46 protein-coding genes are annotated in these 57,671 nt (G+C 43.9%); 20 read left to right on the top strand and 26 right to left on the bottom strand.

Annotated features, from left to right (window positions below):
* The first annotated feature begins 108 nt into the window (after positions 1–108).
* A complete protein-coding gene (locus PP178_RS14395) occupies positions 109–492 on the top strand; it encodes a RidA family protein (RefSeq protein WP_272595058.1) in 384 nt (127 codons plus the stop codon).
* Here PP178_RS14395 and PP178_RS14390 read toward each other — a convergent pair.
* The 4 genes from PP178_RS14390 to PP178_RS14375 form a co-directional block, all read right to left on the bottom strand.
* Positions 485–1,336, bottom strand: coding sequence for an N-acetylglucosamine kinase (locus PP178_RS14390; RefSeq protein ID WP_272595057.1), 852 nt, complete (start codon positions 1,334–1,336; stop codon positions 485–487). The two genes, PP178_RS14395 and PP178_RS14390, sit on opposite strands and share 8 nt — an antisense overlap.
* 83 nt (positions 1,337–1,419) lie before the next feature.
* Complete coding sequence (gap, locus tag PP178_RS14385; RefSeq protein WP_272595056.1) at positions 1,420–2,421, bottom strand: type I glyceraldehyde-3-phosphate dehydrogenase; 1,002 nt, start codon at positions 2,419–2,421, stop codon at positions 1,420–1,422.
* Between the two features lie 27 nt (positions 2,422–2,448).
* On the bottom strand, positions 2,449–3,435 hold the full coding sequence (pfkA, locus tag PP178_RS14380; protein WP_272595055.1) for a 6-phosphofructokinase: 987 nt from the start codon (positions 3,433–3,435) through the stop codon (positions 2,449–2,451).
* Between the two features lie 151 nt (positions 3,436–3,586).
* The gene (locus PP178_RS14375) at positions 3,587–8,032 is read right to left on the bottom strand and encodes a translocation/assembly module TamB domain-containing protein (protein ID WP_336298548.1); all 4,446 of its coding nucleotides are present in this window, start codon (positions 8,030–8,032) and stop codon (positions 3,587–3,589) included.
* A 67-nt stretch (positions 8,033–8,099) separates the two neighbouring features.
* Here PP178_RS14375 and tsaD point away from each other — a divergent pair, with 67 nt between their 5' ends.
* From tsaD to PP178_RS14340, 7 genes are all read left to right on the top strand, one after another.
* On the top strand, positions 8,100–9,128 hold the full coding sequence (tsaD, locus tag PP178_RS14370) for a tRNA (adenosine(37)-N6)-threonylcarbamoyltransferase complex transferase subunit TsaD (protein WP_272595054.1): 1,029 nt from the start codon (positions 8,100–8,102) through the stop codon (positions 9,126–9,128).
* Between the two features lie 24 nt (positions 9,129–9,152).
* Complete coding sequence (locus tag PP178_RS14365) at positions 9,153–9,506, top strand: TfoX/Sxy family protein (RefSeq protein WP_272595053.1); 354 nt, start codon at positions 9,153–9,155, stop codon at positions 9,504–9,506.
* 9 nt (positions 9,507–9,515) lie between these two features.
* A complete protein-coding gene (locus PP178_RS14360) occupies positions 9,516–10,223 on the top strand; it encodes a 16S rRNA (uracil(1498)-N(3))-methyltransferase (protein WP_272595052.1) in 708 nt (235 codons plus the stop codon).
* 85 nt (positions 10,224–10,308) lie between these two features.
* Complete coding sequence (locus PP178_RS14355; RefSeq protein ID WP_272595051.1) at positions 10,309–10,950, top strand: DUF4159 domain-containing protein; 642 nt, start codon at positions 10,309–10,311, stop codon at positions 10,948–10,950.
* Between the two features lies 1 nt (position 10,951).
* Entirely contained in the window at positions 10,952–12,052 is a 1,101-nt protein-coding gene (locus PP178_RS14350; protein ID WP_272595050.1) for an AI-2E family transporter, read from the top strand.
* A gap of 8 nt (positions 12,053–12,060) precedes the next feature.
* Positions 12,061–13,239, top strand: a complete 1,179-nt coding sequence (locus PP178_RS14345; protein WP_272595049.1) for a class I SAM-dependent methyltransferase — start codon at positions 12,061–12,063, stop codon at positions 13,237–13,239.
* Positions 13,240–13,304: 65 nt separating this feature from the next.
* Positions 13,305–14,666, top strand: coding sequence for a Gfo/Idh/MocA family protein (locus PP178_RS14340; RefSeq protein WP_272595048.1), 1,362 nt, complete (start codon positions 13,305–13,307; stop codon positions 14,664–14,666).
* A 12-nt stretch (positions 14,667–14,678) separates the two neighbouring features.
* Here the strand turns inward: PP178_RS14340 and PP178_RS14335 are convergent, their stop codons facing one another.
* Entirely contained in the window at positions 14,679–15,419 is a 741-nt protein-coding gene (locus PP178_RS14335; protein ID WP_272595047.1) for a M15 family metallopeptidase, read from the bottom strand.
* A gap of 119 nt (positions 15,420–15,538) precedes the next feature.
* Here PP178_RS14335 and PP178_RS14330 point away from each other — a divergent pair, with 119 nt between their 5' ends.
* Positions 15,539–16,636, top strand: coding sequence for a glycoside hydrolase family 130 protein (locus PP178_RS14330; RefSeq protein WP_272595046.1), 1,098 nt, complete (start codon positions 15,539–15,541; stop codon positions 16,634–16,636).
* A 4-nt stretch (positions 16,637–16,640) separates the two neighbouring features.
* Here PP178_RS14330 and PP178_RS14325 read toward each other — a convergent pair whose 3' ends face one another.
* From PP178_RS14325 to PP178_RS14310, 4 genes are all read right to left on the bottom strand, one after another.
* Positions 16,641–17,471: a sugar phosphate isomerase/epimerase family protein gene (locus tag PP178_RS14325; RefSeq protein WP_272595045.1), complete on the bottom strand. Its 831-nt coding sequence runs from the start codon at positions 17,469–17,471 to the stop codon at positions 16,641–16,643.
* Positions 17,472–17,487: 16 nt separating this feature from the next.
* Positions 17,488–18,204, bottom strand: coding sequence for a gluconate 2-dehydrogenase subunit 3 family protein (locus PP178_RS14320; RefSeq protein WP_272595044.1), 717 nt, complete (start codon positions 18,202–18,204; stop codon positions 17,488–17,490).
* Between the two features lie 3 nt (positions 18,205–18,207).
* Positions 18,208–19,926 (bottom strand): GMC family oxidoreductase, encoded by a 1,719-nt coding sequence (locus PP178_RS14315; RefSeq protein ID WP_272595043.1) that lies wholly within the window; start codon positions 19,924–19,926, stop codon positions 18,208–18,210.
* Positions 19,927–20,081: 155 nt separating this feature from the next.
* On the bottom strand, positions 20,082–20,966 hold the full coding sequence (locus PP178_RS14310; RefSeq protein WP_272595042.1) for a helix-turn-helix domain-containing protein: 885 nt from the start codon (positions 20,964–20,966) through the stop codon (positions 20,082–20,084).
* A 307-nt stretch (positions 20,967–21,273) separates the two neighbouring features.
* On the opposite strand from PP178_RS14310, the gene PP178_RS14305 reads away from it, so the two are divergent.
* Both PP178_RS14305 and PP178_RS14300 read left to right on the top strand, forming a co-directional pair.
* Positions 21,274–24,414 (top strand): SusC/RagA family TonB-linked outer membrane protein, encoded by a 3,141-nt coding sequence (locus tag PP178_RS14305; RefSeq protein WP_272595041.1) that lies wholly within the window; start codon positions 21,274–21,276, stop codon positions 24,412–24,414.
* 4 nt (positions 24,415–24,418) lie between these two features.
* Entirely contained in the window at positions 24,419–26,107 is a 1,689-nt protein-coding gene (locus PP178_RS14300; RefSeq protein WP_272595040.1) for a RagB/SusD family nutrient uptake outer membrane protein, read from the top strand.
* A gap of 55 nt (positions 26,108–26,162) precedes the next feature.
* Here PP178_RS14300 and PP178_RS14295 read toward each other — a convergent pair whose 3' ends face one another.
* Together PP178_RS14295 and PP178_RS14290 are read right to left on the bottom strand one after the other, a co-directional pair.
* Positions 26,163–28,277, bottom strand: a complete 2,115-nt coding sequence (locus PP178_RS14295) for a thioredoxin domain-containing protein (protein WP_272595039.1) — start codon at positions 28,275–28,277, stop codon at positions 26,163–26,165.
* A gap of 75 nt (positions 28,278–28,352) precedes the next feature.
* Positions 28,353–29,012 carry a dienelactone hydrolase family protein gene (locus PP178_RS14290; RefSeq protein WP_272595038.1) on the bottom strand — a complete coding sequence of 220 codons (660 nt, stop codon included), beginning with the start codon at positions 29,010–29,012 and terminating at the stop codon, positions 28,353–28,355.
* Positions 29,013–29,357: 345 nt separating this feature from the next.
* Between PP178_RS14290 and PP178_RS14285 the strand changes: the two genes are divergently transcribed.
* The 4 genes from PP178_RS14285 to PP178_RS14270 are packed head-to-tail and all read left to right on the top strand — an operon-like array spanning position 29,358 to position 30,759.
* A complete protein-coding gene (locus PP178_RS14285; protein WP_272595037.1) occupies positions 29,358–29,522 on the top strand; it encodes a Lacal_2735 family protein in 165 nt (54 codons plus the stop codon).
* A 40-nt stretch (positions 29,523–29,562) separates the two neighbouring features.
* The gene (locus PP178_RS14280) at positions 29,563–29,784 is read left to right on the top strand and encodes a hypothetical protein (protein ID WP_272595100.1); all 222 of its coding nucleotides are present in this window, start codon (positions 29,563–29,565) and stop codon (positions 29,782–29,784) included.
* A gap of 30 nt (positions 29,785–29,814) precedes the next feature.
* The gene (locus PP178_RS14275; RefSeq protein WP_272595036.1) at positions 29,815–30,096 is read left to right on the top strand and encodes a TIGR03643 family protein; all 282 of its coding nucleotides are present in this window, start codon (positions 29,815–29,817) and stop codon (positions 30,094–30,096) included.
* Positions 30,097–30,123: 27 nt separating this feature from the next.
* Complete coding sequence (locus PP178_RS14270; RefSeq protein ID WP_272595035.1) at positions 30,124–30,759, top strand: flavin reductase family protein; 636 nt, start codon at positions 30,124–30,126, stop codon at positions 30,757–30,759.
* Between the two features lie 16 nt (positions 30,760–30,775).
* Here the strand turns inward: PP178_RS14270 and PP178_RS14265 are convergent, their stop codons facing one another.
* From PP178_RS14265 to PP178_RS14230, 8 genes are all read right to left on the bottom strand, one after another.
* Positions 30,776–32,098: a sugar porter family MFS transporter gene (locus PP178_RS14265; RefSeq protein ID WP_272595034.1), complete on the bottom strand. Its 1,323-nt coding sequence runs from the start codon at positions 32,096–32,098 to the stop codon at positions 30,776–30,778.
* Positions 32,099–32,239: 141 nt separating this feature from the next.
* Positions 32,240–33,292, bottom strand: coding sequence for an NAD(P)-dependent alcohol dehydrogenase (locus PP178_RS14260; RefSeq protein ID WP_272595033.1), 1,053 nt, complete (start codon positions 33,290–33,292; stop codon positions 32,240–32,242).
* 92 nt (positions 33,293–33,384) lie between these two features.
* The gene (locus PP178_RS14255) at positions 33,385–33,807 is read right to left on the bottom strand and encodes an OsmC family protein (RefSeq protein ID WP_272595032.1); all 423 of its coding nucleotides are present in this window, start codon (positions 33,805–33,807) and stop codon (positions 33,385–33,387) included.
* A gap of 37 nt (positions 33,808–33,844) precedes the next feature.
* Positions 33,845–34,948, bottom strand: coding sequence for an alkene reductase (locus PP178_RS14250; protein ID WP_272595031.1), 1,104 nt, complete (start codon positions 34,946–34,948; stop codon positions 33,845–33,847).
* 2 nt (positions 34,949–34,950) lie between these two features.
* Positions 34,951–35,631, bottom strand: coding sequence for a type 1 glutamine amidotransferase domain-containing protein (locus tag PP178_RS14245; protein WP_272595030.1), 681 nt, complete (start codon positions 35,629–35,631; stop codon positions 34,951–34,953).
* Between the two features lie 186 nt (positions 35,632–35,817).
* A complete protein-coding gene (locus PP178_RS14240; protein ID WP_272595029.1) occupies positions 35,818–36,399 on the bottom strand; it encodes a Crp/Fnr family transcriptional regulator in 582 nt (193 codons plus the stop codon).
* Positions 36,400–36,611: 212 nt separating this feature from the next.
* Entirely contained in the window at positions 36,612–37,889 is a 1,278-nt protein-coding gene (nhaD, locus tag PP178_RS14235; RefSeq protein WP_272595028.1) for a sodium:proton antiporter NhaD, read from the bottom strand.
* 52 nt (positions 37,890–37,941) lie between these two features.
* Positions 37,942–38,448, bottom strand: coding sequence for a hypothetical protein (locus PP178_RS14230; protein ID WP_272595027.1), 507 nt, complete (start codon positions 38,446–38,448; stop codon positions 37,942–37,944).
* A 748-nt stretch (positions 38,449–39,196) separates the two neighbouring features.
* Between PP178_RS14230 and PP178_RS14225 the strand changes: the two genes are divergently transcribed.
* Complete coding sequence (locus tag PP178_RS14225) at positions 39,197–40,147, top strand: hypothetical protein (RefSeq protein WP_272595026.1); 951 nt, start codon at positions 39,197–39,199, stop codon at positions 40,145–40,147.
* Between the two features lie 153 nt (positions 40,148–40,300).
* The gene (locus tag PP178_RS14220) at positions 40,301–40,537 is read left to right on the top strand and encodes a hypothetical protein (RefSeq protein WP_272595024.1); all 237 of its coding nucleotides are present in this window, start codon (positions 40,301–40,303) and stop codon (positions 40,535–40,537) included.
* Here PP178_RS14220 and PP178_RS14215 read toward each other — a convergent pair whose 3' ends face one another.
* Complete coding sequence (locus PP178_RS14215; protein ID WP_272595023.1) at positions 40,538–43,054, bottom strand: glycoside hydrolase family 2 protein; 2,517 nt, start codon at positions 43,052–43,054, stop codon at positions 40,538–40,540.
* 319 nt (positions 43,055–43,373) lie between these two features.
* On the opposite strand from PP178_RS14215, the gene PP178_RS14210 reads away from it, so the two are divergent.
* From PP178_RS14210 to PP178_RS14200, 3 genes are all read left to right on the top strand, one after another.
* A complete protein-coding gene (locus PP178_RS14210; RefSeq protein ID WP_272595022.1) occupies positions 43,374–44,777 on the top strand; it encodes a hypothetical protein in 1,404 nt (467 codons plus the stop codon).
* A 1-nt stretch (position 44,778) separates the two neighbouring features.
* Positions 44,779–45,315, top strand: coding sequence for a YceI family protein (locus tag PP178_RS14205; protein ID WP_272595021.1), 537 nt, complete (start codon positions 44,779–44,781; stop codon positions 45,313–45,315).
* Between the two features lie 82 nt (positions 45,316–45,397).
* On the top strand, positions 45,398–47,617 hold the full coding sequence (locus PP178_RS14200) for an FUSC family protein (protein ID WP_272595020.1): 2,220 nt from the start codon (positions 45,398–45,400) through the stop codon (positions 47,615–47,617).
* 467 nt (positions 47,618–48,084) lie between these two features.
* Here PP178_RS14200 and PP178_RS14195 read toward each other — a convergent pair whose 3' ends face one another.
* The 6 genes from PP178_RS14195 to PP178_RS14170 all read right to left on the bottom strand — a co-directional run.
* Positions 48,085–49,227, bottom strand: coding sequence for an efflux RND transporter periplasmic adaptor subunit (locus PP178_RS14195; RefSeq protein WP_272595019.1), 1,143 nt, complete (start codon positions 49,225–49,227; stop codon positions 48,085–48,087).
* A gap of 10 nt (positions 49,228–49,237) precedes the next feature.
* Positions 49,238–53,575: a CusA/CzcA family heavy metal efflux RND transporter gene (locus tag PP178_RS14190; RefSeq protein ID WP_272595018.1), complete on the bottom strand. Its 4,338-nt coding sequence runs from the start codon at positions 53,573–53,575 to the stop codon at positions 49,238–49,240.
* 78 nt (positions 53,576–53,653) lie between these two features.
* Positions 53,654–54,058 carry a hypothetical protein gene (locus PP178_RS14185; protein WP_272595017.1) on the bottom strand — a complete coding sequence of 135 codons (405 nt, stop codon included), beginning with the start codon at positions 54,056–54,058 and terminating at the stop codon, positions 53,654–53,656.
* Positions 54,059–54,105: 47 nt separating this feature from the next.
* A complete protein-coding gene (locus PP178_RS14180) occupies positions 54,106–54,576 on the bottom strand; it encodes a thioredoxin family protein (protein WP_272595016.1) in 471 nt (156 codons plus the stop codon).
* Positions 54,577–54,587: 11 nt separating this feature from the next.
* Complete coding sequence (locus PP178_RS14175) at positions 54,588–56,966, bottom strand: TonB-dependent receptor (RefSeq protein WP_272595015.1); 2,379 nt, start codon at positions 56,964–56,966, stop codon at positions 54,588–54,590.
* A gap of 498 nt (positions 56,967–57,464) precedes the next feature.
* The coding region (locus tag PP178_RS14170) for a hypothetical protein (RefSeq protein ID WP_272595014.1) at positions 57,465–57,671 on the bottom strand (207 nt) is incomplete at its 5' end.

Raw genomic sequence — 57,671 nt, 5'->3', positions numbered from 1 at the left:
CAGTTTGCAGTTGACAGTTGACAGTATGTCCCTCCCCAAAAAATGTTCAATTTCTCATCTTGTCTCTTTGAGTCGTTGTCACTACATTTATCCCCTAACGCTAACGCAATGAATAAAAAGATCATTCACACTACCAATGCTCCGGCGCCCATCGGGCCTTACAACCAGGCGATTCTCTCCAATGACACTCTTTTTGTTTCGGGACAGATCGCCTTGGATCCAGCTACCATGAACCTGGTCCAGGGAAGTATCCAACAAGAAACCACCCAGGTTATGGAAAATTTAAAAGCCATCCTGACCGAAGCCGGGATGACTTTTGAAAATGTGGTTAAAAGCACAATTTTTATTAAGGATATGCACCAGTTTGCCGAGATCAACACCGCCTATGGCGCTTATTTTGATCCAGCCTCGGCTCCGGCAAGAGAGACTGTCGAGGTTTCCCGGCTTCCTAAGTTCGTCAACGTAGAAATTTCGGTAATCGCTGTTAAATAGTCTGTTTGTGAAATTCCATAAGTCCCTCGATTGGCCTTTGACGGATCACCCCCAGAACCAGGTCGTTTCTTTCGATAACCACTTTGAGCTCATCTCTTAAGAACCAGGCAATACTACCCACAAAATGAATTGGCACTTTTGTCGCCAATTCAAATTGCATGATGTAGTTATTGACAAATTGCTGTAGCCCTTTATCAATTACTCCTTTACTGTAGGCATGTTCTTTATTCTCTACCAGGAACCTGGCAAAGGTTGCGAGGTAGGTATTCGGGTTTGGCTTCTTGTATAAGTTCTCTTTGATGACATCAGCCTCCAGGTTGTATTCTTTTGAGAATTTAAGCGCGAGGTCCTGTGGCATTTTATGAAAGTAATAATCCCGGATCAACTTTCGCCCGAAAAAATTCCCGCTTCCATCATCCATAGGGATATAGCCCAGGGACATTACCTTTTGGAATAGCTGATGCCCGTCATAATAACTACAGTTAGATCCTGTTCCAAGAATACAAACAATCCCCTGGTGCCCTACCTTGGTAGTGGAATAGATGGCAGCATAGGTATCTTCTTTGACCTCGACCTGTGCATTGGGGAAAAATTCTTTGAAGATTTTCTTCAGGAACTTCCTCATGCGTAAGGTTCCGCATCCGGCGCCGTAGAAATGCAGACGACGAACCTTCCTGCTGTTTTTTGACAGCTCAAAATTATTGGCCAGGCGTTCAACAATCACCTCAGGTGTAAGAACTTCGGGACTCAGTCCCAGGGTCTGCGTCATAAAGACCTGTTCCCCTTTATCATCAAGAGCAATCCAATCTGCCTTAGTTGCCCCGCTATCTACGATTACAATCATATCGGAATAGTTTAAAACTAAAATATCCTTAAAACAAGCGAATAGATGCCCATTTTAAGGATATTTTCATCTGTTCATTAATATTACAGTCCGGCTACGTGAACAGCCAGGTCTACCAATTTATTAGAGTATCCTGCTTCATTATCATACCATGAAACAACTTTAAAGAAAGTTGAGTTCAGCTCTATTCCGGCACCCGCATCAAAAGTACTTACGTGCTTATCCCCGATAAAATCCTGGGAAACCACATCGTCTTCTGTATAACCGAGAATTCCTTTCATCTCCCCTTCTGAAGCGGCCTTAAAGGTCTTTTTGATATCTTCATAAGAAGTCTCTTTCTGCAGCTTCACGGTTAAGTCTACTACAGATACATCAGCTGTTGGCACACGGAAGGCCATGCCGGTTAGTTTCCCTTCTAATGCAGGAATTACCTTAGTCACAGCTTTAGCAGCACCGGTTGAAGCAGGAATAATATTCAACAATGCACTACGTCCACCCCTGTAATCCTTTTTTGAAGGACCATCAACAGTCAATTGGGTTGCGGTGGTGGCGTGCACTGTAGTCATTAACGCCTCCTCGATGCCGTAAGTATCGTGTAATACTTTTGCCAAAGGCGCCAGACAGTTGGTGGTACAAGAAGCATTTGATACAATCTTATCTGATGCCTTCACATCTTCATGGTTTACCCCCATTACAAACATTGGGGCATCCTTAGAAGGTGCAGAGATAACCACCTTTTTGGCTCCTCCGTCAATATGTAACTGGGCAGTATCTAAAGTAGTGAAGATCCCGGTACATTCTGCAACGATATCCGCTCCTACTGCATCCCATTTAAGTTGTTTCGGATCTTTCTCAGCAGTGATACGAATCGTCTTCCCGTTCACTGACAGGTGGCCGTCCTTTACTTCGACAGTTCCATTGAACTTACCGTGTACAGAATCGTATTCTAATAAATATGCCAGATGCTCTACATCTAATAAGTCATTGATGGCAACGACTTCTACATCGTCTCTTTCTGCGATAGCCCTGAATACCAGTCTACCAATTCTACCAAATCCGTTTATTCCTATTTTTACTGTTGCCATTACTCTTTTTTTTTAAAATTAATGTTCTTAGGTGGTCATGATATCGGATACCCGAATAAGTTCATGATCAATTTTTGTATGTCCTTTGATCGCTTCACTGATAGGTGTTAATACGATCTCGTTATCTATGATTCCTACCATTAGGCTCGACTTCCCTTCCAATAAGGTCTCTACGGCCTTTACTCCCATTCTACTTGCCAATACCCGGTCAAAACAAGACGGTGGCCCGCCTCTTTGCATATGCCCCAATACAGATACCCTTACATCGTAAATTGGTAAGTGGCTTTCCACGTATTCCTTCAGTTCAAATACATTCTTCCCTGTCTTATCCCCTTCAGCTACCACAACTATACTGGATGATTTTCCGGATATCTTACTTCTTTTCAGAGATTCCAGCAGTCGTTCCAGTCCCAAATCAAGTTCAGGAATAAGTACCTCTTCGGCTCCTGCTCCTACCCCGGCATTCAATGCGATGTGACCAACATCCCGGCCCATCACCTCAACAAAAAACAAACGGTTATGAGAACTGGCGGTGTCACGGATCTTATCGATTGCATCTACCACGGTATTTAAAGCCGTATCAAAACCAAGGGTAAACCGGGTTCCGAAAATATCGTTATCAATAGTACCAGGAATTCCGATCACCGGGAATCCGAATTCCTCGTTAAAGACCTGGGCTCCTCTGAAACTTCCATCACCACCAATAACCACGAAGGCATCTACATCAGCGGCAACCAATTGGTCATACGCCTTTTGTCTACCTTCCTTGGTGCGAAACTCGTCACATCGAGCGGATTTCAGGATGGTTCCACCTTTATTGATAATGTTGTTCACACTTCGTGCATCCATGGGCACAAAGTCGCCTTCTATCATTCCTTGGTAACCACGGTAGATCGCCAGACATTCTACTTTTAAATAGGCACATGTCCTGACCACACTACGAATGGCCGCATTCATCCCTGGGGAATCTCCTCCCGAGGTGAATACTGCTATTTTTTTAATCTTATCTGCCATAAAAAAAATCGAACTGCGAATTTAAGAAACTTCTACCAAAAAGCACTGATTTCCTTCTCTATTTAAGGCAAAGTTGGTAAACGATAACGTTATCGTTAATAAATTTTCCTTAAGGTTGTGAAAAATGCAACAATCCTAAAATTAACAATGCTTAGGGTAATCGGGTTTTTTGCTTTGGATAGACCCTGATCAGGCTATCACGCCCCATGACTGTAGAAGGGGTATCGCTATCTGGCTTTACATCGAGCCTGGGGGCACTGTTTTTCCCCAGGACCTTACGGAGCAGCGCTCTAAAACTGTTAAAATCCACCTCGTATGACAGACCAACTCCTTGTGTATACCCCTGGTCATCCGCAAGGAACTGGCGAATCTCGTTTTCCCTGTTAAATATCTTAGCTCTAAGGGTGCCTTGTTCATTCAGCAACACCTGTACCTCCACATCCCCGGCCACAACGGTTTCGGTCACTCCCCCTACCGGTACACCGAAGCGTCCGTTGAACAAAACCCTATCACTGATTTGGGTAGAAACGGTGACCCCGATCCTGTCTTCAGTCTGCACATCGTTTGGATCCAGGTAACCCTGTTCATAAGACACCCCGAAATCAAACTTATCGTTACTGCCGCTTAAAACAGAATTCAAAAGCCCGGAAGCTGTCTGTATAGCATTCCCGATCACAGCCTGCCCGCTTAAACCTGAATTATCATTGACAAAGGTTCCCTGTGCCAGTAAGAAAATAGCATTGCGTTCTTCTACCGTAGGATCCTGTAATCGATACTGTAACTCTGACTTCACAATAGAGCTCGTTCCCGGGAAATCAATATTAAAGTCGATCGTCGGCTGCTCTAATTCTCCGGTAAGCTGCACCACAACTTCGGTAGGGATTCGCCTGGAATAACCCGAATTATCGAGAAGTGGAGCCGGGTTAGCATTTAAGGAATACACCGCTTCCATCTGCAGTTGGGCACCTAAGGGATCGCCTGTCCAGGATATAGTACCTCCGGGCTGTACCATAAAGGTCTTATCGATCACCCCCCCGAATTTATAATTATAGCGCCCGCTTACTGCCACGAAGTCGCCATACATATTAAACTTGCCATTGGTGTTGATCTGTATCAACAGGATACCCTCCCCGGTACCTTTAAGTGAGCTCCCGGTTTTAGGATCAACAATGATCTCTACCTCTGCATCAGGGGTAACCACCAGGTCAAACTCCATTTCCAGTCCCTGGTACTCCTTTAAAATACGCTCAGATTCTTCGACCTCTATTGCGCCCTTTTCAATGAAATTTATAAAAGAATAATCCCCGACAGAAGCCACATCACTGATCGGGATCTTTAATGAACTACCCCGTGCTGTAGCACCATCAAAAGTGATATTCAAAGCCCTGGTCGGGCCAAATATGGCACCGGTACCGTTTACAAACCCGGTACCGTAATACAAGACCTCTTCTTCAAAATCCGTGTTAAGGATCAAAAATCGGTCTCCTTCAGTATCCACATCAAAATCCAATTCCCAATCTCCCCAGAAATCATGAGTGATCGTACCATCCAGGATAGCATTGGTCTGATGTGCAATATCTGTAAGTTTTACATTCTGGAAATCGAAAGACTGGTTGAATAATCGCACTGTGGAGTTAGGTCCAAAATCGTAGTCCACATTCAGATAGGGTATGGCGATCCCGGCGTCGTTCAGGTTTAACAATCCACTGATGTCCGGGTTGTCTAAACGTCCGGCAACCTGGGCACTTCCGTTGAGACTTCCCCTGATGTTAGTGATCACACCCTCCCCTAAAGGACTGAAGGGTTCTAATTGAAAATCCCTGAAGTTCACCAATAAGGAGGCCTCCGGGATCTCACCCTGGTTCAGGATATTTCCGATTACACTGAATTTTTCGATCCCGTTTTGAGTAATCTGGGTATTCACCACAAAATCGGTGAGGTCCCTGTTTCCGACTATCCCGATACTCATATCTCCGAGTCTAATACTATTAACGCCGAAATCCGAGATCTTAAGATTACTGGAAGGCAAGTATATATTGTCTTTTTGAAGGATATTCAGGTTTCCTGTGATCTCTCCTTCCAGGTCAAGACTGTCCAGGGTCGGGGTAATCTTCCCAAGGGATACAAGCCTGAATTCCATCTCAAGGTCTTTGTAGGTCGAATCAGCAATTTCACCTTTTAACTTGATCTGTTCTTCGTTATTATTCATAACGATCTCCTCGATACGGATACTATCCAAGGTCCGGTTGAGAATTACTTTGTTCTGCTGGTTCCCATCCTTATTCAGGACCCATGTGTGATTTTTAAAACTTACTTCCGAGCGTTTAAGACCTATAACCGATTTTTTCTCCGCATTAAAAGTGTGGTAGAAATTAAGATTATAGCTGTCATTGTATTCGCTACCACCCTTGAATTCGGTCCTGAAGAAAAGTGTGTCTTTCAGGGTGGTATTGATCAGGTTAAAGTTTCTTGCATTGTAATAGGGTGTCATTACATCCGCTACAGAAACAAAGGTGTTGAAAAGCGGGTTCTTATTGTCAATTTTCACATCAATACTATCCAACTCGTTCCCAAAAGCTTTGATAGATGGCGATTTAAAATTAAGTTTAAAATCCCCCTCGTCAGCGATGATATTACCCCTGATAAAAGTATTGGGGCCAAACTCTACCTCAGGAAAGAATACCTCAACAATTTTATTGTAAATATTGAAATTAAAGGCCAGTTTCTGACCTTCAGATATTTTGTATGGCCGGTAGTTGGTATAAATGCTTCCTATGGAGTTCTGCACCAGCTTTCCGAGTTCATTCACCTTAAAATTACCGCGCATATACCCGGTAATAATATCGGGAGAATTAATATCGATGGTGCGGAGCGAATCTTGTCCAAAGGAAGAAGTTACCTGGAAATCGTCAAAATAATAGGTGTCGTTCACGTTCTGATAACTCGTCTCCGTGAATTTCACCTCACCGACAATGTTATCCAGGTCGCTTCCCTTGATGTCCATATTTACATTCCCCTTAAAAACAGAAACACTGTCATTGATAAAATTGAGTTTTCTGAAATCTGCATATTTCACATCTGCTCTGAAATTGAAGGTATTGACATCACTGCCAAAATCCGCCAGACCGGTGAAGCTCATATCCAGGTTAGGATCACTGGCAACCAATGAACCGTCAAAAAGCTGATCCTTGAGAATACCGGACACATTGACGTTTTCGTATTTGTATTTATTAAAGTTAATATGGTAAACTTCTCCTATGATCTCTGTATTCAGAGTTTTTGCCACAAATCCCTGCCCTTCAACGTTCAAGTCCATAGAGGCGGTCCCTAGCTTTGGATCTTCCAGGAATGCGCCCAGGTCAAAATTCATTAAAGAAATGAAGCCTTCGTATGTGGCGTTATCTATGTTATTTATACTGGTGAGGTTTAGATCTGCATAACTATCGCCGATGGCCGTAGTCAGGTTTACCCTGGAATCGATAGAAGACTCCGTAATCGTAGCATCTCCCCGGATAGTGAATTGCCCGAGGTTCTGAAAAGACGAAGGAAGTGATGTCCCGAGAATGTTTGGTAAAAGCGCCCTCAACTGGTAATAACTGGTAGTTATATTCCTGATATCTGCTCTTAAAACAAATGGTTCGTCTTTAATAAAAAGGTTTTTAAAGTTGAAGTCCCCACGAATTCCCGTGTTGTCAGAATTCAGGAACAGGTCATTTACCGTGAGATCATTCAGCGTTCCACTGAGTTGGGAGGAAAAGGTCACCGTCTTTTTCTTACCAAATTGGTCATATAGTTTATTGATCTCGTCAAATGCAACCGTAGATTCCACGAACTCTGCCTCTAATTGAACCTTGTTCATGAAGTCTTTAAAATCTTCACGTTGGTAATTAAATACCAGCTTACCATTTAAGGTACTCTCCCCGGTCTCCAGGTGAAGTGAATCAAACCGCATCTGCTCTTTGGTATACTGGAATTCTGTTGCCAGTTGTTGCACCTGCAGTTCCCGGGTACTTTGGAATGACATATCGCTAATATCGGCCTGTACCTTCGGCCCTACAATCACAAAGTCGTTCGCCCTGATATTCAGGTTTCGGAAATAAAGGATCTGTTCGCGTTCCAGGTTTTCATCGAGAAGCCTGAATTTGCTATTATTGATCTCCACCAGCCCGGTAGAAAAAAAGAATGGAGGGGTGCCGGGTGGCCTGGGTTGTTTATCATCCAGTTTTTCAATGAATACATTCAGATTGGTATTGGTCTCCCCTTCATAGGTCTTCAATTTAAAGTTAAGACCATTCATTTCTATATCGCCAAATTCCAGTCGTCCTTTGACCAGGTTCCCCATGTGAAGGACCGAGGTGGAAATATCACGGATATAAAAAAGTGTATCCTTCCGGTAATCCTCTATATAAACCCCTTTAAGTGTAGTATCCCAGCTGAGCAAAGAGAGTTTCAGTTTGTCTATGCTGATGTTAGTATCGTACTGCCCGTTAATAGAATCCGTAGCGTATTTGGCCAATCTGGTCTGAACAAAAGGAAGGGATAGGATAAGTGTACCCAGAACACAGATGAGTAAAAGCACCAGTATGGTCCTCAACAATATTTTACCTAGTTTTCTGATAGTGCTTTATGTTTTACCTTTGTACACCAATTTTTATTCCAAATACGTGGAAAATTCCAATACTTATATTCTTGCCATTGAATCTTCCTGTGACGATACCTCGGCAGCCGTTTTATGCAATAACAGGAAACTCAGCAATGTGGTGGCCACGCAGAAAATTCATGAGGAATACGGTGGTGTTGTACCGGAACTAGCCTCAAGGGCACACCAACAGAATATTGTACCGGTGGTAGACCGTGCCTTGGCCAAAGCAAATATCGATAAAAAACAGTTATCTGCCATAGCTTTTACACGCGGTCCGGGACTTATGGGTTCATTACTTGTCGGAACCTCATTTGCCAAGTCGCTGGCGCAAGGATTAGGAATTCCATTAATCGATGTAAATCATATGGAAGCCCATATTCTAGCGCACTTTATTGAGGATGAAGAACAGAACATGCCAGGTTTTCCATTTCTTGCAATGACAATAAGCGGGGGACATACCCAGATCGTAAAAGTGAATAATTATTTTGATATGGAGATCCTCGGGGAGACCTTAGACGATGCCGTGGGTGAGGCTTTTGATAAAAGTGCAAAGCTTTTGGGCCTACCCTACCCAGGGGGGCCTCTTATCGATGCCCACGCCAAGAAAGGGAATCCAAAAGCCTTTAAATTTCCCAAACCCAAGGTAGATGGTCTTAATTTCAGCTTTAGCGGGCTGAAAACCAGCATCCTGTACTTTATACAGAAAGAAACGGCCAATAATCCTGACTTTATTCAGGAAAACCTGGATGACATCTGTGCTTCTATCCAGCATACTATCATCAATATCCTGATGGATAAATTGCGTCTTGCTGTCAAACAAACAGGGATAAAAAAGGTAGCTATAGGTGGTGGAGTATCGGCGAATTCGGGCATCAGGACGGCACTTGCCGAAGCCCGGAAAAAATCAGGGTGGGAAACCTATATTCCCAAGTTTGAATACTGCACGGATAACGCCGCAATGATCGGCATTGTGGGTTATTTAAAATTTAAGCAAGGATCCTTTACGGACCAGGGCGTCAGTCCCAAAGCACGGTTCTCCCTGGGGTCTTGATCAGTTGAATTAATTTATGGAAAAATGGCTTATGACGAATTACTTTATAAACGGATAATCGCCATACTGGAGATTTTCCCGGATTCGGTCTCCCGGCATTTCAAGGTAAAAAATATGTTCGGGGGTGTGGCCTTTCTCTACAAGGGTAAAATGACGGTTGGAGTGGTGAAGAAGGATCTCATGGTCCGCGTTGTGCCGGAAAAAATGCCAGGTATCCTGGAGGAGACTTATATAAGAGCCATGGATTTTACCTCCAAACCGATGAAAGAATTTATATTCGTAGCTCCCGGCGGCATTGAAAATGAATCAGAATTACATCGTTTCGTCGAGCTCGGACTGGAACATGCCCGTAGCAAACTTAATGAAGTTCAAAATTAGAAAAGCATTATGCAGTTATTTTATAATCCCGATCTCAGCGAAGGAAATGAGGAATTTCAATTTGATCGCGAAGAGAGTAAACACATTGTCAAAGTACTTCGCAAAAAAGAAGGAGACACTTTATATATCACCAATGGAAAGGGCTATTTATTTACGGCGAGTATAGAAGTTGCAGACCATAATAAATGCAGGGTAAAAGTTCTTGATGCCAAGAAAAAATATCCAAAACGATACCGATTACACCTGGCTGTTGCGCCAACCAAAAATAATAGCCGGTACGAATGGTTCCTTGAAAAAGTGACAGAGATAGGTGTTGATGAAATTACCCCCCTGATCTGTGAGCGTTCTGAAAGGACTACGATTAAAACCGAAAGGATGGAGAAAGTAATTCAGACCGCGATGAAGCAGAGCCTGAGAACATACCTCCCAAAATTGAATGAACCGACTACTTTTGAAGAATTTATTAAAAATGAACACCAGGGACTTCTTTTTATCGCTCATTGTGAGGATGACGAGAAGATGGATATGAAACGGCGGATCGCCCCTGATACCAATATAACTTTACTAATAGGCCCGGAAGGCGATTTCACCTCCACAGAGATCAAAAAGGCATACCAGGAGCATTTTATACCGGTTTCCTTGGGCGACTCACGACTGCGCACTGAAACTGCTGCAATTGTAGGCTGTACCACGGTTACCTTGGCCAATACTATTTAGAAGTAACGGATGCCAACTTATTCTCAGGACTCGGCCCTTCAATACTCCTGAGAATGATTACATTTGATAATACGATTACCGAAAAATGAGGATCATCTTAACCCTATCATTATTTCTTTTTTGCTCAGCCGGCATTGCACAAGAAATAGCCATCCTTAAATACAATGGTGGCGGTGATTGGTATGCAAACCCTACTGCCCTGCTAAACCTTATCGAATTTTGCAACAGCAACATAGGCACCACGATTGCACCTAAACCCAGGACTGTAGAGGTTGGTAGTCCTGAAATATATTCCTACCCATGGATTCACATGACAGGCCACGGCAATGTGTTCTTCTCCCAGGCTGAAGCTGAGAACCTCAGAACATACCTGCTATCCGGAGGGTTTCTACATATTGATGACAATTATGGGATGGAGCCGTATTTACGAAAAGAACTGGTGAAAATTTTTCCGGACAGGGAATTGACAGAATTGGGTGCAGATCACCCCATCTTTGACCAGGCATATAAATTTCCAAATGGGATGCCCAAAATCCATGAACACGATAGCAAGCGACCACAAGCCTTTGGAATTTTTGATGAAGACCGCTTAATGGTGTTATTCACTTTTGAAACAGATCTGGGCGATGGTTGGGAAGACCAGGCGGTACACAACGATCCCGAAAACATTAGGACAAAAGCCTTGCAGATGGGAGCTAATATTATTCAATACGCTTTTAAGAACTAATATGACTTCTAAAGACATCACCACGGGAATTGTCAGGGCTGTAGCCATACTTGTTGGCATATATCTTTTTTTCCATTTTCTATACCTTATCAGCTCCGTGATCGCTTATGTAGCTATCGCAGTGGTACTGGCCCTGATCGGGAGACCGGTGGTGCTTACCCTGCGCAGGAGATTGCGTTTTCCAAATACCGTTGCGGTCGCAGTAACCATGTTGTTAATGCTTCTCATGATCGGGGGTATAATCGCGCTTTTTGTCCCTTTGATCACTGAACAGGGAAAGAATCTCTCTTTATTGAATATCGAAGATCTTCAACAAAGTCTGAACGCCATATACCGGGAATTTACATTCCTTTTTGGGGCCAGCCCTGAAACGGTCAATGAACTGATCAAGGATTCTAAGCTGGAAAATAATGTATTACAGGGGCTCAATGTTGAATTCATTCCTAATTTCCTCAATTCATTTCTCGATATTCTTAGCAGCTTTAGTATTGGACTGTTCTCAGTACTCTTTATCTCCTTTTTCTTTTTAAAGGATAGCAAGCTGTTCCAGAATGGTATTCTTGTATTTGTTCCCGAAGGCAGTAAGACCAAGGTGGTTAAGTCTATAGACAGCATAAAGGCTTTACTTTCACGGTATTTTGTCGGCTTGTTGCTACAGCTGTTTATCCTTTTTGTAATCTATACCATTGTTCTACTTCTCGTTGGCATAGAAAATGCTATCGTGATCGCTTTCCTATGTGCACTGTTCAATATTATCCCCTATATAGGACCCATAATTGGCGGTATCATCATGATATTCCTTACCATGACCAGTAACCTGGGTTACGATTTCAATACGGTTATCCTTCCCAAGACGGGTTATGTACTTATTGGGCTTACCATTGGCCAGCTAATTGATAACTTCTTCTCGCAACCCTTCATATTTTCTAACAGCGTTAAGTCGCATCCCCTGGAAATTTTCCTGGTGATTATTATCGCCGGTTTAATTTTCGGGGTTACCGGGATGATTGTAGCCGTTCCCGGCTATACGGTAATAAAGGTGATCCTGAAAGAGTTCATGGCAGACAACCATATTGTCAAGAAATTCACTCATAACCTGTAACTTTTCTTTTGAACCTCGCTGTTTTACATACACAGGTACAAGAGTACATTACTGCCCACCTGGATGAAGACCCCACCAGGCTTGCTCTCAACCCACCCGATTTTCCGGGGGTTTCCGGCAAGGAGGTCATCGCACAGCTGGCGGCTAAACAAAAGTGCCAATCAAAATTACCTAGTTGGTTCAGGACCGGGGGAATATATTATCCCGGGAAGATAAATATTGAACAGACTTCTTCTGAGCAGACAGCAGCATACAAGGCCTCTATTACTAAGGCCGCGAAAATCCTGGACCTGACCGGGGGGCTCGGCGTGGACAGTTATTATTTTGCACGGCATATAAAAAGCCTGGATTACTGTGAAAAGGATGATGAGCTCTGCCAAATAGCAACTCATAATTTTAAGCAACTAGGTGCGCTGAATATCACTTCTCACTGCATGGACGGTATTGAATACCTACAAAATACCCAGGAGTATTATGACCTGATTTACGTGGATCCTTCAAGGCGATCAGATGTTAAAGGAAAAGTATTCTTGCTTTCTGATTGCGAACCTAATGTACCGGCTCAATTAACTGCAATACTGGCACGTACAGCCAGGCTCATGGTCAAGACATCTCCCCTTTTGGATCTTAGGGCAGGAATTGACGAATTACAGTCGGTTAGTAGTATTTATATTGTTGCCCTGAACAACGAGGTTAAAGAAATATTATGGCTAATTGAACCCGGTAAGAACCTCATCCCCAGGATTCACTGTGTAAATTTAAAGGATGGTGATAAAGTTGAGTGGGAGTTCAGCCTGGAAGATGAACAAACGGCCTCCCCGGTTTTCGCAAAACCCGGAAAATATCTTTACGAACCCAATGCCGCGATCATGAAGTCCGGGGCTTTTAAATTAGTTAGCAGCAGTTTTAACCTGAAGAAGCTACACGAACACAGTCACCTTTACACTGCCGATAAGCTGATCAAATTCCCGGGAAGAAGATTCCTAATAGAATCGGTAATGCCTTATTCAAAAAAAATTCTCAAAGGAACAGGAATCCAAAAAGCCAACATAACCACCCGTAACTTCCCTGAGAGTGTACAACAAATCCGAAAAAAAATGAAGATCAAGGATGGGGGTGATCGCTATCTTTTCTTCACCAAAGGATGTGACAACCAGCTGCTTGTTGTTAGTTGCTCCAAAATTTAGCAGCAGCTTTATTACAGAATAACTTATCTTGATATCAGTAAAACCAGCTACTGAAAATCGGATCCATGTATTACAACAGGCGGAATTTTATGAAAAGTGCCACGGCCCTGGCAGTGCTTTCAACCTTCGGCGCTTACGGGTTGGAGCTGATGAACCGAAAACCTTTAAGGGTCGGACTTATAGGAACCGGTTGGTACGGGAAAAGCGACCTGTTCAGGTTAATGCAAGTCAGTAAGGTTGAGGTGATCTCGCTCTGCGACGTGGACAGGCGTCAACTTTCCGAAGCTGCAGATCTGGTACAGCAACGACAAGAAAACGGTAAGCGACCCCGTTTATACACTGACTATCGTAAAATGCTAGCCGAAAAAGACTTGGATATCGTTCTCATTGGTACCCCGGATCATTGGCACGCACTTACAGCCCTGGCCGCATTAGAATCAGGGGCGCATGTATACCTGCAAAAACCTATCTCCGTCGATGTCATGGAAGGAGAGGCCTTAGTGGCAGCGGCAGCTTATTACGGTAAAAAGGTGCAGGTTGGGACACAAAGAAGAAGCACACCGCATTTAGCAGAGGCCAAGGAAAAAATTGTAGATACTGGCCTGCTTGGTAAAATCTCACATGTGGATATGTGTTGCTACTACCATATGAGAGCTAACGGTTACCCTCCAATCCAATCCGTTCCGGATTATTTTGATTACGAGATGTGGACCGGACCAGCTCCCATGAGGCCATTTGACGGAATCCCCCATAAGCGATGGTGGCGAACATTTATGGAATATGGTAATGGCCTGATGGGCGATATGTGTATACATATGCTCGATGCTGTCCGGTGGATGCTGGACCTCGACTGGCCAGACCATGTACGTTCTACCGGAGGAATTTTTGTTCAAAAAGAAGGCCGTTCAAATATCACGGACACCCAGACTGCAATATTCGAATTTGGCGAACTCAACTGCGTTTGGCAGCACAGGACATGGGGAGCACCAGCGGATCCTGAATACCCGTGGGCATTCACTCTTTACGGAGAAAAGGGGACACTAAAAGCCAGTGTGATGCAATATGATTTTATACCGTTGGGAGAAGGCAAACCTATCCATGGCAATGCATTATTGGAAAAAGATAAGTTCCCGGAAGATCTTAAAGAAGAGGGGATGGAATTGCATGCCGCACCGGCTTCCCGTTTACATTTTATCGATTTCCTATCTGCTATTGACACCGGCGCAGATCCCGTTGCCGGAATTAAGGAGGGACATATTTCTTCAGCCAGTTGCATCCTCGCTAATTTGTCGATGAAAGTCGGCAGACCCCTGCAATACGATCCACAACAGAAACTGATCACCTCGGATCCGGAGGCATCTGAACTACTCAGTCGAAATTACCGGGATCCGTGGATACACCCGTCCTATAAGGATTTTAAAAAATAACATCCGTGATCATCAATCCTTCGGTTTCGATTGCTGATTACAATCCCATTTAAAATCTGCAAGTCTATAACTTGATGCCGTCCCGAGGTTGTAATGCCACCACTCTGTCCTTATCGACCAGAATCCGTATTTTTCCATGGTCTCCTTTAGGAGCAGGCGGTTCTCTAATACCTGTTGGGGTAAGTCAGTGTTATCGTGATAGGCCTTCTTGCCAAAATAATCAAAATCAGTGCCCATATCTACCACCTCCCCATCCAGCGATTCCAGGGTGATATCCACGGCACCTCCCCTATTATGAATAGATCCCTTTTCCGGGTTGGCAACATATTGAGGATTAGGTACGATCTTCCAAAGCAGGTATTGTACAGACCTTGGACGATAACAATCGAAGAAGCGGATACGATAACCCTTCTCCATAAGTTCTTCATTTGCTTGTAACAGGGCTTTGGCTGTTTTTGCCCGGGTATAACACTCAGCGCAATCATAGACCTTAGTTTTCATAAAATTATCTTCAGTAGCATAGCGTAAATCATATGAAAAATCACGGCTGTAATCGGCCAGCCTGACAAAGGTTGTATCACCCACACTATCGAGGGATTTAAGTTTTATGTTCTCCGGTTCCCGGCTTGCCACAGCCATGCTGTCTGCTGATAATAATTCAGCCCCGGGTTGTTCTTCGTTCTTTTTATCCGTTGCTGATTCCCTGCAAGAAGTAATCATCAACAAAATACCGAGGGCCATAATTCTTATCATAGATGAAATGTTTTTCCAGTAAATGTTTATCAATGCGGATAAAAATACAGAAAAGTTCTTCTTAGGCTATTTTCTTTCATTGCATAGTGTAACTTTAGATCAGATCAAAACTCAAACTCATGAACAGGCATATTTATATTCTTTTTCTTTTTATCCCGTTAATGCTTGCATCCCAGGAACCATGGCTCACAGGATTCGAGAAACCTGCGACAAACCCAATAATGCAAGCCGATGATCAATATGTATTCTATTGCCCGGTGCAAAAAGATTCGGTTCGTTGGCAGCAGGCCGATGTCTTTAATCCCGGAGCGGTGGTACGCAATGACACTGTATTTATGTTGTTCAGGGCCGAAGATGATCCGGAAGCTATCCTGGGAAGAAGAACATCAAGGATAGGATTGGCTCACAGCACAGACGGCATCCACTTTAGCAAACATCCGGAACCCGTACTCTATCCCCAGGAAGATGAATTCCAGAAGTGGGATTTCCCGGGAGGTGCAGAAGATCCCCGGGTAGTGGAGCTCGCGAACGGAGAGTATTTGATGCTTTACACCAGTTGGAACCAGGATACAGCCCGACTATCAGCTGCGACATCGCCAGACCTGAGAAATTGGACCAAACATGGCCCCACTTTTTTATCGGCTTATGAGGGTAAATTCCTCGACATTTGGAGCAAATCCGGTTCCGTTCTAACCGAGGTCAGGGATGGCCGACTTGTTGCGAAAAAGATCAATGGTCTTTATCACATGTATTGGGGCGAACTTTTTGTCAACCTGGCCACTTCAGAAGATGGTATAAACTGGACTCCTATGCTGAAGGATGATGGCTCCTTGTTAAAAGTATTTGAGCCTACGCTGAATGATTTTGACAGCCACCTAGTAGAACCAGGACCACCTGCTTTATATACAGATAAAGGTATTCTGCTCCTTTATAATGGAAAAAACCTGAACGGAGAAGGAGCCGGCACTATAGTCCCAGAGGGTACCTATTGCGGAGGACAGGTATTATTTGACAAGGAAAATCCCGCTAAAATGATCGATAGGTTAGAACAACCTTTTATATGTCCGAGCCTGCCTCACGAGATCACCGGGCAATACAAAGCCGGTACCACTTTCATCGAGGGACTGGTTCTCTACAAGGATAAGTGGTTCTTATATTACGGCACTGCTGATTCCATGGTAGGTGTAGCTGTATCAGAAGTAACTGATATGCCTTAGCATATTACATTCTTCGCAGCTGCTTGATGTATTCCAAGCTTTTAGGAACTTGCTGAACTACACGGGAGGATTCATCTTCTATGAATAGGTAAGGAATTCCCAATTCGCCTGCTCTTCTTACAAGAGCGGCAATATCAATGGTCCCGGTTCCCAAGGCGACATTTGTTTCTACGTCCTCGTGCCCGGAATGATTCCCTTTTACCCCAGCTTTCATATCCTTTAAGTGCATTAATTTGAACTTTTCAGGATAAGTATTCAATAATGTCATCGGATCTGCCCCACCGTGTTTTACCCAGTAGACATCCATTTCAAAATCAAAATTTGTCGCTTGCTCAGCCATATAGTCGAACAAGGTTCCGCTGCCGTGTTTAGCGAATTCATAGCCATGGGGGTGATATACCAGTGTTAGACCGGCATCCTCAATTTGTTTTCCCGCCCTGTTAAATACTTCAACGGCTATCTTTGCATCGCCCATCTGAAACTTGTTCTTATGTGGGATCCAGGGACACATGATATATTCGGCATCAAAGTCTTTAGCTCGTTTTATGGCAGCAGCAGGATCGTCACGTAATTCTTCAAAAGAAGTACCTACACTAACTACACTAAGGTCGTTTTGCTCAAGCAAAGCCTGGAATTCCTCAAGGGGAAGACCATAGGTGTCCCCTCCTTCCAAACTTGTTATTCCCCATTCACTGATCATTTCAAGCGTGCCCTCCACGTCGGATTTAAACTGTTCTCTTAGGCTATATAATTGTATTCCTACCTCCTGGGAAAAACCCAGGGTTGAGGAAAGTGCCATACATAGTAAAAGGGCATAATATGGGATTGACTTCATAGCCTTGATCTTTTGCTTAAGTTAATAAATTACCATGTTCATCCCATTCGGCGATGACCCCTCGTTTACTTTGGTCCACACATTTGGCGATCCATTCTTCGTCATAAGAGACCCCGTGTTGCTCCAGAACCTCTTCCGGTACGCCATCCCAGATATTGGGCATATTGCCCTGGTAACCCAGGTCCTCAATCCCCATTTTAGAGGTGTAATAGCCCGTTAGGGTGAGGTTTCGCATCATGGAAAAGAATTGAATCTCCAGCGGTTGTTCAGACATAGGAATCTCTGGGTCGTAAAAGGCGATAGCATCCAGGACCTGTTTCTGCTGGGCTTCATCTGCCGATTTAAATTCCAGGTTAAAATCGGTATTGCTTTTATGATCCAGCCACATAAGACCACCTCTTAGGGTGGTTTGCATTTCCGGGATATCCTTCGCCATGAATTCTATAAAGGCCGGTGCCCCGGCGTCTGTGGCACTTCCGAATTTATCATTAGCCGGCAGGATCAGTGCACATAGCACCCCGATGGTTTCTAATTCATGCTCATTGAAAAATACTTCATTTTCAAGTTCCATGATCAGTTCCTTTTCTTTCGGCGTTCTCCCGTAATTATAGGAATAACCCTGTATAGCGGATTCTTCCTCGACTGCTTCGGCCTCCGGTTTACAACCATGAATAGCCAATCCACCTGCTACGGTTCCAAGGAAGAGCGATTTTAAGCTTTTTCTCCTGTCCATTTCTTAAATGTTTTGTTGTTTCAATTGATCGACCAGGTAATCCGAGGCACGCCATGCAAGGGCCAGGATAGTCCAAGTACAGTTCTTATCGGCCTGTGAGACGAACGGCCCGGCATCCATGACGAACACATTATCTACCTCGTGCAATTGCTGGTGCTTATTGACTACCGATGTTTTTGGGTCATCTCCCATCCTGGTTGTACCCACTTCGTGAATAATTCGACCGGGGGTCAGTAACCCGTAATCTTCTTCTTTTGGCGGCCTGTCGCCCAGGACTTCTCCTCCCATATTATGAATCAGCTCCTCGAAGGTTTCCTGCATATGTTTGGCCTGCTTCCTTTCAAAATCGGACCATTTATAATGGAAACGTAAGACGGGGATCCCAAATTCATCAACGGTTGTTGGATCAATTTCACAGTAATTGTCCTTCATGGCAATGGACTCACCTCGTCCTCCAAAACCAATAACAGAGCCGTAGTATTTTTTCACATCAGACCTCAGTCCTTCTCCATAACCACCGGTGGGGAGTCCGAAGAATTTATTGAATTCGTTCGGATTGAACCCGAAACCGTAGCCCGGCATTCCCATACCGCCCCATACCTCTATATGGTAGCCCCTTGGGAAATCAAGGTTCTTATTGTCTAACCACCAGGGAGTGTAGACATGCATGCCACCAACCCCATCTTCATTATATGTTTTTCGGTTCATCAGGTCAGGGATAAAACCTGCCCTGCTGGCCCCGGTAGAGTCATGGAGGTACTTACCCACTACGTTACTGCCATTCCCCAATCCATTGGGGTGTTGACTGCTTTTGGAGTTCAGGAGGATGCGTGCGGAGCTGCAGGCTGAAGCGGCCAACACCACTACCCTTCCCTTTAATTTATATTCTTTCCTGTCATCTTTACTGATGTAAGAGACACCGGTAGCTCTTCCCTCCTCATTTGTTGTGACTTCACGTACAACCGAATTCACATATAGGTCTATTTGCCCTCCATTTTTCTGAGCCGGGAAGATTAAACAGCTTCCGGAAGAGAAATCGGCATATACCTGGCAGGCACGTGAACACTGCCCACAATAAAAGCAAACGCCGCGGTCTTTGTTGATCTTCTTGGTAAGCATGGACATTCGCGAAGGAATCACAGGCATATTTGATTTCCTGGCTCCTTTGATGTAGAATAATTCGTGCAACCTCGGTTTCGGAGGTGGCAGGAAGAAACCATCCGGATCATTTGGGAGACCTTCGTTAGTCCCAAAAACACCAATGAGCTTATCCACTTTATCGTAATACGGTTTTACGTCCTCGTAACCGATAGGCCAGTTCTCGCCCAATCCGTCTACATCTTTATGCTTAAAATCTTTGGGGCCAAAGCGTAGTGATATTCTCCCCCAATGATTCGTTCTTCCACCGAGCATATGAGAGCGGAACCAGTCAAATTTAGTTCCATCTTTATGGGTATAGGGTTCTCCTTCTATCTCCCAACCACCATAGGCAGTATCAAAATCACCGAATGGGCGCACGGTTCCCGCGCCTCTTCGGGGAGATTCGTAGGGCCATTTCATCTGTGTCATTTGTTCGGGATCTGCGGGGTCAAAATACGGACCTGCTTCCACTACGGCTACTTTAAGGCCTGCTTCTGACAGTACCTTGGTGGCCATTCCGCCTCCGGCGCCGGAGCCTACGATGATCACATCATAAACCTTGGCTTGTTCTTTAATCTGCATTGGAATAGTCTGGTTTGGTTTTTTTGCATTATGCTTTAGAAAATTAAGGCTTTTTCACAGCATATACCTGTTAAATCTGCAGATTGATCAGAAAAGCGCAAGAATTGAAAAAAAATGTTTAAAGGAATGTAAACCCTCTTTTTAACGAAGATTGATTATAATACCTTTTTAAGGTTCGAAAATTCGTTGCGGAAATCGGTTGGAGTCTGCCCTTTCATTTTACGGAATACCCGGTTAAAATTCGCGATACTGTTAAACCCGCTGGAAAAAGCAATCTCAGATATACTCAGATCTTTTTCGATCAACCAGCGAGAAGCGTAGCCTACTCTAACCTCGTTAACGTATTCGACCAGGGTTTTACCGGTACTTCTTTTAATGAAACGGTTAAAGGAAACGTTACTCATATTCATCAGCTCTGCCATATCATTCAGGCTTATCCTTGAAGAGAAGTTCTGGTGCACATAGTCATAAAGCAATTTTACTTTATCGCCCTGCTCTGTATTATCCGGACTTACTGTATTGGTTGATAAAAGTCTCTGGTTTGGCGTCTGGGCAAGTTCGTGCAATATGGACAGTAATTCAAGAAAACAAGGCATGCCGGTCATTTCGGTTACCTTTTCTAATCGAGGAATAATGTTCCGGATATCCTCCGGCGCAAAAAGGATGCCGTGCGCGGATCTATCCAGCATATTGCGGATGGGTTGCATCAGGTTACGCTGAAGGAAGGATTCATGGAAAAGGTTCTCCGGGAATTGTATCGTTATTTCATGGATATTTTTCTGCGTACAATTATGCTGTTCCCAAACATGAAAAAGGTTGGGTCCAACCAGTACCAATTCCGTGTTACCGATCTCTTCTATATGATCACCGATTACTCTTCTTACCCCTTTACCCCTGCTGATAAAATTTAGCTCATAATCAGGATGGTAATGTACGGGATAATCAAAATAGTCCTTTACCCTTTCACAGACATAAAAACTGTCCATTTCTGTAATCGGGGTGATTTCACGGTGTATTTTTTTGAGGAAATTGGCAATCATTCCTTTAGTTTGGTCGTTGGTTTTGGTACTATAATTTCGTAAGTGAAACAACAATATTAATTAAAAATTAAATTCCCGATCAACTATTTTGCTAATGAAATCTCCCAATTAACATTTTGCGGATTTTAATAAAATGTTAATTAATTGACAAAATAGTTCCGACTCAGTTAGAAAAAAGTCCTTATTTTTAACCATATTATAAGTAATTCTTCCTGCCATCGCAATCCTAAACCGAATTTAAACCAAGGTAGACGCTGATGGTCAGGAGAATATCAACATCTATAACTAACCTAAACAACTCAAGATTATGAACCAAAGAAGTGATTATCACTCATTGAGATCAATGCGTGGTAACTTTAGCTATTTGACGGTTTTGTCTTTCTTGTTCTTCATGGTTGGGACGTTCGCATTTGCGAGCCCGACTGATGCATTGAGGTCCGAGTATGACATCCAACAAACGATCACAGGAACCGTCGTAGACGGAGACGGAATCCCCCTGGGAGGGGCAAATGTCCTTGTCAAGGGCACAACAACAGGTACCCAGACAGATTTTGATGGTAATTTTTCCATTGAAGCTGATTCTGATGCTGTGCTTGTTTTCAGTTTTGTCGGTTTTACACCGCAGGAAATCCCCGTAAACGGGCAAAGTGTAATTAATGTAACCATGGTAGAGGATGCCGCCCAGCTTAGCGAGGTGGTTGTCCTGGGGTATGCCTCCCAGACCCGTGGTGACGTAACCGGTTCTGTTGCCTCTGTAGATGTTGCGGAAGCCACCAAAACTCCGATTGTCAATGCTTCTGAAGCACTGGAAGGTAGGGTGACCGGGGTAACTGTAACAAATGCCGGTAGTCCCGGTGAGGCTCCGAAGATTAATATTCGTGGTTTTGGTACCAGTAACAACACTAATCCCTTATATATTATTGATGGGGTACAGACTGATAACAGTAACGTATTGAACAGTATCAACCCGGCAGACATTGACCAGATCAACGTCTTAAAGGATGGTGCAGCTGCGATCTACGGAGCAAGGGCATCTAACGGGGTTGTTATTATCACCACTAAAGGTGGGGGTTACAACCAGGAAGAAGCCATCGTATCCTTGAATGTCTACACCGGTATCTCCAGGGCTGTCAATACTCCCGAATTATTAAACGCCCAACAGCATGGAGAAATGATCTTCCAAAGTTTGGCTAACGACGGAGCCACATTGACCCACCCGCAGTATGGGGACGGACCATCACCTGTAGTGCCTAATACTTTACAGGGGTACACTCGGGTTGTATCATATGATCCTATCACCCGCGAACCTGTAACCGCAACGGTTCGCCCCGGAGGAACTGACTGGATAGACGCTATCACCCAGGATGCTCAGACTCAGAATGTATCGCTGTCGATTCAAAATGGAGGCGAAACAGGAAAATATTTTATGTCTGCTAATTACCTTAACAGGGAAGGGATATTCCTAACTACAGGATTTAAACAAGGTACCACCCGTCTGAACTCAGAATTCAAGATAGGTGACAGGATCATCATCGGGGAGCACTTAAACGCCTCCTTCTCTAATCGTTCTACCGGTAATACAGTGCAGGACGCTTTAAGAATGAGTCCTCTGATTCCTGTATACGACGATGAAGGAAACTTTGCAGGGACCGGGGGTCCCGGACTTAGTAATACCAGGAGTCCTGTTGCTCAACTTCTCAGGGGAGACGATAACTATAACAAGTTATTCCGCGTATTCGGAGACGTCTACTTACAGGCGAACGTTTATGAAGGGTTGACCTTAAAAACACTCTTTAGTGGAACAGTAGAGTCCGGGAACAACAGGTCTTTCCTTGCCCTGGATCCGGAATTCATAGAGCCACTGAGCACTAATACACTCACTGAATTTACTTTTAATAATTTTTCATGGACCTGGAGTAACACTGCCAACTACGCCAATTCTTTCGGAGATCACAATATTAATGTGTTAGCCGGTATAGAAGCGGTACAGGATCGCAGCAAAGGAAGCCAGATCTCCAGGAACGGATATTTATTTGAAACTCCGGACTTCTACCTTTTAAGTAATGGTAGTGGTACACCAAATGTTGATTTTGCCTATGATGGTGAAAATGCATTGTTCTCTGTTTTTGGTACCGCCACGTATTCTTACGCAGGAAAGTACTTTGGTACTGCAACGATTCGTAGAGATGAATCTTCAAGATTCCTTGGAGACAATAAAAGTGACATCTTCCCTTCATTCAGTGCAGGGTGGTTGATCAGCGATGAGGATTTCTTCCCTCAGGACGGATGGGTAAGTCGATTAAAGTTAAAAGCTTCTTACGGTCAGCTGGGTAACCAGACCCTTCCTACCAGTAACCCGACTATCAACATTTCTTCCCTGAACGAAGGATTGGCAAATTACTCCCTGGACGGCAGCTCCATTTCTACTGGTGCAATCCTTGACCAGGTTGGAAACCCCAACCTAAGATGGGAGACCAGTGAGGTAAAGAACCTCGGGGTAGATCTCGGAATGTTCGATAATACATTGAATATCTCCTTTGAGGTCTACGATAAGGATACTAAAGACCTGATCACTCGTGATTTCAGTCTTATCAGTACCACAGCCATTGATGCAACGGCTCCTTTGGTTAACCTTGGAGATATCCAAAACACAGGTTTTGACCTGGGTATAGGCTATGCCAACGAAACTTCTTATGGATTACAGTATAATATATCTGCCAACATCTCTCAGTACAAGAACGAGGTAAAAAATCTGATCTCTGATTTCCAGGTTGGACGAACCAACCTTAGAGGAGGAGCAGTAACCCGTACCGAAGTAGGCAGGGCTATCTCTGAATTCTACGGAAGAGAAGTTATTGGATTTACTGACGAAGGACGATTTGAATACCGGGATGTAGATGGTGACGGAACCATCGATGATGATGACCGAACCTATATCGGTTCTCCACACCCTGATTTTGTATACGGACTTAATGTTGCCTTGAATTATAAAGGCTTTGATATGTCCTTGTTCATTTCGGGCTCTCAAGGGAATGATGTTTACAACTATGATAAAATCTTCACCGATTTCCCAACCTTCTTCAATTCTAACCGAAGTGTCAGGGTATTGGATTCCTGGACACCCAGCAATACCGATGCTACCCTACCGGCATTGAGCCAATCGATTACTAATTCGGAAACTCAACCCAATTCTTTTTTCGTCGAGGACGCATCCTTTATGCGATTAAAGAATCTACAAGTTGGGTACACCTTCCCGGATGATATTGCGGCTACAGTAGGCATGGATATGCTTAGGTTGTATGTACAGGGAACCAACTTGTTCACCATCACCGGATATGACGGGTTTGATCCTGAGATCATCACATTTGATAACTTATCACTGGGTATAGACGAGAATACTTTCCCGCTATCCCAGATATTTACCATAGGTATTAACACCAAATTCTAAAAAAATGAAAAAGAGATTATTAATGTATGTAAGTGTGTTTATGAGCCTATTGGCTTGTAGTGACGACTTCACCACCGTTCCGGCGGTCGGCGCACTTAGCGACGATGCGCTTAAGAATGAGCAAGGGGTTAACCTTCTGCTTATCGGGGCATATTCTGCCCTAGACGGTATCCGTAATAACCAGGGTGCTGCTGACTGGACGGTCAGTGGAGATAACTGGTGGTTTGATGTCATATCGGACGATGCACATAAAGGGAGTACCGATGGTGACCAGGCCGACCTGTTCCTGATAGAAACCTATGACTGGACCAGTTCTAACCCATATTTCTTCGGAAAGTGGAACGGATTGTTTGCGGGAGTTAACAGGGCCAATGCGGTGATCAGCCTGATCAATTCTATTGAAGAAGGTGACTTTTCATCTCAATTGGCAGAAGCTCGCTTCTTAAGAGGACACTTTAATTTTGAATTGCAGAAGATCTATGGGAATGTTCCTTATATCTCTGCAGAGAATTATTCGAATACCGATTTCAACCAACCTAATCCCGGGTCTATCTGGGAAGAGATTGAGGCTGATTTCCAATTTGCCGTAGATAACTTGCCGGCCACACAATCACTGGTAGGGAAGCCTACCTCCTGGGCCGCTAAGGCTTTCCTTGGGAAAGTGCATTTATTCCAGCAGGATTATGCTGCTGCGGGTACACTTTTTGAAGATGTGATCAACAATGGGCCCTATGCCCTGAATGCGGAGTACCTGGATAATTTCAGTCTGGCAGGTGATAATAGTGCCGAATCTATCTTCGCTATCCAATTCACTACAGACGACGCACAATCCTTTAACGGGAACCGTGGTGGTACGCTGAACTTCCCCAACCCGGGACCTTTTGGTTCATGTTGTGGATTCTACCAGCCCACCCAGGACCTGGTTAATGCTTACCAGACCGATGGTACAGGGTTACCATTACTGGACACCTTTAACCAAAGTGATGTAGCCAATGATTACGGTGTTAATAGTGATGAAGCTTTTACTCCGGAAACAGGACCGCTAGATCCAAGGCTGGATTATACCGTTGGACGTAGAGGTATTGATTACAATGGATATGGAGAGCATATTGGTAAGGACTGGATCCGTGCCAGTTTTGCAGACATCTCTGGTCCGTACCTGCCTAAGAAAAATGTATACCAGGCAGGAGAAGATGCCAACCAGGGTACAGGTGCCTGGGGACAGCAACATTCAGGGATCAACTACCACATTATGAGGTATGCAGATCTGTTGTTAATGGCAGCAGAGGTAGCCGTGGAAAATGGCGATCTCACTAAGGCACTTGATTATGTGAACCAAGTACGTAACCGGGCTAAGAATATGACCTATGTTCAGGACGCCAGTGGTACTGCACCGGCAGCTAACTACCAGGTAGAGCCATATGCCTCTTTCCCTGACCAGGCTTTTGCCAGGAAAGCCGTTCGCTTTGAGCGTCGCCTGGAGCTCGCCATGGAAGGACATCGTTTGTTCGACCTGAGAAGATGGGGCGTGGCTGAAAGTGTAATCAATGAGTATATCGCCAACGAAGCGAGGACCATTGGTAACTTTGGTCAGAAGGCTAATCCTTACCAGCCAAAAATGGATCTCCTACCTATCCCGATCAATGCGATCGACCTGAGTGGTGGAGTACTTTCACAGAATCCAGGATTCTAGATAAATTTTAATTTTGAGTTGTTAGATGCGGGGCTTTTAGGCCCCGCATTTTTTTTTACTGCTGTACTAGACCGGGCCGATCAAGAAGTTGGATTGCATTCGGCACGGAAGTAACGGGCATTTTACAGCTGTGATCACGGCAAACATATATAAAGGTATCGCCCGGCACAAAGCGGTTCTTAAATAGTGCCTGCCCGCTTTTTTCCACAGCACCTACCAGCAGGGCATTCGGCAAAAAATGTGCATTCAATTCTTTAAGCTTTTCCACAGCATCCGGACCAACTACGGCCACCTCGTAATACGGGAACACGATTTGCAATAGCACAGAATTCCATTTTGCATACAGATCGGGCGACTGTTCGGCCATGGGCAAAATCAGCTGTAACATACCAGTGGAGCGCTTCAGGTATGTCTTATTGTAATCCAGGTGACCCAGGATCAACAGGTTTTCTGCCATCACGGCATTAGGAGAAGGAAGAACTCCATCATCAGTCTTATATATTGTAGCGATCAACTCGTTATCATCCTTAAAACGATACAAGCCATTCTGACTGTTATAGAATTTACGATCGGTTAGCTCAAGCATTTCCCTGGCACTGTCCAGGTATTGCTCATCAGTGGTTACTGAATACAAATCCAGGGCGGCACGTATAAAATAGGCGTAATCTTCCAGGAAACCTTCCTCCTGTTCACTCCCTTTCTTATAGGTATGGACCAATTGCTTCCCTTTCATGTTGTTCTCCACGAGGAAGCGGTAAATGTCCTTAGCTTTCTGTAAATAATGACTTTCGCCCAATGCCTTGTGAGCACTTATAAAACCACTGATCAGCAAGGCATTCCAGGAAGTGATGATCTTATCATCTACCCCTGGCCTGATCCGTTTATTCCTCAAAGGCAATAACTTATTCTTCCACTCTGCCTTACGTCTATCCAATGTTTTCTTATCCATAGCTCTTGTGCTGATGAACATACTGTCTGTTTGTGGCCTGGAAAGGATATAAGTGTTGTTTTCCCATGGCTGCTTCCCTTGGATTCCATAGTAGGCTGCAAATTCATCATATGAACTGCCAAGCACAGTTTTAAGGCTATCGGTCTTCCAGGTATAGTACTTACCTTCCTCTCCTTCACTATCGGCATCCAGTGCCGCATAGTATGCGCCGTTCGGGTGACGCATCTCCCTTTCCAGGTAATCCGTAGTTTCCTCAATCACATTGGCGTACTCCTGATTTTTTAATAAAGAATAACCTTCCGCATAGAGCGCAATAAGTTGAGCATTGTCGTAAAGCATTTTTTCAAAATGCGGTATCTGCCAACGATCATCGGTGCTATACCTGTAAAATCCACCACCTAATTGATCATAGACTCCTCCCCTGGCCATATGATCCATTGTGGATTGAACAAAAGAAAGCGCATGATTATCCTGTGCCAGGAAAGCATATTGCATTAGAAAAGAAATATTGACCGGGAGCATGAATTTCTGCTGCCCTTTCTGACCGCCATATTCGAGGTCCCATTGTGGCCCCCAGGTATTGACGATCTGTTTTACTTTCTGCTGATTTAAGACCTGATCTTCGGCTGGCTTTGACACCAGGTTTACTGCCTGGATTCCCTGGGCCACTTTATCTGCATATTCCCGAGCCCGTTCAGGGGACTCCTTATACAGGGTGCTGATTTCTTGCAACACCGTCATCCATTCTTCTTTGGTATGATATGTGCCTCCATAAAGCGGCTTGCCATCTGGGAGTGTGATCACATTCAGAGGCCATCCTCCGGAACCTTGTAAAAGCTGTAATGCCGTCATATAGACCTGGTCTATATCGGGTCGTTCTTCCCGGTCTACCTTGATATTAATGAAATTCTTATTCATTAATTCGGCCACTTCAGTGTCCTCAAAAGTCTCTTCTTCCATCACATGGCACCAGTGGCAGGATGAATACCCGATACTGACCAGGACCAATTTATCTTCCTTTGCGGCTTCTTCAAGGGCCTCCTCACTCCATGGGCGCCAATTAACCGGGTTATGGGCATGCTGTAGGAGATATGGGCTGGTTTCATTAACCAGGGCATTGGTAAACTCATATTTCTCTTCTTTCTCCGGTTCACCTTTACAGGCTAATACGATCAAAAATAGAGACAGGAGTGCGGGGATAAGTAATTTTCTACGGAACATTCAGGAAAGTCTATGAAATATATCAGCCGCTAAAATACAATATTCCCTATCATTTTGCTTTTTAGAGTTGCTGCATCAGTCCGGCAACTTGTTCCGCTGCTGCTCTATCATCCATTCGTACAGAGCGTCGTTTTCATAGGCCGGCACCCAGGCGGCATGGCCCAGACCTTCATATACCGTGAATCTTACATTGTAGCCCAGACTTTTCAGTTTCCGAACCATATTCTCAGATTCGGAAAAGGGGATAGATTTGTCCTCCGTTCCATGGAAAACCCAGATGGGCATGGCCTTATCTATCCATGCGGCATAGGGTAAAGGTGCCATTCCACATACCACTGCCATTGCGGCGAAAGTAGTAGGATATTGTACGGCTAATTCCCATGCGGCGCTCCCTCCCCGGCTCAGGCCGGTCAGGTAAATCTTTTTCCTGTCTACACGGTTATTCGCAACAATGGTATCTAGCAATTGCATAACTGCCCTGGTATTCCACCACTGCCTTTTATGCGGATTCTGGGGAGCAAGGATCAAAAATGGAAATTCTTTTCCTTGGGCCAATAACTTGGGAGGCCCGTTGAGTTTTACTTTTTCAAGGGCTTCACCGGACTCACCCCCTCCGTGAAGAAACAAGAGCAAAGGAAATTTTTCATCAGGAGAAGATTCGTAATCTTCCGGGTAATACAGGTAGTACCGTAAATTTTCATTGACCACGGTTTGTTCTTCGTCCTGTATAAGCATGGATTGTGAGGCACAACTACTGCAAAACATCAGCACTAATCCACATAAACACCTTAATATCCATTTCATCTATTGCTTGCTGTTATATAATTTATACATTGGCCGTGCCAGCGGATCACCCTTGGTTTTCCGCGGCGCTAAGGTACAATAAACAGGACTCAGATATTTGATGTAAAACGATCAAAATGAATCGTTTTCGCATCAATTACATGCTTTAAAAAAAGCTACGTTGCCCGGTCTGCGTTAAAACAATGTTATTTTGTTCAGTTTATTATCGATTTCATTAAACAGGTTGTACATTTACTTGTAAGTAATTGGGAAATTTCCCTACTAAAGATAATTTGTATGTTTGGGCTGTTTAAGAAAAAGTCAGAAAAAGAAAAACTCGGTGAAAAATATAAGAAACTAATGTCCGAGGCCCATCAACTTTCAACAACCAATCGAAAGCTGAGCGACGAGAAAGTATACGAGGCAGATCAGGTCCTGAAAAAAATGGACCAACTAGGTTAACGTTAGTTTCATTGCTAAAAGCGAATTATTTATGATGACAATGGATTTACAAGAAAGAGTTTCAGAATTTTTACAGCTGAAAATGTCACATATGTCTACAAGTGACAGGATTACGGCATCTCGTAAAGCAAAAGATCTTATCCTGGAACTCAACGAGATCTACAAGGTTAAAAAAGACCAGAAGATCATGGATACTATGAAGAAAATCACGGAAGTTAAGCGAAAAGTAGAAAAAAGACTTAAAGGAAGAATTACGGTATAGGCAAGCACCATTGCCGTGGATTCTCACACTATGGGAAATAACTTTACAGAAAGACAGTTAGACCGCATTATAGAGATGGCCTGGGAAGACCGCACTCCTTTCGAGGCCATAGAGTACCAATTTAATCTCCCGGAAAAGGAAGTCATTAAGCTCATGCGGACCCAGCTTAAAGAAAGCAGTTTTAAACGGTGGCGACAAAGAGTTAACAGCGGCCCGAGCCAGAAACATTTAAAAAAGCGCAATCCCGGTATGATCCGGTTTAAAAGTTCCAGGCAAAAATCGATCAGCGGGAATAAAATAAGTAAGCGGTAAGTACTTCTGTCGCAGTATAGCAAATGGATGATGAATCTGAATAAAGAGCAGATTTCCAGACTGGACAGGGTCCGGAAAATCAAGATACTGAATGGAATCAGCGGAATAAAGCCGGCGAACCTGATCGGCACCATTTCCACTAAGGGGGCGACTAACCTCGCTATCTTCAGTTCTGTGATGCATTTGGGCAGTGACCCAGCCCTACTCGGATTCATTATGAGACCAATTGGTGAGGTCCCCAGGCACACTTACGACAACATTCTGGAGACCCATAGTTACACGATCAATCACGTACACCCGGATTTCATAAAGAAAGCCCATTACACCTCTGCTAAATTTGAGAAAAACACCTCAGAATTCCATTCCTGTGGATTAAACGAGGAATTCCATCATGAAACTCAAGCCCCTTTTGTCAGAGAAAGTAAAGTGAAATTGGGGATGACCTTTGTGGAAGATCTGCTGATCAAACACAACAATACACGGTTGATCATTGGCGAGATCACCCAATTAATTCTCCCTGATGCTGCCCTGGATAAGTATGATGAATTAAATTATGAATGGTTGGATACTGTTGGGACCTCCGGTCTCAATGGCTATTATGGCGTTCGTAAAATAGGTCGATTTCCGTATGCCCGGATGGGACAGATTCCTGAAGATCTTTAATTGTCTTAAATTAAATCTACCTTTTAGTTCCTAACAATTTTGCACTGAGCGCCTCCAGGGATATTCCTTTGGTTTCCGGCATCATAAAAGCCACAAACAGCAATTGAAGGACCATCATAAAGGCGAAAAATGCAAATACGCTTCCCGTACCAACGCTTGAGAATAGCAAGGGAACCAAGGAGGGAATTGCCGCTGCGAGCACCCAGTGAACGGAACTTCCAAAACTCTGACCTGAGCCCCTCAAGTGGTTTGGGAATATCTCAGAAATATATACCCATATCACCGTTCCCTGCCCTATGGCATGCGCCGCAATGAATATAAACAGGAAATAGGCAACAGAAAGGCCTTCCCATCCGAAGAAAAAAGCACAGGCTACCAGGGACAGCGAAATAATATACCCTACAGAACCTATGTACATCAACTGTTTTCTTCCCATGCGGTCTATCAGGTTAATACCTATTAATGTAAATACCATGTTGGTCACCCCGATTCCAATACTGCTCAATAAGGCAGTACTGGCCCCCAGCCCTGCTTCTTCCAGTATTCGCGGCGCATAATATAAGAAGGCATTGATCCCTGAAAACTGGTTAAAAAAGGCGATAAGGAAGGCAAGGATTAGAGGAAAGCGATATTTCTTCATGAAGATATTCTCTCCTTTTGGGTTTTCACTGTTTTCTTTATTAATCTGGGCGATCAAAGTATCCAGGTCCTGGCCCGGGCTTACAATACCCAATAGCCTCCTCCCCTCTTCCTGCTTGCCTTTAGAAAGCAACCAACGGGGACTTTGCGGGATGACAAAAGCAAGTAGGGTATAGATCAATGCAGGGATAGCCTCAACGCCCACCATCCATCGCCATGCATTTTCCCCGATGCCACTTAACAGGTAATTGGAAAAGAAAGCGATCAGGATACCAAACACTATATTGAATTGATAGAGTCCCACGAGCTTGCCCCTGTCTTTGGCCGGCGCTATTTCCGAGATGTATGTGGGGGCAGCAATGGTGGATGCCCCGACCCCAAGTCCTCCCAGGAAACGGAAGACCGCGAAAGTAATCGGGTCACCTGCAAGGGCAGATCCTACTGCGGAGACAGTATACAATATCCCTATGCCGATCAAAGTTTTTTTCCGCCCGAATCTATCGGTTGGAAAACCTCCGAGAAGTGCGCCGATGACCGTACCCCACAAAGCAATTCCAATGACCACTATCCCATGAAAAGAATCGGATGAGTTCCAGAGAGCCTGCAATTGTTTGTCAGCACCGGAGATGACAACAGTGTCAAATCCGAATAAAAACCCAGCTAAGGCGGCCGTTACGGACCATAACCATAATTTTCTCATGAATGCTTGTAGTTTGGTTAGCTAAACCATTAAAGTAGTAAAATCTGCCAAGAATTCACGGTCAAAAAAGTCATACCTCAAAACTCTTCCATAAAAAAAGGGGCCATTGGCCCCTTGAAAATTATCTGTATGCTGTAATTCCTAGTTTTTTAAAGATTTCATATCGATCACAAATCGGTACTTTACATCAGAACTGGTCACCCTGTCATAGGCTTCATTAATATTATCCATGCTGATCATTTCCACATCCGAAACAATGTTATGTTCCCCACAGAAATCGAGCATCTCCTGGGTCTCAGCTATCCCCCCGATAAGGGATCCTGCAACTCTCTTACGCCCCATTACAAGTCCTCCTCCATGTACGGCATCCAGGGGCTCAATAGCTCCTACCAATACCATGGTAGCATCCCTTTTTAGAAGATTGATATAGGGATTAATGTCATGGCCTACAGGCACTGTATTCAGCAAGAAATCAAAAGAACCTGCGTGTTCATTCATCTCTTCTTCATCCTTAGAAATCAGGACTTCATCTGCTCCCAAGCGCTTGGCATCTTTCGCCTTATCCGGAGAGGTGGTGATCATCACTACATGTGCACCCATGGCGTGGGCAAATTTGATCCCCATATGTCCGAGTCCTCCCAATCCAATAATTCCTACTTTATCTCCTTCTTTAACGCCCCAGTGGTTCAGGGGTGAAAAAGTAGTGATCCCGGCACACAGCAAAGGTGCAACGGCCTTTTGGTCTAAATTTTCCGGGATATTCAATACAAAATCCTGGTCCACAACAACCATTTCAGAATACCCTCCGAAGGTATGACCACCGAGGTGTTCATCTTTCCCGTTATAAGTAGGAACCATCCCGTTCTCACAATATTGCTCTAAATCGTCTTTGCATGCATTACATTCCCGGCAGGAATCAACCATACAACCGACACCCACTAACTGACCCTCCTTAAAATTCTTGACCTGGTCCCCAACGGCAACGACGTGCCCTATGATCTCATGCCCGGGTACTACAGGGTACTTACTGTTCTTCCAGTCATTTCTGACCTGGTGAATATCACTGTGACATACCCCGCAGTATGTTATTTCTATTTTAACGTCTTTAGGCCCTACTTCGCGCCTTTTGATCGTCATGGGTTCAAGGTCTGCTTGTTTATCCTTGGCTCCGTATGCTTTTATTTCTGTACTCATAATTTTGTTTTGTATTTGTTAGCGGCAGGCGAATCTTATACCAGCCCTTATCGCTTTACTTCTTAATTTTTTATCGCGTATAAATCCCCCGTCTAGGCGTTCAGGCTAAGCTGCAATTCTATCTCGGTATTCAACAGTTTTGAAATAGGGCAAACCTCTTTAGCCTTGTTAGCTATTTTGCCAAATTGCTCTTCGTCAATTCCAGGTACATCACCTTTGACATCCAGGGTGATCTTATTTACGGCACCGTCCTCGAAGCTGACTTTTGCATCAGTATTCAAGCTGGTCGGTGTAAACCCTTCCTCTCCTAACAGGAAACTCAGCTGCATTGTAAAGCAGCCTGCATGCGCTGCACCGATCAGTTCTTCGGGATTGGTACCCTTATCTCCGTCTTCAAACCTGGTGTGAAATGAATACTGCGTATTTTCAAGGACCCCGCTTTGGGTATTTAATGTTCCTTTTCCTTCTTTTCCACTTCCTTTCCATTGAGCGGAAGCTTTTCTATTGAATTTCATGCTGTATTTTTTTGATTTGTATTGATAACAATTCCTCTTAAATCTCTGCTTTGATCTCGTAATCCAGGTAACCTTCTTTCCCGGGAGTATAAAAAGTATCCTTATCCCAATCCGCAAGAGGAATTCCTTCCCTGAACCTGGCTACCAGGTCTGGATTAGATATATAGGGTTTCCCGAAAGCTACCAAGTCTGCATAACCATCTTCTACAACCTTATTTCCTTTTTCCTGGTCAAAATCTCCATTGATGATCAGTGTTCCATTGTATAACGGACGAAAGTGTTTCGCTATCTCTTTTACCGCGTAGGGAACATCAGAAACATCCGTGAACGGTTCTGACAAGTGAATATAGGCCAGGTCGTAATCATTCAACCTGTTGATGATATATTCAAATGTCGGGATGGTATTTTCATCCATAGTGATGCCGAACAACTTATGGAGTGATGGATTAAACCTTGCACCTATCTGCTGTTCCGGGATTTCTTCTTTAACTGCATCGAGGACTTCGAAAAAAAAGCGAGCCCTGTTTTCAATACTCCCACCGTATTCATCTGTTCTGATGTTGGAAGTACTGTTAAAAAACTGGTGGAACAGGTAGCCGTTAGAAGAGTGAATCTCCACACCGTCAAAGCCCGCTTGAACCGCGTTCCGGGCTGCAAGCCGGAATTCTTCAATAGTTTCTGAAATCTCCTCTTTGGTCATTTCCTTAGGGGTCACCGTGTCTTTCATCCCTTGGGGCGTAAAGGATTGGGCATTTGGATTAAGAGCGGAAGGCGCCAGTGGTAATTCCCCATTGTGAAAGTCCGGGTGAGACATCCGTCCCACGTGCCAAAGCTGTATATATATTTTCCCGCCTTCCTCATGCACGCTTTCGGTTACTTTTTTCCAACCGGCTACCTGCTCATCTGAATGGATCCCCGGGGTATTAATATACCCTACTGCCCTCTCGGACACCTGCGAGCCCTCGGTAATGATAAGTCCTGCCGTAGAACGTATCCTGTAGTAGACCGGCTGTAATCCTTCGGTAGGTTTGTTTTCCGGGTTATTAGCCCTGGAGCGGGTCATAGGAGCCATTACAACCCTGTTTTCCGTTTCAAAATTTCCTTTTTTATATGGGCGTAACAATGCTTGTTCTTCTCTCATTCTTACTGCAATTTTTTCATTAATATCTCTGCCACTTTTTCAGAGGAAGCAGGGTTCTGCCCGGTGATCAGTAATCCATCCTCAACGGCGTATGGTTCCCAATCGGATGCCTTGGTATATTTTCCACCGTTCTCTTTTAACATCTCTTCCACCAGGAATGGAACTATATCGGTAAGTTCTACACCCTCTTCTTCTTCATTGGTGAAGCCCGCAACTTTCCGGTCTTTTACCAGCGGTTCTCCCATTACGTTTTTTACGTGCTTAAGGACTGCCGGGGCATGGCATACAAATGCTACCGGTTTCTCATTCTTATAGAAACTTTCAATAAGGCCTATGGATGTTGGGTCTTCTACGAGGTCCCATAATAATCCATGTCCTCCTGGATAAAACACAGCGTCAAAGCCTTTCTGATCAATGGTATTGAGCTTTAGTGTATGTGCGAGCTTTTCCTTCGTTTTATCATCCTTATCAAAGCGTTTGGTGGCCTCGGTGGCCGCATCTTCAGAATCACTCATCGGGTCTATAGGAGGTTGTCCACCTTCAGGAGACGCCAAGGTAACTTCGTAACCTGCATCGATCAATTTATAATAGGGAGCCGCAAATTCTTCGACCCAAAAACCTGTTTTCTTTCCGGTATCCCCCATTTTATCATTGCTGGTAAGGACAAATAATATATTCTTCATCTTAATCTTATGTATTTAAGGATTAGTAATCAGGGGCGAGAATTCATTCCATCCTCCTACCATGACCAAGTCAGGATGACAGCCGGTGAGGTAGAAAGCCCCATTTGTTTTATCTCGCTCTATAGTAAGCGATTAAATCAAAGGTAGCTGAAACAAAAGGCAATAAAATTGACCTATATCAAGAAATCAGGCCGACTTCACTAATTTACGCCTGATCCTGCTCAGACTCTCGGGAGAAGCACCGAGGTAATTGGCGATATGATAATTGGCTACCCTTTTTTCAATATTGGGATACGCCTTGCAGAATTCGAGGTATCGTTCTTTTAGCGACTTTTCCAGGGAAGATAATACGCGTCCTCTCAATGAAATAAAAGCATTAGTCACCAGTAAGCGGAAGTAGCGTTCAAATTTTGGGACCCGCTCAAAAAGTAGCTGCAAATCGTCATAGCTGATCGCCATCAAGCTTGAATCTTCCAGTGCCTCGATATATAAGCGCGAGTTCACCTGGTTGTAGAAAGCATCAAAATCGCCTACCCACCAGTTTTCTATGGCAAACTGTATAATATGTTTATCCCCGGATTCATCCAGGTAATAAGCTTTAAGACAACCTTGAACCACAAAATACTCATGTTCTATACGTGCTCCTGGACTTACCAGTAAAGCCTTTTTATTAATCTCCATGGTACTTAGAAGGGAAGTAAAATATGCTTCTTCCTCTGCAGTTAAGGAAATATATCTGCCAACATGCTCCAGGATCATATCATACATGAGTGCTGATTAAGATGTCTAAGGTAAATAAAATTGACAGCTTATCTTTGGTTGTATTACGATATACAGCCACTTATAGATACACGCCACCTACTGGGAGCCCGATATTCAGTGCTAAGCAAAAAAGCCTGCGGACAATATGCCCCTGGCTTTTAATTAAGCTGTTAATTTCTTCTTCTGATCATAAGAAACTATGTATACATATAGACCGATTACATGATATGGCCTTTATGCATCAGGAAAACAATAATACCTGATAAGTAGCCAACAAGGGCTAACCACGCGATACGCCTCAGGTACCACACGAAATCAATTTTGAGAATTCCCATGGCTGCTACCCCGGCTGCGGAGCCTATAATCAGGACACTGCCCCCGGTACCCGCACAATAAGCCAGGAAAGTCCAGAACTCATGGTCCTGTGGATATACTTCCATAGAATACATACCCATGGCACCTGCTACCAAAGGCACGTTATCAATTATAGCAGAAAGGAGCCCCAGAAGGGTGTTCGTCATATGAAAATCACTGAATGATGATTCCAGGGTTTCTCCGAGAACAAGGAGTGATCCGTTGGCTTCCAGGGAGGCTACGGCCAACAGGATACCCAGGAAGAAAAGTATACTTGGGGTATCTATACGCTGTATGGTAGCTGCTACCGTTAATTTATGACGAATTTCTGTTGGCTTTTTACGATGTATGATCTCCGTTATCACCCAGAAAACACTAAGGCTGAACAACATTCCCATAAAAGGAGGTAAATGAGTAACTGCTTTAAAAACAGGCACCATCAGTAAAAGGATTACACCCAATAACAGGATCAGGTTGCTCTCTTTCTCCTTCAACGGCTGTATTTCTTTTGATCCCTCATCCAATGGCTCAACAGCCAGCCCACGAAACTTGAAGGAGGCCAGGGCTAACGGAACCAAAAGACAAGCTACGCTGGGCAGGAAAGTCTCTGTAATGATGGTTCCTGTAGTAACGTGGCCGGCATTCCAAAGCATAATGGTCGTCACATCCCCTATAGGAGACCATGCTCCCCCGGCATTTGCCGCGATGATGATAAAACCTGCAAAGAACCACAGCTCTTCACGTTTGGTCATGAATTTTTTAATGATCGCCATCATCACAATGGTCGTAGTAAGGTTGTCCAGTACGGCAGATAGGAAGAATGTAAGGACAGATAGCGTCCAGAGCAAGCCTGTTTTTGATCTGATTCGCACTACCCGCTGAATGATCCCAAAGCCATTATGGCTATCTATCAGTTCAACGATCGTCATGGCACCCAGGAGAAAAAACAGGATCTCTGCAATGTCTTCAAAGTGTTCCTTGAGATGGTGTAAAGTTTCAGGAAGGTTCTCGGTCTGCAGTGCCAGGAGAAGCCATAACAGCACTCCTAAAAAGAGTGCCGTTCCGGCTTTATCAATCTTAATTTTATGTTCTAAAGCAATCAGAACATATCCCAGAATGAAAATCAATGCTAAGGTGGCCATTTAAATTAATTTAAGTAGTGAATACTATCGAATGACCTAAAATGGATGGCTATCATGCTACCCTGTTACCCCGCTGGTAACTGCGAATATGTTTGCTAATAATCTGCCTCCATTTTTCAGCTCTTCGTATTTCATAATCCTGTGAAAAATTGATCTTATTGTCATACAAGTTTAGAAATAATTTATTTTCCTCGTGGTGAAAACTAAGCTCTAAATCCACCCGTTCCAGGATCTCGGTTTTTTTATCTTTAACCCTCGGGTATTTCCTGACTTCAATAACTTTACACTGGGACAAATTATTCAGATCTATTACCGTATCTGTCTTAACCGAGTCATAGCTTTTAATGAACAGAAGTTTTTTCAATTGGTCGTCTATACCGATGTAATTCTGTTCCCAGGCCTCTTCCATGATGATATTGAGTTGATGGGCATTTACCGCTTTGTGATATGTTACTTGCCATTGTTTACGGCTGGCTCTACCGTTGCTTTCTAAGAAATAATAGGGTATGAATACACTGCCTACAAGGACCAGTGATATTATTATAATTCCAGTTTCCATAAGTATAAAATGTAATGTAATGTGATGTATGCTCATTGCGTATCCGGCAAATCCGCGATAACACCCAACAGGCAGTTATTTCGCAGTAAAAATCCGAAACAAAAATTTTTACGAATTCGTAAAAAATACATCAGGGAAAGAAATGGAAGGGATAAATAATCTCCGTACTACCCAATGATGGGCTTATAAAACGGCAAGAGATAAGGTAAAGTGCCTCACAAGCCAGAGAGACCGGCTTGATGGTTGTAGCGTAAAAGCTTATAGTGACAATGAGATTTATTGTATCCCACTCCTTTACCTCCGGGACTTCTAATTGATTAGTATGAAGAAAAACCCTGGAATCCAGTTCGGGATTGGGGGTCGTTTTTTTAGAGAATGCATCAGATACCGCTAAGCTATTAGGCGAGTCTAACGTTGTAATGCCGGCATAGACCTGGCTTACAAGTACCGATAAAAGCAGAAAAAATAACAGCCTGGTGGCGGACATTCTTTGTATCTAAAACTGGGATAAAGGTATCTAATTAAACAATTAATGATATGTTAATTTTTCAAATGAACAAGCTTTTATAATTTAACATACTCCACTATAGACTAATCAGTTAAGCACTAAAAAGCCGGTGCCATTTATATAACATTCTGATAATAATAAGATAACCTTGCGGCTAAATTTCAATAACAATTATCATCGTCATTTGCGGGCATTTTCAAGGATATAGTTAGAACCGTATCCCTTAACAAACGAATACTAATGGAACAGTCAATTATATATTTAGGATTTCTTATTGCAGCCTACTCGGTGATCGCCAATGATGTGATCCAGACGCTGGGAACATTTCTAGCCTCTAACTACAAAAAAAAATGGTGGGTTCTCTGGAGTTTTGCCTCCGTTATCCTCTGTGCCACCTTGCTCTATGGATGGTATGTGAACCAGGGGGATGTCTCCTATGGCAGGTTAGACACCATCCCACTTCCTGAAGATATGCCCTGGTGGTATTTACTTGCCCCTATCACCCTTCTGGTGATCACTCGACTGGGAATTCCCGTCAGCACTACCTTTATGATCCTCAGCGTATTTTCTTCAGAAGTAATTATCCAAAAGATGATCTTAAAATCGGTTGTGGGTTATGCCATTGCATTAGTGTCCGCCCTATTGATCTATTTGGTAATCGCGAAGCACTTTGAATCGGACAAGGCCCTTGAACGGATGGACAAGAAACAAAAGCGATATTGGATAGCGGCGCAATGGGTTTCAACCGCATTCTTGTGGTCACAGTGGCTGATACAGGATTTTGCTAACATATTCGTATTCCTGCCAAGACAGCTGAGTGTTTCAGAGTTATTGATCTCCCTGGCCGTCATCTTAGCTATAATGGCCTATATCTTTAACAGCAGGGGTGGAAAGATCCAGAAGATCGTCAACCAGAAATCCAACAGCAGGAATATCAGGTCAGCCACCCTTATTGATTTATTTTACGGCTTCTTACTGTATTTTTATGGCAACATGAATAATATTCCCATGAGTACCACCTGGGTATTTATCGGAATCCTGGCAGGGCGTGAAATTGCGGTACACTACCTATTGAACAACAAACAAATGAAAAAAGCATATGTGCTGATAGGCAAGGATTTCGCAAAGGTCAATATCGGTCTTGTGGTCAGTATCCTTATAGCCTGGATCATTCAGCTGATAAAAGTCTGACAAACAATTTTATAGGTGATTTTTATCACCCGGATGCGACATGTTTTTTGTATCTTTAGTAAAGGTGGCAGGTGATCGCTTATCACTGACATTTAAACTTGATTTCCTATCTCCTCCACCGATAAAAGTAATTCTAACACAGACAACCGAGGTATGAAGACGCTCTACCAATTGTCATCAGAGATTACCAGGCTCACCAACCTGATTGAGACCAGGTACCCGGAATTGTATAAATTCCTGGATGAGGATACCATGACCCTTCCTACCCTTGCCCATCCTAAGATTGATGCACATGTTTTGAAAGAATATGTACAAAGCCTGAAACAGATGCTGCAACATTACCTGGAAAGCCATAGGATTACCTCTTACCCCGAATTAGATTTAGAGTAATCACCGTATTCTTTCCACCCCTATTCCATTCAATATCAGTTTCTCGTCAGACTTGGACCGAATTATAAGTGGAGCTGATTTTTGTTCATACTCCATGTAGCTTACATATTTTGTTAAAGGCTCCGGATTTTTAAATTCGACTGACTGGCCGTCACTTGTTATCATTAACAGTCGGGCCACTTCACCTATATGCTTCCCCTGTTTCTTACCCAATTCATAAATATTTTCCTGTGGCTTTCTATGAAGGGCATAATGCAAAGATATCCTATAGGTTCCCGGAGGCAGTTTTAAATGGATACTTTCGATACCCGTAATGGCGGACTGGTAAATAGGGTCATTTGTGGTCTTCCTGATATTTGAGGCTGTATGTTTTTTAATCAATTCTCCTTTTAATTGTACCATATCATCACTGCGCATTATGGGGTGCCAGGTTTCCTCGTCTGAATCTGTAAAATAGGAATCAGCCCCTAAGTTCCAGTGCATCGTGTCGCCTATTCGTGTAAGCGGTGCGGGTGCGTAATGCAGGGTATCTAAATCTGTAAGTGTATGGTCCTCATGAAAAGCCTGTAGCCTGTTAATTCCGGGAGCCAGGCCGGAGCGGAACTCAGCGATACCATCAACAGGATCAACCATACCGATATACTTTTCATTAATTTTGAGCCCGGTCCTGCGATTGCTGATCACCCGTATAACTTTCTGATTTTCAGGACCGGTTGGCGGTAAATTATCTCGGTAAATTTTTATAAACGCATCCTCCGGATTCAGCATTGCCTTATACCACCAATAAATATTCTTCGGGCTCCTGTCGTAACTCACCAATCCTTTCTGGTTAATATGAGGCCGGGTATCCCCCCTGAATTCAGATCCGAAATCAGAGAAATTCCACACAGCCATACCAATCATATAAGGACGTTCCTTAATTTGTTTCAGGTATGCCTGGTGATGAAGTAATTGGTATTCTTCCGTAAAATCATATTTACGGGGATTTTCAGAATGCAGCCTGGTATCACTCCCAACCCCGTATTCTGAGAGTATAAGGGGTCTTCCAGGGAATTTCTTATGCTCACTATCCAGAAATTCGCCCAGGTCTTCATTCTCACCCAAATACCAGCCATAATAAAGATTCCAGCCTAATACCATAGGCAGGTCAGTAATCCCTGTCTCGTTGTATACCTGGTGACCGTGAATAGCCATCACGGTTATATGATCAGGAGCGAGTTGTCTTGTAAGTTTTTCCAGTTCTTCCGCCAGTTCCAGGGATTTATGCTTGATAATCTTTTCTTCTTCCGGGCTGTGTTTGTCAAAAATCAACCGGATAAAAATCTCGTTCATGTAGCCTATAAATACCAGGGCAGGATGGTTGATGTTCTGCAAGATGTGTTCCTCCTGCATTTGTAATACGTTAGATCTATACGCTTCATAATCCTCCCCTACCGGGACTTTATTAACCACAGGTATCTCTGACCAAAGAATCAATCCAAGGCTATCTGCAGCCTTATAAATTTCGGGCTGTTGCGGATAATGAGCCAACCGCAGGAAATTACTTCCCAAGGCCTTGATCATGCGCAGATCCTCCAATTGATCTTCAACCGGAACGGCATTTCCGAAACCGGCCAGGTCCTGGTGCCGGTTAACACCGATCAGTTTTAAGGTATCACCATTGATAAGAAATCCTTCGGGAGTTGCCTCTACCGTTCTGAATCCTACCCGGTGTTCATACACGTCGGTTGTAATTCCATTCTTATCCAGTAATTTTAGTTGTACTCGGTATAAATAGGGATTACCCGGAGACCAAAGTTGCACCTTAGGAATTTTCAGCTGGATGGTCTTTACGGTTCCTTGTTCATTAAGAACAAGTGATAGTTTTTCCGAGTTGAGCAACTTACCTTTATTATCGTATATTCTACTGACCAAGTCTCCCTCCTGGCTGAAGTTGCTGTTTATGCCCACGTCAATTTTAATCACTCCTTCTCCTTCCGGGCGGACGAGAGTATTCAGATAAACCTGATCTGCCCCTGCCTTACGTTTAAATGAAAGCTCATTTTCGGCGTACAGATACACCATGCGATATATTCCTCCATAAAAGGTAAAATCGGCATCCAGCGGAGGAACTTGTTCATCATGTGAATTATCGACAACAACCTTTAATTTATTCTCTCCATTGTGAATCAATTCTGAAATCGGAATATCAAATGCCGTATATCCTCCATGGTGTTCTCCGGCCCACTTGTTATTGACATAAACGGTGGTCACCTGGTTTGCACCTTGAAAATGCAGGTAATGAATAGCTGATTTATCTCTGATCCCAAAAGAGGTTTCATAGATACCGCGGCCCCTGTAATATCCGGGCTCATCATCAAAGGCGTCTTCAGAGTTCCATGTATGAGGCAGTGTCACCTCGGAAATATTCAATGAATCACCCGCCCTGTGAAAAGTCCAGTTGTCTATAGGAACCTGTGCATTCAAGGAAAGAGAGACCAGGGTGATGTATATACCCAATATTTTTCTGAGTGGCATAAGCGAATTTTAGTTCGATAAAAATAAGAACATCATCTAATAAGGTGCATTCAGAGGGGTGGCAAATCTCTGGACCACATAAGAATATCGATTTGATTTCAAATCCTACATACGGATAACATTCTGCATGCCAGTTACATAATATACCCTACAACTTACACATTAAATATTCTCCGGCTTTAGAAAATAATTATTTTTTGATGTCAATTTGATCATCATGCATTCGAACTATCCAAAAGTCATCCTAGGGATTTCCATCCTACTTTGCCTCTGTTTTTCTGTGCAAAAGATTTCTCTTGAAATCCCAAGAACGTGGGATATGAAAGAGATCAAACGATTTCACTTACCTCCTCCCGATTCAACAGTAGCTATACAATACGTTCCTGAAGCGATCTACTACGCTTTAGATGAACATCAGATCTATAAGACCTTCCCTGTTTACATCAGGGAAAAAGAGCCAAAGGGATACCTGGATTCCCTAAGAAATCTTGATCCTGAAGAAATCAACTTCGCGAACCTGGACTCTGAAGAAGACTGGATCGCTGCCGGGAAAGCAGTGTTTAACTGGCCTGTGGATCAACGCCCTGTTAACCCGCGCGGGCAGTTCCTGGATTCATCGGTTATTGCCATAACCGGAGTTGAAACCACTCCGGAAGGGATCGTTCCCTATACCCAGTACACCAAGACCCCGGAAGGACTACGCCAGGGTGGTCAATCCTGTGCCTCTTGTCATACCAGCATTATCGATGGCAAGGTGTACGACGGGGTTCAAGGTGATTTTCCCTTTGACCGACTTTTCGGATATATACGGGAAAGATTCGAGATACCCTATAATGAAGCCGGAGTTAAATCACTCACTCTAGTACCCTGGCTGCCGGAAAGAGTAAATTGGTCCCTAGATTCTGAATCGCAATTGGAATTTCTAAAGGCTGTTCCTCCAGGTGTAATGGTACGGCAGGGATTTGCATATAATTATCCCTTATCCATCCCAAGCCTTATAGGAATTAAAGACATTAAATACCTGGATCATACGGGGCTCATGAGGCATGAAAACATCGGGGACCTTATGCGTTATGCGGCTTTCAACCAAGGACTGGATATGCTGACCAGCTACAATGGGTATATTCCTATGCGAGATTTTAATTCCCACGGGGAAATTACGGCAGATAAACCCTGGACACATCCTTTCGGAAATATAAATAAGCGCTATAGCGATGCACAGTTATTTGCTCTCGCCAAGTATATCTATTCTTTAAAAGCCCCGGAAAATCCAAATACTTTTACCGAGGAATTACTGCAGACAGGGGAAATGGTTTTTAATCGCGAGGGATGTGTAACCTGCCATCCGCCACCTTATTATACAAATAACCAACTATTGCCTGCAACAGGTTATGACCCAACTTTAAAGGATTTAGCAACCTATGACATTTTTAATATTTCCGCAGAAACGGACTCCGTCAGTACGCTTTACACCCGAAGAGGCACCGGCTTTTATAAGGTACCTTCCCTAAGAGGAGCCTGGATGCGAGAGGCCTTTTTCCACAATGGCAACCTGGCCAGTCTTGAGGATGTGCTTGATCCCAAACGCCTGGAACCGGGTTACGTGCCAACCGGTTTTAAACCTGCAACCGTTGAAACCATGGCGGTAAAAGGACATCCCTTTGGAATGGAGATAACAGCAGAAGAAAAGGAAGCCCTCCTGGCTTATTTAAGATCTCTATAGTATGAGAAAAGTACTTGTTTTTCTTTGCCTATTCCTACTGTCTTATCCGTTGACCGCACAGGCAGAATACCCCTTATACGATCTCCAGGGACACGTTAACTTCACCATTAGGAACGCAGGTATCCCGGTTAAAGGAACGATCAGCAACCTCCGTGGAAATCTTCGATGGAACCATAAAAGACCTCAGATATCGTTAATACGGATTACAGCAGACCCATCTTCGATAAAGACCGGCATAGGCATCCGGGACAAACATTTGCAGAGAGCTGATTATTTTGATGTGACAAATTTTCCCGAGATACAGATGGAATTACTTGCAATAAAAAAGGCAAGTAAAGACACCTATTCTGCTACGTTTAACTTAAATATAAAGGACATAACCCGCGAGATCGAGGTTCCTTTAAAGATTACCCGTGAAAATCAGGAAGAATACCTGGAAACGGATTTTGAACTGAACAGGCTTGATTACCGGCTGGGTGATAAAAGTATTATACTATCCGACACGGTAAATATCACAGCCAGAGTATTACTGGAATAAAGTTTTCGAAATACTTATTAATGGTTTAGCCGTATAGAGACTTGAGGCATAAAGGTTACCTTTACGCTTAAGTAAAGACGCATTGAAAATTACATTCAAAACCTATATTACCGACCTTTTTCAATTCCTGAAAAGTACGGACTTCTCCAAAGCCATCCTGATCGGTTTTGGCGTTACGATTCCCGTTCTCACGGGAATTTATACCGGGAGACTTGAAATTGGTTTGGCGATAGCCTTCGGGGCTTTCTGGTGTTCTCCCAGTGACGTCAGCGGCAGGTTCAGGAATAAAGTGGTGGGAATTCTATTGGCCACTGCCCTGATCATGGTCGTCACTTTCATGGCAGGATATTTTGTCCGTGAGACATGGTGGTTACTCCTGGTGCTGGGCATCCTGACATTTGGAATATCCTATATTGCTATCTACGGCTTCCGCGCATCATTGATCAGTTTCTCCGGCCTGCTGGCCCTGGTCCTTAGTTTTGCCCATGACGCCAAAGTACTACTGAATTATGAATACACTTTACTCGTTGGCTTAGGGGGTATCTGGTACCTCTTGCTGATGAGCATACGGGAAAAGATCAATCCTAAAGGGGCCCTGGAAGAAGCCTTGAACAATACTTATGAACTTTCTGCCGACTTCCTTGATATCCGGCGCAGGATACTGACCAACCAAGGCGAACAGGATAAGTTGCAACGCGAATTACTGGGAGTACAGACACAGCTGACCGAACAACATGAAACCCTCCGTGAGATCCTGCTGGTAAGCAGGAAAAGCTCCGGGCAGTCGCAATACCTGAATGAACGGCTGCTGATCTTAGTGGCGTTGGTAGACATCCTGGAATCTGCCGTAGCCCACCCGGTCAATTATTCGAAAATGCAAAAGCTAGCGGAACGTTATTCGGGCTTTGTGGAACAATTCGGCGAGCTTATTGGTGGAATGTCCAGGCAGTTACACGATATTGCCCAGGCCGGCAACAGTGTAAAGAAATTACCAAGTCATTCACACCTCAACCAACTCTCAGATAAACTGAAGCAAGAAATAGAAGCCTGCCAGGCTGATTTTGAAAGCTACCTGACCTTCAAAAACCTATTGGAGTACCTGGAAAAACAATTGGAGAAGATCAACAGGATTAAATGGATCCTGGGCAACCCAGGGAGCGATGAGATAGAAATGGTCGATAAGAAGCTTTTAAAGCAGTTCAAGGTGACCAAGGAATATGATCCCAAAGAATTACTCAGGAATTTAAATTTACGATCGGCCATCTTTAAGCATTCACTGCGATTAGCTGTAACGATGATGGTGGGTTACGGTGTGGGTTGGTATTATGATTTTCAGAATCCATATTGGATCTTACTTACCATCATTGTCATCATGCGGCCTAATTACGGACTTACCAAAAAGCGTTTTAAAGAACGTATCGTAGGCACCTTGATAGGCGGCGCTTTAGCGGTGGGAGTAGTTTATTTAGTAAGGGATGTTTATGTATATGCCGTACTCGGTGTGGGGTCGTTAGTCCTTGCATTCTCCATGTTACAACGCAATTACCGCACAGCTGCTGTTTTCATAACGCTCAGTGTTATTTTTATCTACGCGATCATAAGACCTGATGTGCTGACCGTGATACAATACCGACTTTTAGATACCCTGATCGGGGCAGGACTCTCCCTGGTATCTGTTTTATTTCTTTGGCCGGCCTGGGGATTCCTCGAAATCAAGGATAGTATTTTAGGAAGTGTAAGAGCCAATAGGAAGTTCCTGGAACAGATCGCAGAATATTATCGGCAGAAGGGAGCCATTCCTCCGGAACTCCGATTATCGCGAAAAGAAGCCTTTATGCAAAGCTCGCAATTGAATACTGCTTACCAGCAAATGGCACAAGAACCGGAATCCAAGCAATTATATTTGGAAGAGATCTATAAACTGGTGGTGCTCAATCATTCATTCCTGACAGCACTTGCATCTTTAAGCACCTACTTCCAGACTCGGCCCACGACCAAGGCATCGGAATTCTTCGATAATGCTGTAGCTCATATCGATGAGAACATAAGACTCTTAATATGCGCATTAGAAGACAAGGAATTTGAATGCCCGGAACCTGAAACCATTCCAAAGGATTTTGAGATCCCCGCTAAAATTGAAGCAATGACAGAGCTGGACGTCTTAGGGGGAAGTATACAACCCAGCAATGAGCAGGAATTCCAGGAAGCCCACCTGGTAATGGAGCAACTCCGTTGGTTACAGACCCTTAGCATACAGATGATGGGATTGACCTCTAAGATCAATTTTGAGCGGGAATTCTGATTCAATTAATCCTCTTCGGACCGAGTTTGCTTAGAAATCAGTTGTTCCCATATGAGATTTAAATTGAGGCTAAGCAGAAAGGAATTCTAATATACCTACCACAAAGCTTAAGTAGGAATTCGGATAAGTTTTGTTGAAGGTCGGTGGGGGCTCCGCCCCGCCCCAGGAAAAAGATAATAGTTTTCACTGTATAAATCCAGCAGTGGAAATTTGTGTGTTCCAGGATACCGGTTTTGAGGTGCCGAGGATATGGGGTGCTGCTTCTCCTGAAGAGGAATAAAAGATCTTTTCGAAGTGAGCGCGTTACCGAAACCCAGCTCTGTTACTCTTATACTTAGATAGATTTTTCATTCGCCGGGGGCTCCGCCCCGCCCCTTTTAGAAGATATCCCGTTCCACTGCAGGAAACCAGCATATCCTGGTTTTAATTCTGGCTCCTAAGTCCTGCATTCCCGGATATGTAGAACTTTAATCGCCCAACACGGCAAATGCCCCTTGTAACAAAAACTGGTCATCACTAGAAAAATCGTCGCTGTTCAGGATGGAAGTGTAGCCTTTATATTGGGCACCGGGTTTTACTTCCCATCTCGTAAATGAGTATCCTTTTTCATCTTTTTCCCCTAGCATCAATACGAAATATCTATCCTCTATATTCACAATACTTTCCGAGGGAAGTGCCAAAGATGCCGAAGTATCGGTTACGATTCCCGCATTGACAAACATTCCGGTAGCGTAATGCCGGGTATCCTCCTTTTTAAAATGTCCATGAACTTTTACGGTTCTACTTTTTTCATCAACAGAACTACCTACCAGGTATACTTCTGCCGCTATACTGTCTGGTCCTACCTCTGGCAGGATAACGATCATATCCTGTCCTTTCTTCAGCTGCATAACATTTTTTTCAAATACATTCAGTTCAATATGAATATGATCCGGGTTGATGATCCGCATCAGTTCATCTGCTGTTGTAACATATTTACCTTTATTGACCATCATTGCTGTTATACTTCCTGATATTGGGGAATAAATAGATATCACCGGAGAAATTTCACCCTTCTCTACCGCCCCGGGATCAATATTCAGCATTTTCAATTTTTCACTTAAGGCATTGAACCTCGATAAGTTCCGCTTGTATTCACTCTCGGCCTTTAAGAAATTCTTCTCCGAGGTAATCTCTTCTTCTCTCAGGGAACGCTGCCTTTCAAATTCGGATCGCAAGTAGTTCATTTGTTCCATGGCGTCCAGGTACTGTTGTTGTAACTCAAGGAATTCCGGGTTTTCAAGGCTCAGTAAAAACTGTCCGCGCTTAACTTTGTCTCCAACCAGTAAGGGGGTCTGTTTTACGAATCCGTCTGTAAATGAACTGATCACTGCTTTATTCTCCGGGGGAACATCGATTATCCCTGTGGCTTCCACCAGGACAGGAAATTCGTGTTGCACCATAGGGCCAACCTCCATTGCACCCTGTATGAACTGTTCCCTGCTAACTTCCGTGGTAATCCGGCCATCGCTATTTTCTTCAGCAGAGCTTTCTGTTCCTTTTTTTTGACCACAGGCCGCCAGCGAGAGAATTATCCAGCAGCTTATCAAACGTTTAATATGTATGTCCATCACGGTTTAATTATAGTATTAGGTAATTGATACGGATAACGGTTTGGTTGTATTGGTTTAGGTTGTCGAAATAAGAAAGCCTGATTTCATAGGCGTTCTCTAAACTCTGAATGTATTGGAAGAAGTCTATTTCTCCGTTCTTATAACTGACTATGGCCGTTTTAATAATCTCCTTAGCAAGTTGGTTCCCTTCCTTTTCATAATAACTCAGGTTTTCTTGGTACTTCTGAAGTTCAGAGGTTAATTCAAGATATTCTGAATGTATATGATTGCTATAATCGATAGCCTCTTGTTCTGCGGCGGCACTAGCCAGATTGGCTGCTTTTATATTCGCCTTTTTTCCCCAGAATAAAACAGGAATTTTGAGACCTACAAGGTATCCACTAATAGGTTTTTGCAGGGCTTCGTTGTTACCTTCAAAGTAATTGAAAGTCAGATCCGGGAGCAGCTCATGCCATTGTAAGCCTGCTTGACTCCTGAACACATCTTTTCGCGCCCGGTAAAAAGTATTTCCAGGGTTATTTAAAATTGCCGAATTTTTCAGCTTTAGTTTTCCAAACGGTACTTCCTTTACCACCACAGAATCCTTTGTATTCAATAGCGGTTTGAGGGCCATAAGAGCGGCATTCAGTTCATGACCAGCTTGTCTGAATTCGGTTTTTATCCTTTCCTGTTTTGCGCGTGCGGTAATCTTCTCCAGGTAATTGGTCGCCCCCAATTGAAACCTTCTTTCGGCTGCGTAGGCGAATTTCTGGTACAGGCTGTCCAATTCTTTCAAGACCGCAATTTTTGCATGTTGATATTGAACCCTGTAATAAACACTTGCAGTTTCCTGTTCCAGGAGCGTCCTATACATTTTAAAAGCGGCATCCTCTTGTGCATATCGCGCTTTAAGAACATTTTTCCGGGCAAAATATACCGTGGGAAACTGCAGGTCTTGTTGCAAACCGTATACGGTTAACGGCAATCCTTGGGCGAGGTTGTTATTGTCCCTGCTGTAATACAAGCTAGTCTTGTCAAATGTAAAGGCACTTCCACGTATCGCTCCTGCCTCTTGCAAACGCAATTCTGCTGCATCCAAGCCGGCATTATTGGTGAGAACCATTTCCTTTAACTGATCAAAATTTGTAACTGTTAGTTGTTCCTGTGTATAACCACTAATGCTAGTCAAAAGCAAAACGAGACTTAGGGCTTTGATTTTTGGCGGAGTCTTCTTGACCTTTGTAATTGTCTTGCGGTTGTGGAAATAAGAGTAAATAACCGGAAGTACGAACAGTGTTAAAAGGGTGGAGGTGATGAGACCGCCTATGACTACGGTGGCCAGAGGGCGTTGAACCTCTGCCCCGGCCCCGGTAGATACCGCCATGGGTAAAAATCCTAAGGCTGCTGCTGAGGCGGTGAGCAATACAGCTCTTAACCGGTCCTGTGCACCTTTTACAATTAGTTCGTCACTATATTTCAGCCCGTTCTTCTGGAGCTCTTTGAAATGTTCAATCAATACGATCCCGTTCAATACCGCGATTCCAAACAGGGCTATAAAACCAACGCCAGCAGAAATACTGAATGGCATACCTCTGATCCATAATAAGAGGATGCCGCCAACCGCAGCAAGGGGAATTGCTGAAAAGATCATCAGGGCTTCCCTTACGGAATGAAATGCAAAATACAGCATCACAAAGATCAGGATAAGTGCCACGGGAACGGCCAGCTGTAATCTCTCTGTTGCACTCCTGAGATTCTCAAACTGACCACCATAGGTTATGGTATATCCCGGTGGTAGCAATACATTTTTCTCGATAATATTTCGAATCTCTGACACCACGGTCTGCAGATCACTTTCCCTGACATTGACACTGACGACGATCCTGCGTTTGGTGTCATCCCTGGAGATCTTAGCGGCTCCTTTCTGGTATGTGATCTCTGCCAATTCGCTTAAAGGTATTTTTTGGCCGGCCGGAGTATCAACATATAAATTCCGTATGTTCTCTATGTCCTTGCGTTGATCTTCTTCTAATCGCATAACCAGGTCAAACCTTTTCTCACCTTCAAAAACACTTCCCATGGTCTTACCCGAAAATCCCATGGTGATCATATCATTTAGGGCCGCAATATTGAGACCGTATCTCGCGATTTTAGACCGATCATAAGCTACATTCATCTGGGGCAGACCTACAATTTTTTCCACGGTAACATCCGATGCCCCCTTAACATCTTTGATCAGCTGCCTGATCTGTTGGGCCTTTTTGTTGAGAACACCCAGGTCTTCACCAAAAACCTTGATAGCAATATCTGCCCTAACCCCAGTAATTAACTCATTAAATCGCATTTCAATAGGCTGTGTGAATTCGAGTTCCATCCCCGGCAGTACAGATAGTTTCTCTTTAAATTTTTCGGCCAGTTCTTCCTTGGTTCCGGCGGTTACCCATTCCTTTTTCGGTTTAAGGGTCACAATAACATCGCTTTCTTCCATAGACATGGGATCAGTTGGTACTTCTGCAGCCCCTATCCTGCTGACCACCTGGTCTACCTCTGGAAAACTATCAAGGAGAATGCGTTCCATTTTCGAAGTGGTCTCAATAGTTTTACTGAGCGAAGTCCCTGTGCGCAATACCGGTTGTATCACATAATCGCCCTCGTCTAATTGTGGAATGAATTCTCCGCCCATCCTGCTGAAAATAAATACTGAAATCGCCATAATCACTACAGCGATCAACAGTACCGGCTTCTTCCAATTCAACGCCCATTCTATTGCTGGCTTATATAAGCTGTTTAAATACGCTAAAATCCTTACAGAAATATTCTTCTCAGAAGAATTTTCCGCTTTCAAAAACAGCGAAGAAACCACGGGTACATAAGTCAGGCAAAGGATCATTGCCCCGATGAGGGCAAATCCAAAAGTCAGCGCCATAGGTCGAAACATCTTACCTTCTACCCCGCTGAGTGATAGGATAGGGATAAATACGATCAATATGATCAACTGGCCAAAAATGGCCGAGTTCATCATTCGCGATGCACTGTTAAAAGAGATTTTGTCTTTTAAATTACGTACTTCATCGGCATTGAGTTCAGTATATTCTTCGCGTACTTTGGTCATCCGGAATGCCGTGTATTCAACGATAATAACTGCTCCATCTATGATGATTCCAAAATCTATGGCTCCCAGCGACATGAGGTTAGCGTCAATGCCAAAGATGTACATCATGGATAATGCAAAAAGGAGGCAGAGCGGGATAACGGAAGCCACCACCAGGCCCGAGCGGAAGTTCCCCAGTAAAAGGACCACCACAAAGATCACGATCAGGCAACCGAGAAGCAGGTTTTCGGTTATGGTCATAGTCGTTCGCGATATCAGCTCACTTCTATCCAGGAAGGGATTAATAACCACTCCTTCAGGTAAGGAGGCTGATATTTCCTCCACTCGCTTTTTTACATCGCTAATTACTTTATTAGAATTTGCGCCTTTAAGCATCATTACCTGTCCCAAAACCGTCTCGCCCTTGCCATTAGCTGTGATTGCACCATAACGCGTAGCATTACCGAAGCCAACCTCTGCTAGGTCTTTAATGAAGATGGGAGTGCCTCCTTTGTTCTCCACTACAATGTTCCGGATGTCGTCCAGGGAAGTAACCCTTCCCTGCCCACGGATGAAGTATGCCTGGTTCAGCTTTTCGATGTAACCGCCACCGGCTACCGCATTATTGTCCTGCAGGGCACTGAATACCTTGGAAACACTGATACCCATGGCCTGTAGTTTACTGCTGTTAATGGCAACCTCGTATTGTTTTAAATACCCTCCCCAAGCATTGATCTCCACTACTCCGTCTATACCGGAAAGCTGTCTTTTTACAATCCAGTCCTGTATGGTCCGCAGATCCTCTGCATCATACTGATCTTCATAACCCGGTTGGGTATCCAATGTATATTGGTAAATCTCACCTAGTCCTGTCGTTATTGGACCCATTTGGGGCTTACCAAACCCCTCCGGAATTTTTTCCGATGCCGATTCTATCTTTTCGGCGATGAGTTGCCTGGGAAGGTAGGTTCCCATACGTTCCTCGAAAACTATGGTCACTACGGATAACCCAAACTTGGAGACGGAACGAATTTCTTCGACACCCGGTAAATTAGCCATCTCCAGTTCTACAGGATAAGTGATAAATTGTTCGATATCCTGGGTAGCCAGGTTCTCCGAGGTCGTTATTACCTGCACCTGGTTATTGGTAACATCTGGCACAGCACCAATAGGGACCTGCGATAAGGCATAAATTCCAAAACCGATGAGAAATGCTGTAAAAAGAAAAATGACCAGCTTATGAGTAAGGCTGAACCTTATAATATTTGATAGCATGACCGATGATTATGATATACTTAAAATGTGCTAAAGCACTTCAGATAATATGCAGACAAGACAGACTTGTCCCATTAATTAAGCATATGCCTTTATCGGTGGCTGGAACAATTTCTTAGAATGCCCTTTAGAATTCCGGGCCAGGTAGTTGTAGTTGGTTTCCTTTTTCTCTCCAATTTCGCAAAACAGTATATCCGAATTATTAGGAATAAAGATCAGGTTTATGACCAGCAGGTTGTTACACTGGTGCTGAAAAGGAAGTTTTTCATGTTCATCTTTTTCCTCCTGGTGATCGGCTTCATGTTGTTGCTTCAATTCCCCGTAATGCTTGGACACAAAAGTAATAAGGTTATCACCATACTGCTGGTTATGAAAACGCGCATGGGAGACCAGTTCATTGATTTGCAGCAAATCGTCCAGGTGAAACCCCAGGCTCTGTACAAAAATGAAAAGGGACAATACTATGGCTGATAGTTTGCTCACTATATAAAATTAGGAAAAAATCTAAAAAGCACAGTATTCTCCTAAACTTATAACATGTTGAGCAATTCGGAGGATGTGTAGTACTCAAATATTCTTTCCACCAGTGCAAACTTTTTATCTAAGATCAGCGTTGCCGGCAAGGAGAAGGGTTTATCTTCCCTTGATGCGAGTAAGGCCGGTAGCTCATGAATTCCATTGCGGCGTGTGAGGGCTTGCTTGTTAACAAAGGTGAGGCCATCAAAAGCCACCGTATCCCTGCTCTCAACATCCATCCTGAGAGCATAATACTCTTTGTTCATTTTTCGAATCACCGATTTTTTGGTAAATATTTCACGCTCTATTTTTTTACAGTAGACGCACCAATCGGCATGGAAGAATAAGAATACGGGTTTGGGGTCTTTTCGTAAAGCTTCTTCTAACTCTGACCAACTTTTCCATTGTATTTCTTCGTCATGCTGAGCGCTTACAACGGTAATTGCTGCCAGCCACAATGCTATTAATAAGACTATTTTCTTCATAGGATCATTATTTAAAAATCTCCAATCTTTAAGCCGACGAACACAGTCCTGGGTCTATTAGGTCCGTAGATATAATCCGAATCCCTTAACGGGCCTGAGTCAAAATCATCCTGGTAACTATCAAAGAGGTTCTGAACTCCACCACTCAGTTCCACATGGAAATTTTCTGCCAGGTCAAAATGATAGGTCACTTTGGTGGTCAGATCTAAAAAGTCTTCAGACTCCTCCAGGGCCAGGAACCCCGTATCACTCACCACGTGGGGAACGATCATCGATCCTGTATAACTTCCTGTCAGGTCTAACTGCACGGCTTCGCTCATGGTCCAGTTAGCGTTCATAAACCCATATACATTGGGAGATCGGGCAAAATCCCTGAGGGTTACATCCTCTTCCCCGGGTACGTCCCCGCTTGACTCAAACAACAATTGCTCTTCTTTGTATACAGAGCGTTGTACGGTCGCCCCGGCCTTAAATAAAAATGCCGGACTTGGTGAGACACTTAATTCCATATTTGCACCGGCAACATAGGCCCCTGAACCATTCCTAGATTCCTCCAGTATAGAACCGTTGGGAAGGGAAGTTCCCGTACTTACAATAGTGAATGGATTTTCCAGGGTCGTATAGAAGCCTTCCACCAACAAATTAGTTTGTGTTTTTTTAAAATCCCGGGTGAAATTCAAGGAGGCGGTATAGGCGTTAGAATATTCATTTTCAAGATCGTCTGAGAGAATCACAAACCGCTGCTCCCCGCCGACCGAGGAAATATGAAGATCTTCGTTAAAGGCCTGAGGTGCCCTGAAACCACGGGCATATCCTCCCCTGAACTGCAGTGACTCGGAAATATTATAAAGGATGGTCAGTCGCGGGCTCAAAACGGTTTCATTAACCTGGGATGAACGGTTCACATCCTGTATGGTGTAGAATCCATCGACATCTACGTGATCCAAACGTGCCCCAACTAATGCCGTGAACTCCTGAACCGGTTTCCACTCGTACTGTGTATACAGCCCGTAGCTATTCACTTTCTGATCTACCAAGCGGTTGTAACCCGGGATGGCATCCTCGGTATCATTTAACTGGTATTCCAAACCGGTGGTGATAACATCCCGGTTCTTAAAATTATGGGTGTACTTGGATCCTGCCACTAATGCCAGGTCTTTAGTATTTCCGAAGGCATTATTCGCTGCGGTAGAATCTGCAGCCGTTCGTCCACCTCCCAATCCCCCGTAATAGCTGTCCCTATCTGTATGCTGAACGGAAAGGTAGGCAGTAACTTCATTATCCCTGGCATCGTCAAATAGCTGGTAATCCACCCCGGTGAAAATGGTTTTGTGATCCAGTTCTTCCGTGATATCCGTAAACTGGGGCGCCAGGCTGATGCGGTCACCCCCACGCCTGTATTCCCTGATACCGGTAAAATCTATCCCTAGCCTGCTGTTATTATTCGGCCTTAAGAACGCTTTTGCACCCAGCGAGTTATTACTCAGCTTAGTGATCTCGCTAAAACCGTCACCATTAGCATCATAGGCATCCCTGTCCCTGAAGATACCGTATACCGTAACCCCACTGGACAGATCCTCGCTGACAATCGATGCATTGAGGTTAACATTCCTGTCGGCTGTGTGCCCACCTATAATTCCTAAGTTCGAGCTAATTTCCCAGCTGTTGATCACCGGTTCTTTGGTAATGACGTTGATGGTTCCCGCAATGGCATTAGATCCGAACAAGGCCGATCCACCACTGCGAACTACCTCCAGCCTATCAATAATACTCACAGGAATCTGCTCTAAACCATACACCCCGTTAAGGGCGCTGAATACAGGTCTACTATTGACTAATATCTGCGTATACTGGCCTTCCAGGCCGTTGAGGCGTACCTGGGTGAAGCCACAATTCTGGCAATTGGTCTCTACACGGACCCCGGGCTGAAAATTGAGACCGTCTGCCAGGGAAATTGATTGGGTGGCCCGGAACAATTTCGGGTTCAATACATTCACGATGACAGGGGCTTCTTTTTTACTGATCCGGTTCCTGGTTGCACTCACCACGACACCTTCTAATCCCAGCGCATCCTCGACCAGGTTAAAATCTATGGTCGCATTCTTTCCCTTTATAAGTGAAATGGATTGCCTCTGGGTGCGGTATCCCTGGGATTGAACCACCAAAGTCCATTCTCCAACAGGAGCACTGAATTCATAATTTCCATCTATATCCGAGGTGGTTCCTGCCTTCCCCTCTTTCAGGAAAACATTTGCAAAAGGCACCACCTTTACTTCTGAAGATACGGTTCCGGATATACGCACTTCCTCCTGCTGCGCATGAGCAACTGTAGCGAGTAATAATACTACCCACGAAAAATATTTTAGAATACCTAAATCAAGTGTTTTCAATGTATGAATTATAAATTTAGACAAAGCTAATAATTATTTTACACAACATATAAACACCTGTGAATTCTTTTAGTCGTAAATAATAGTTTTTATAATGCGATCCTTAAAAGGGATATGGATTACCCCTAATATGAAAGCCGGTTTTAATTGCTAAAACCGGCTTTCTTATTTTTTGATGAATATAACTTAACTCCTGGCCTACTCGCTAAGATCAACTTCCGGCGAAGTAACAATTTACTCCTCGAAAGTTTTTGTATATCTGACGGGGTCTCACTGTTCCGGAATGACGCACCACCTTTCAAAGCACGATGGATGGAACTCCGGGGTTCATAACCCCTCCCCGGTCTTAAGTTATCGCTACTCCCTGCAAAAAACTTGCATCAACCTGATTAAAATTTTCCTGCGCAACCGCTGATAACCAAATCGTCCGGATTTGCTGGCGCACATCCTGATAGCGCTCCCATTTGCAATCCTAGCAACAGCCAGGCAAGTACAAAATCATATACTTCTAAACAGCCAACCGAAAACCGCTAACCACGAACTGCGAAACACAAACCGCAAACCATCCCCGGATTTGCTACCGCACATCATGATGGCGCTCCCTTTTGCAAATACAAAGCCCACCGCTAGCGCGGTGAGGCCTTTCTTTTCCCGGGCCCTATTATTTATAAGATAAATAGCTGACTCATGACAAGCACGGATTTG

The sequence above is a fragment of the Zeaxanthinibacter sp. PT1 genome (assembly GCF_028464225.1).
GTDB lineage: Bacteria > Bacteroidota > Bacteroidia > Flavobacteriales > Flavobacteriaceae > Zeaxanthinibacter.
This window is presented reverse-complemented; position numbering and strand designations above follow the sequence as displayed.

Excerpts from the sequence above, each read along its gene's own strand:
- PP178_RS14250 (WP_272595031.1), bottom strand. The coding sequence starts at position 34,948 with ATGAGAGAAGAACAAGCATTGTTACGCCCATATAAAAAAGGAAATTTT.
- PP178_RS14225 (WP_272595026.1), top strand. The coding sequence starts at position 39,197 with ATGGAACAGTCAATTATATATTTAGGATTTCTTATTGCAGCCTACTCG.
- PP178_RS14360 (WP_272595052.1), top strand. The coding sequence starts at position 9,516 with ATGCAGTTATTTTATAATCCCGATCTCAGCGAAGGAAATGAGGAATTT.
- PP178_RS14285 (WP_272595037.1), top strand. The coding sequence starts at position 29,358 with ATGTTTGGGCTGTTTAAGAAAAAGTCAGAAAAAGAAAAACTCGGTGAA.
- PP178_RS14275 (WP_272595036.1), top strand. The coding sequence starts at position 29,815 with ATGGGAAATAACTTTACAGAAAGACAGTTAGACCGCATTATAGAGATG.
- PP178_RS14220 (WP_272595024.1), top strand. The coding sequence starts at position 40,301 with ATGAAGACGCTCTACCAATTGTCATCAGAGATTACCAGGCTCACCAAC.
- nhaD (WP_272595028.1), bottom strand. The coding sequence starts at position 37,889 with ATGGCCACCTTAGCATTGATTTTCATTCTGGGATATGTTCTGATTGCT.
- PP178_RS14355 (WP_272595051.1), top strand. The coding sequence starts at position 10,309 with ATGAGGATCATCTTAACCCTATCATTATTTCTTTTTTGCTCAGCCGGC.
- PP178_RS14330 (WP_272595046.1), top strand. The coding sequence starts at position 15,539 with ATGAACAGGCATATTTATATTCTTTTTCTTTTTATCCCGTTAATGCTT.
- PP178_RS14280 (WP_272595100.1), top strand. The coding sequence starts at position 29,563 with ATGGATTTACAAGAAAGAGTTTCAGAATTTTTACAGCTGAAAATGTCA.
- PP178_RS14260 (WP_272595033.1), bottom strand. The coding sequence starts at position 33,292 with ATGAGTACAGAAATAAAAGCATACGGAGCCAAGGATAAACAAGCAGAC.
- PP178_RS14190 (WP_272595018.1), bottom strand. The coding sequence starts at position 53,575 with ATGCTATCAAATATTATAAGGTTCAGCCTTACTCATAAGCTGGTCATT.
- PP178_RS14305 (WP_272595041.1), top strand. The coding sequence starts at position 21,274 with ATGAACCAAAGAAGTGATTATCACTCATTGAGATCAATGCGTGGTAAC.
- PP178_RS14255 (WP_272595032.1), bottom strand. The coding sequence starts at position 33,807 with ATGAAATTCAATAGAAAAGCTTCCGCTCAATGGAAAGGAAGTGGAAAA.
- PP178_RS14290 (WP_272595038.1), bottom strand. The coding sequence starts at position 29,012 with ATGCTTATACAGGACGAAGAACAAACCGTGGTCAATGAAAATTTACGG.
- PP178_RS14350 (WP_272595050.1), top strand. The coding sequence starts at position 10,952 with ATGACTTCTAAAGACATCACCACGGGAATTGTCAGGGCTGTAGCCATA.
- PP178_RS14270 (WP_272595035.1), top strand. The coding sequence starts at position 30,124 with ATGATGAATCTGAATAAAGAGCAGATTTCCAGACTGGACAGGGTCCGG.
- PP178_RS14265 (WP_272595034.1), bottom strand. The coding sequence starts at position 32,098 with ATGAGAAAATTATGGTTATGGTCCGTAACGGCCGCCTTAGCTGGGTTT.
- PP178_RS14245 (WP_272595030.1), bottom strand. The coding sequence starts at position 35,631 with ATGAAGAATATATTATTTGTCCTTACCAGCAATGATAAAATGGGGGAT.
- PP178_RS14210 (WP_272595022.1), top strand. The coding sequence starts at position 43,374 with ATGAAAGAGATCAAACGATTTCACTTACCTCCTCCCGATTCAACAGTA.
- PP178_RS14215 (WP_272595023.1), bottom strand. The coding sequence starts at position 43,054 with ATGCCACTCAGAAAAATATTGGGTATATACATCACCCTGGTCTCTCTT.
- PP178_RS14395 (WP_272595058.1), top strand. The coding sequence starts at position 109 with ATGAATAAAAAGATCATTCACACTACCAATGCTCCGGCGCCCATCGGG.
- PP178_RS14295 (WP_272595039.1), bottom strand. The coding sequence starts at position 28,277 with ATGTTCCGTAGAAAATTACTTATCCCCGCACTCCTGTCTCTATTTTTG.
- PP178_RS14320 (WP_272595044.1), bottom strand. The coding sequence starts at position 18,204 with ATGGACAGGAGAAAAAGCTTAAAATCGCTCTTCCTTGGAACCGTAGCA.
- PP178_RS14195 (WP_272595019.1), bottom strand. The coding sequence starts at position 49,227 with ATGGACATACATATTAAACGTTTGATAAGCTGCTGGATAATTCTCTCG.
- PP178_RS14300 (WP_272595040.1), top strand. The coding sequence starts at position 24,419 with ATGAAAAAGAGATTATTAATGTATGTAAGTGTGTTTATGAGCCTATTG.
- gap (WP_272595056.1), bottom strand. The coding sequence starts at position 2,421 with ATGGCAACAGTAAAAATAGGAATAAACGGATTTGGTAGAATTGGTAGA.
- PP178_RS14205 (WP_272595021.1), top strand. The coding sequence starts at position 44,779 with ATGAGAAAAGTACTTGTTTTTCTTTGCCTATTCCTACTGTCTTATCCG.
- PP178_RS14310 (WP_272595042.1), bottom strand. The coding sequence starts at position 20,966 with ATGATTGCCAATTTCCTCAAAAAAATACACCGTGAAATCACCCCGATT.
- PP178_RS14240 (WP_272595029.1), bottom strand. The coding sequence starts at position 36,399 with ATGTATGATATGATCCTGGAGCATGTTGGCAGATATATTTCCTTAACT.
- PP178_RS14230 (WP_272595027.1), bottom strand. The coding sequence starts at position 38,448 with ATGGAAACTGGAATTATAATAATATCACTGGTCCTTGTAGGCAGTGTA.
- PP178_RS14335 (WP_272595047.1), bottom strand. The coding sequence starts at position 15,419 with ATGATAAGAATTATGGCCCTCGGTATTTTGTTGATGATTACTTCTTGC.
- pfkA (WP_272595055.1), bottom strand. The coding sequence starts at position 3,435 with ATGGCAGATAAGATTAAAAAAATAGCAGTATTCACCTCGGGAGGAGAT.
- PP178_RS14390 (WP_272595057.1), bottom strand. The coding sequence starts at position 1,336 with ATGATTGTAATCGTAGATAGCGGGGCAACTAAGGCAGATTGGATTGCT.
- PP178_RS14180 (WP_272595016.1), bottom strand. The coding sequence starts at position 54,576 with ATGAAGAAAATAGTCTTATTAATAGCATTGTGGCTGGCAGCAATTACC.
- PP178_RS14365 (WP_272595053.1), top strand. The coding sequence starts at position 9,153 with ATGGCTTATGACGAATTACTTTATAAACGGATAATCGCCATACTGGAG.
- PP178_RS14325 (WP_272595045.1), bottom strand. The coding sequence starts at position 17,471 with ATGAAGTCAATCCCATATTATGCCCTTTTACTATGTATGGCACTTTCC.
- PP178_RS14340 (WP_272595048.1), top strand. The coding sequence starts at position 13,305 with ATGTATTACAACAGGCGGAATTTTATGAAAAGTGCCACGGCCCTGGCA.
- PP178_RS14315 (WP_272595043.1), bottom strand. The coding sequence starts at position 19,926 with ATGCAGATTAAAGAACAAGCCAAGGTTTATGATGTGATCATCGTAGGC.